The organism is Pseudomonas sp. GD04015 (assembly GCF_029837675.1).
In the GTDB taxonomy this organism is placed as follows: domain Bacteria; phylum Pseudomonadota; class Gammaproteobacteria; order Pseudomonadales; family Pseudomonadaceae; genus Aquipseudomonas; species Aquipseudomonas paralcaligenes.
Genome location: NZ_JAOEEE010000035.1, coordinates 1 through 47,647, shown reverse-complemented (window position 1 = coordinate 47,647; position 47,647 = coordinate 1). Strand labels below are relative to the sequence as shown.

The following is a 47,647-nucleotide window of genomic DNA, read 5'->3' as shown; positions in this document are numbered from 1 at the left end:
GAGTTGGAGTCGGCACCGAGCCCATCGATACCTCGGTCTGGCTCCCTCTCCCTCTGGGAGAGGGCTGGGGCGGCCCGCGCAGGGTGAGGGAGCGTCCCATCGTTGCCATCCGAGAGAAAATCACAGGGAACCGCGAGATCAGAGCCGTGGCGCAGGCGCTCAGGCGCCCGGGCGGGCCAGTTCCTCGGTCAGCACGTAGCCCCACTGCGCGCCGTGCATGTCGCGGTCGGCCACCGAGCCCTGGACCACCGGGCGCGGCAGGCTGATCTTGATCACGTTGAGCGGCGCCACGTGGAAGATGCGCACCTGCTCCGGGTCGCTGCGGAACATCGTGGCCATGGCCGGCCCGCTCAGGTGCGGGTCGGCGCACAGGTTGCGGAAGGTCTCGGCGTCGGCGCAGAAGATGTCGAAGGTCAGCCAGAACGGCCCGGCGCTTTTCGAACGGATTTCGTAACCCTGGGAATGGATCATGGTCAGGCTCCTGCGGTGGTGATGTCGAAACGGAACGGGGCCAGCGGGTCGGCCACCACCATCACGTGGTTGAGCACGAACTCGTAGATCAGGCCGCGATCCATGGAGGCCGGCGACAGCGGGAAGGCGTGGGTCGGCAGGTCCTTGTCCTCGGGCAGAGGGAAATGCAGCATGTACGGGTTGAGCAGGGCCAGGATGTCCTGGGTACGCGAAGCCTCCGGGCTGGTGGCGATGGCCAGCACGCCGATCTCCACCGGCTGGCCGACCTGCCGCTCCAGCTCGCCCAGCGCCGAGTTCTTGCCGATGGCGCGGAACTGCAGGTCGTAGTCCACCGGGCCGATGCCCAGGTTCTTCTCGATGCGCTGGCGCATCACGCCGTCCAGCAGCGCCAGCCACTCGTCGAAGCGGGCGATGTATTCCGGCCCGCGCACCACGCTGAGCAGCACCGACTGGTAGCCGGCCGGGGCCGCGCCCTCCAGCTTCACGGTGTAGCGCTCGCTCGGCTCCCAGACCGAGCCTTCCACCCGCACGCTGCGTTCGGAGACGGCGGTGTAGGTGGCCGCCTCGACGTTCAGCGCGCCGCCCGGCTCGACCAGCAGCAGCGGGTTGCTGTTCTCGTAGAGCATGTGCGCCATGACCGAGCGCGGGGTGAGCCGCGCCTGTTCGCCGAGGGCGGTGATGGTGAAGCCGCGGTCGTCGATCTCGGCCATCACCAGGGCGTCGGCCGGGGTGGTGGTGCACTGGGCGCCGCACTCCATGATCTTGCCCGCGTGCCAGGCCGGGCCGGCCGGTGCGCCGCGCATGATCGGCAGGCAGGCCAGCACCGCGGTGTCGGTGGCCCGACCGGCGACGATCACCTCGGCGCCCTGCTCCAGCGCGTGGATGAACGGCTCCACGCCCATCGCCGCGACGATGCGCGAGCAGCGCTCGACCAGCGCCTGGTCGATGGGCCGCACCGGGTTGAGCGGCAGCACGCGGCCGTCGGCCAGCGCCTGGACCACCGTGGCGGCCGGCTGCTCACCGTAGATGGCGGCGATCTTCACGGTCTGCCCCAGCTCGGCGGCGACTTCCAGGCACAGGCCGCGCAGCAGGTCCACGCCCGCGTCGGAGCCGCAGGTGCCGCTGCTGCCGATGATCAGCGGCACGCCCAGCTCGGCGCGCGCCTTCATGTACACCAGCAGCTCGGCCTTGAGCACGGCGGGCGACGCCTTGGTCTTGCCGGTGCCCAGGTAGTGCGGGCCGGAGTCGGTCGAGCCGCCGTCCATCGCGATCACGTCGGGCTTCTCCAGCAGGGCCTGCTCGAACAGGTCCAGGCGTATGCCGGAACCGATGCAGCCGGTGGGGACGAGTACTTTTATCGGTTTTTCCATGGGTCATTCCTCGCTTGGAAAGTGGCCACGCCCATCGGCGATGACGCAGGACGCTGGCGGCGTGTCGCCGTTCAGCACGGCGACGACGCACTGCGCGGCGATCAGGTTGGTGCGCTGCAGCCCTTCATGGGTCGAGGCGCCGCTGTGCGGGGTGGCCACCACGTTCGGCAGCGCCAGCAGCGCCTCGGTGGTGGGCCGGTAGAGGGGGTCGTTCTCGCTGAGGAACACGTCCAGGCCGGCGCCGGCGATGACGCCGTCCTGCAGCGCCTGGAGCAGCGCGCGGTCGTCCACCAGGCCGCCGCGGGCGGTGTTGATCAGGTAGGCCGTGGGTTTCATCCGGCGCAGGGCGGCGGCGTCGATCAGGAAGCGCGTGTCCTCCAGCAGGGGGGCGTGCAGGGTCACGTAGTCGCTCTCGCACAGCAGCCGGTCGAGGTCGACGTAGCGCACGCCGGCCTCCAGGCCGTACTCCCAGTCCGGGTTGGGCGAGTACGCCAGCACCTCGGCGTCGAAGCCGGCCAGGCGCCTGGCGACACCGCGGCCGATGCGGCCCAGGCCGACGATGCCGACGGTCTTGCGGTACAGGTCGCGGCCCAGGGCGATGGCCCAGTCGCCCCTGACCATGCGCGCCTTGGCCTCGCCCAGGCGCCCCAGGGCCAGCATCATGGCGATGGCGTGGTCGGCGACGCTGGCGTCGTTGCCGCCGACCGCGATGGTGGCGACCTTGCCGCTGGCACGCACCGCCTCGACGTTGACCCGCTCGTAACCGACACCCCGGCGGGCGATCACCTTGAGCCGCGGCAGGCCGGCCAGCAGCCGGGCGGTGACCCAGGCGTGGCCGACGATCCAGGCGTCGGCATCGGCCAGCAGCGCCAGCAGCTGTTCCTCGTCGAGGTCGCCGTCGCCCTGCCGCTCCGACAGCGGCGCGATGCTCACCTCGCAACCCTGGCTCCGCAGGTAGGCCAGGCTGTCGGGGTCGAAGAAGCGCTGGGTCACCAGGACCTTGCGCGGGGATTGCCTGTTCATTGCGTCTCTCTTCCTACGTTTCTCGCGGCAAGCCGCCGCCCATCCCCCTGTCGCGGACGACGGGGGCGTGGTGGTTCACGGGTGCGTGGTTCTAGAGGATCGCGCCGGTCGCCAGCGCCGCCAGGATCAGCACCGCGGAGCTGCCCAGCGCCCAGCCGAGGCAGTGGCGCTGCAGCTCACCCATGTCGCGCTTGAGCAGCCCCACCAGCAGGTAGGGCGCCGCGATCAGCGGGCTCAGGGCGTGCACCGGCTGGCCCAGCACCGAGGCGCGGGCGATGTGCAGCGGGTCCACGCCGTACTGCCCGGCGGCGCCGTTGAGGATCGGCAGGATGCCGAAGAAGAAGGCGTCGTTGGACATGACGAAGGTGAAGGGGATCGCGGCCAGCGCGGTGATCAGGCTCATGTAGGGCCCGGAGCCCTCCGGCACCACGTTGAGGAAGGCCTGGGACATGCCGTCGACCATGCCCGAGCCGCTGAGAATCCCGGTGAAGGCACCGGCGGCGAAGATCAGCGCGACCACGTTGAGCACGTTCTCCGCATGGGCGGCGACCCGCTCGCGCTGGTCAGCCAGGCGCGGGTAGTTGATCACCATGGCCAGGGCCAGGCCGACCATCATCAGCACCGGCAGCGGGGCGATGCCCAGACCCATGGAGGCGACCAGGGCCAGGGTCAGCGCCAGGTTGACCCAGAACAGCCGCGGCCGGTGGCTGGCCTTGGCCTCGCGCTCCCGCGCCGGCTCCGCCGCCAGCGCCTGGCCGGCCACCCAGCCGAGGCGCCGGCGCTCGCGCTTGCCCAGCCACCAGGCGGCGGCGAAGGCGTACGCCAGGCCGGCCAGCATGGCCGGGATCAGGCCGAGGAACACCTCCAGCGCATCCACGTGCAGGGCGCTGGCGGCGCGCGCCGTCGGCCCGCCCCAGGGCACGATGTTGATCACCGTGTTGGTCAGCAGCAGCATCACCGCCAGGATCAGCGGGTTCATGCCCAGGCGCAGGTACACCGGCAGGAAGGCGGTGACCACCACCAGCACGGTGGTCGCGCCGTCGCCGTCCAGCGAGATGATCGTCGCCAGCGCGGCGGTGCCCAGGGTGATGCGCAGCGGGTCGTCGCCGACCCAGCGGATGATCCGCTTCACCGCCGGCTCGAACAGGCCGGCGTCGAACATCACCGCGAAGTACAGCAGGGCGAACATCAGCATCATCGCGGTCGGCGTCACCTTGAGGACGCCGTCCATGATCATCTTGCCCAGTTCCGGCCCGAGGCCGAGCGCCAGGCCGAAGGCCACCGGCACCAGAATCAGCGCGACGATCGCCGACAGCCGCCGGGTGAGGATCAGCAGCATGAACACCGAGACCATCGCGAAACCAACCCAAGCCATTCTCTTGTCCTTGTTATCAGAAGCGTTCAGGTAGGGGCTCGCGCATCAGGCAGCGGGCTGCCCGGATGCACGACGAAGCGAAAAGTACACATTGATCACATATACGTAAATCTGTATTTTTTTCGTACATCCTTCAGTCGAAAACCCAGGACAGCCCTACCCTGACGCCGGCCACGCCGGAGTCGCCCTCGCTCAGCGGGCTGTCGCCGATGCGCCCCGGCAGCCGCCGGTAGCTCGCCTCGGCATTCAGCAGCCAGCGCTCGCCGAGCGGCTGCGCCAGGCCGAGCGCCACGCCCGGCACCACCGCGCTGCCGGGACGATAGCGCGCCACGCCGCGCGCTTCCTCGTCGCCCAGGGTGCCGTAGTAGTAGTCGGCGAGCTTGTCCGACAGGTAGCTCACGCTCAGCGACGGCGTCAGCGTGGCATCGGCCAGGCGTAACGGGTAGCCGTACTCCAGCTCAAGCTCGTAGCCGTCGCTGGCGCCGCTGACATCGCCCCGGGCGGTGGCCCGCAGCTCGCCGGCGGCGCCCTTCCAGGAGGCCCGCAGGCCGAGGTCGAGGCCGTTGTCGCGGTCGTCCAGCAGGTCGCGGTCGATGCCGTTGTCGGCCAGTTCGGCGCGGCCGAAGTCGTCGGCGTCGATGCCGTCGAAGCGGCCGGCGACGATAGCATCCAGGCCGAAGCCCTCGCCTTCGTACAGGTGCACGCCGCCGGTCAGGCCACGCACGAAGAAGCGCTCACCCTCGTAGTGCAGCAGCGGCAGCGCCGACACGGAACTGCCTTCGCCGGCGTAGACGCTCTGCGCGGCGGACACGCCCAGGCCGATGGAGCGCAGGCCGGAGTCGCCGGCCTGGGCGGCGAGGGGCAGCAACAGGACGAGGGAAAGGAGATGGGTGGACTTCATCGGATCGACCTCTCACAGGGGAAGCGGGCAAGCGCTGGAAGGGCCTACATAGACGCCTCGCAGCAATGATTTACAGGAATGTAAACAGTCGACTAACATCGGTAAATCTGTACTGAAAATGTCTACCTGAAGGGCGCCATGGCCAACCAAGATGAGCTGTACCTCTCCGCCGAGGAGGCCGCCGGCCTGCTCGGCGTCAACCTGCCGACCCTGTACGCCTATGTGGGCCGCAAGAACATCCGTTCGGTGAAGATCGAGGGCTCGCGCAAGCGGCGCTACTGGGCGGCGGACATCCAGCGCCTGGTCAAGGGCTCGCGCAACGGCGGCGACGGAGCGCCGGGCAAGCGCGGCGCGGACTCCCACAGCTCGCTGACCCTGCTCACCGAGGACGGCCTGTACTACCGCGGCCGGGACGTCAACGAACTGGTGGAAACCGCCACGGTGGAAGAGGTGGCGGAGATGTTCTGGCAGGTGCCGGGCGCGTTCGGCGACACGCTGCCGCACATGCCGGCCGGCGTGCCGCAGCTGCTGGAGCTGTACGGCCACACCACGGTGATCGAGAAGGCCATCGCCCTGTTCCCCCTGGTGGAACGGGAGAACCCCAAGGCCTTCGACCTGTCGCCGGAAGGCTACGCGCGCACCGGCGCCGACGTGGTGCGCTGGCTCGCCGCGCTGGTGGTCGGCGCGACGGCACCGGACACCCGCCCGCTGCACGAATTCATCGCCTCGTCGTGCGGCGTCGACCAGCGCTTCGCCGACCTGATCCGGCGCATGCTGATCCTGTGCATCGACCACGAACTGGACCACTCCACCTATAGCGTGCGGGCGGCGGCGAACACCGGCATCACCCCCTACTACGCGGCGATCACCGGCCTGGCCACGGCGCGCGGGCGGCGCGTCGCCTACGGCCGCAACGAGGCGGTCAGCCACCTGCTGGAGGACATCTGCAACGCCAAGGACCCGGCCGAGCCGATCCTCCAGTACTACAGCCAGGGCGGCGACATCCCCGGCTTCTGCGCCAACGCGCACACCGCGCACCACGTGCACAGCGTCGCCGACCCGCGCGCCATCAACCTGAAGAAGACCCTCGACGCGATGTTCGCCGAGGACCCGGACTACCTGCGCCTGCTCAAGGCAATGCAGGTGGCAGAGGAGCTGGTGCAGCACCCGGCGGAGTTCATCCTGCTGGTCAGCTTCGTCGGCCGCAAACTCAACCTGGGCGGCCAGGAACTGGCCCTCGCCGCGGTCGCCCGCCTGATCGGCTGGATCGCCCACGCCTGCGAGCAGTACAACCAGCACCCGCTGATCCGCCACCGCGCCCGCTACACCGGCACCCTGCCGGGCTGACCTCCCGCCCTGGCCGGCGTGCTATCCCGCGCCGGCCCCCTGCCCTTGCCTCCCCCCTTCGCCCGCGCCTCTCTGGCGCGCGGCCGACACGCATGCACAAAAACCGTACAGATTTACATGTCAATCACATATGTATAGCGTCTTATGGAGATCAGTTCATACATATGTACAAAAACAGTACATCAATGCCCTGACTCGCCAAGCCTAGGGATGCCCGGGAACGCAGCGCTCGCTGGGGCCCGCATCGAAAACAAGAAAAGGTGAACAGACGTGAAACCAACCATCAAGCGGCCCGGCATGCCCGGTGCAGCCATCCTGGCGGTGGCGACGGCGAGCTACATGGCCGGCGCCCAAGCGGTCAATTTCAACATCGGCGAAGTGGAAGGGAAGTTCGATTCGGCCCTGTCCATCGGCGCGAGCTGGGCGGTCCGCGCGCCGGACCGCGACTTCATCGGCGCCGGCAACGGCGGCAAGGGCGATACCCGCACCTCCGACGACGCGCGCCTGAACTTCAAGAAGGGTGAGACCTTCTCGAAGATCTTCAAGGGCATCCACGACCTCGAACTGAAATACGGCGACACCGGGGTATTCCTGCGCGGCAAGTACTGGTACGACTTCGAGCTGAAGGACGAGCACCGCCTGCTCTACGACATCCGCGACGACAACCGCAAGCGCGGCGCCCAGTCGTCCGGCGTGGAGCTGCTCGACGCCTTCGTCTACCACAACTACGAGGTCGCCGACCTGCCCGGCTCGGTCCGCGTCGGCAAGCAGGTGGTCAGCTGGGGCGGCAGCCTGTTCATCGGCGGCGGCATCAACAGCATCAACCCGCTGGACGCCAACGCCCTGCGCCGCCCCGGCTCGGAGCTGAAGGAAGGCCTGCTGCCGGTGAACATGTTCTACCTGCAGCAGGCGCTGGCCGAAGACATCAGCGTGGAGGCCTTCTACCAGCTGGAGTGGGACCAGACCGTCGCCGACAACTGCGGCACCTTCTTCGCCAGCTCGGACATCATCGCCGACGGCTGCGACGACCGTTACGTGGTCAGCGGGCGGGACATCGAACCGGGCCGATCCGACAACAGCGGCCGCAACGGCAACACCATCTACCTGCCCCGCGGCGGCGACCGCGACGCCCGCGACAGCGGCCAGTTCGGCCTCGCCCTGCGCTGGTTCGTGCCGGAGCTGAACGACACCGAGTTCAGCCTCTACTACCTGAACTACCACAGCCGCATGCCGGTGGGTAACTCGGTCATCAGCAGCGCGGAAAACCCCTTCGCCACCCCGGGCTACGGCGCGGCCTACGCCCAGTACTTCCTCTCCTACCCCGAGGACATCCGCCTGTACGGCCTGAGCTTCGCCACCACCGTGGGCACCGCCTCCGTGGAAGGCGAGCTGAGCCACCGGCCGAACATGCCGCTGGGCGTCGACGACCTGACCTACGCCACCCTGCGCCTGTCGCCGCTGGTGCCGAGCATCATCCCCAACTCGGGCATCCCCGGCGACGAGGTCCAGGGCTACACCCGCGTGCCCATGACCCAGGGCCAGGTGAGCGTGGTGCAGACCTTCGACCAGGTGCTGGGCGCCAGCCGCCTGAACCTGATCGGCGAAGTGGCCTTCAACCACCTCAACGGCATCAGCGAGGGCAAGTGGGGCGAGTTCCGCTTCGGCCGCGCCAGCCACTTCGGGCCGGGCGAATACTTCGGCGAGGACGGCACCGACCTGTGCCGGGCCGTGCTCAGCAGCCTGCCGGAATACTGCAACGACAAGGGCTTCTTCACCCGCAACTCCTGGGGTTACCGCCTGCGCGCCGGCCTGACCTACAACGGCGTGATCGGCGGACTCGACCTCAGCCCCAGCCTGGCCTGGTCGCACGACGTGGACGGCTACGGCCCCAACTTCACCGAGGGCAGCAAGGCCGTCAGCATCGGCCTCAGCGCCAAGTACCTGAACAACTACGAAGCCAGCATCAGTTACACCGACTTCTTCGGCGGCGACTACGCCACCAACGGTGACCGCGACTTCATCAGCGCCAGCATCGGCGTGACGTTTTGAGGATGCTCCACATGAATCGACCCACCCTCTTCTCGCGCTGCGCGCTCTCGCTGTGCCTGCCGCTGCTGCTCAACACCGCCCATGCCGCCGTGGACGCGGCGCAGGCGGACAGGCTCGGCACCAGCCTCACCCCGGTCGGCGCCGAGCGCGCCGGCAACGCCGCCGGCAGCATCCCCGAATGGACGGGCGGCCTGGCGCAGGACGCCGGCCAGGTCAGCGACGGCTTCCGCGCCGATCCGTTCGCCGGGGAGGCGCCGCTGTTCACCATCACCGCGCAGAACCTAGACCAGTACCGGGAGCAACTGAGCCCGGGCCAGCAGGCGCTGTTCGCCCGCTACCCCAACACCTACAAGATTCCCGTGTACACCACCCACCGCAGCATCGCCTGGCCGCAGAAGGCCTACGAGATCGCGCGGCGCAACGCCACCACCACGCAGACGGTGGAAGGCGGCAACGGCCTGGAGAACTACTCCAGCCCGCTGGCCTTCCCCATCCCGCAGAACGGCCTGGAAGTGCTGTGGAATCACATCACCCGCTACCGCGGCGGCAGCTTCACCCGGGAAACCACGGCCTTCATGACCACCCCCACCGGCGACTACTCGTGGAAGACCGAGCGCGACCGCCTGGCCTACAGCGAGGAACTGCTGGACTACGACCCGAAGAAGTCGAAGAACATCCTCTACTACTTCACCTCCGAGAACATCGCGCCGGCGCGCGACGTGGGCGGCGTGCTGCTGGTCCACGAGACCCTCAACCAGGTGAAGGAACCGCGGATGGCCTGGCAGTACAACTCCGGCCAGCGCCGGGTGCGCCGCGCGCCGCAGGTGGCCTACGACAGCCCCGGCCCGGGCAACCTGCGCACCACCGACCAGACCGACATGTTCAACGGCTCGCCGGATCGCTACGACTGGCAACTGGTCGGCAAGCGCGAGATGTACGTGCCCTACAACAGCTTCCGCCTGGCCGACCCGGCCAACAGCTACGACGAGCTGATCACCCCCGGCCACCTCAACCAGGACAAGACCCGCTACGAGCTGCACCGGGTCTGGGAAATCGTCGGCACGCTGAAGGAGGGACAGCGCCACGTCTACTCCAAGCGCCACCTGTTCATAGACGAAGACAGCTGGACCATCGTCGAGGCCGACCACTACGACGCCCGCGGCAACCTGTGGCGCGTCTCGGAGAACCACATCCTGCCGCTGTACGACGTGCAGACACAGATCTCCGCCGGCGAGCTGACCTACGACCTGATCTCGGGCCGCTACCTGGGCAACTACATGTTCAACAAGGTGAAGAACGCCTACCGCTTCGGCCTCAAGGCCAAGACCGCGGACTTCACACCGGCGGCGCTGCGCGCCATCGGCATCCGCTGACCGCCGCGCCAGGAGGAACCGCCTCCAGCACACCCGTCATCGAAATCTGCTGGAGACCTTGCCGCCCCCTCGGGGCGGCTTTTTTATGGCTATGTCCCCGTTAGGGTCTGTACGAAAAGTCGTGAGCGAAGGTCAGGCGAGGGCTAGGCGCCCCCACAAAAACAGGTGAGGAAGCAGACTGGGCTCGCATGCGAGTTTACGAGCTGTAAATGAGCATCCCGAACCCGTTTTTAACGAAGCATCACCGAGCGCAGGCACTTTTCGTACAGAGCCTGGTTGTTGCGCGCCTTATGGGAACGGATTTATCCGCGAATGTCGCGGCTAATCGGAATGCCGCCCAGCCGCTCCCACAACAGCAGGATTGCGCCACCAACACACAATGGGGACATAACTTTTTTATGCCCGCGGGTCGAGCAACCGCCTTCGCTCGCAGGTCGCTTTCGCCAACGCCCTTGAGGGCACGCTCCTGACCGTTCGCTTGTGGCCAGACAAGACGAGGCCGTTTTCGTCTACCCTGGCTTGAAAACGGAACTCCCGGTGCCTCATCCGACCGGCTCCGATCTCATCGGCCCCACAGAATCCAGGCTCCGGCCTTTCAATCACACGATGCCTTCGCCCAGCCCCGGGCCGCCCAGCAGGATGCGTTGATGGTCAAGGAAATCGAAGAAGCCATGACTGGCTGCGAGCAACTGCATCGGGACGGCTACGTGCTGCTCCGCCGGGCGATCCCGGCCGAGTGGCTGGATGATCTGCGTGCCGCGTTCGATGCCGGTGTGCGGCCGCCGGACCAGTGGCCCGTGCCGCGTGGTGCGGACTGGCGCCATTCGTTGCTGGACTTCGATGCGAAGATCCAGGCGGTGTGTCGTCTGACCGAGGTGCTGGCGGTGGCCGGCGAGTTGATCGGAGAACGCTTCTTCCTCGCGCAGGTGGAAGGCCGCGAGCCCCTGGCCGGAGGCGGTCACCAGCGGCTGCACCGCGACCTGTCGGCCCAGCGGCCGGGCGACAGCGTGAACGCCCTGGCCTATTTCGATGATTACGGCCCCGGCAACGGCGCGACCCGGCTCGTCCCCGGCAGCCATCGCCCCGAGCGGGGAGCGCCGCCATTCGACTTCGATGACGAATCCCGGTCCGTGCAGCTTGCAGGCTCCGCGGGCGACATCCTGGTGTTCGATGTCGACCTGGTGCATGCGGGCAGCCTGAACGCGAGCGGCACGCGCCGCCGCTCCATCCTGATCAGCTATTTTTCGGAGCCTCTGTACGCCTCGCACCTGGAAACGGCGGCCCTGCGAAACATCCGCATGGATACCACCGACCGGTTCGAGCCCTCGGACTTTGCCTTCGGAGTCCCCAGCGCCTGACCATGCCCCTGCGCCCCCGTGAAAAGCAATGGAGGTGGCCGGACACTGACGAAGCGAGCCTCCATCACCGCTACCCTTGACCACCCACGACCTGCCGATGCGCCTGCGCCTCGGCCCATAACAGGAGCGCCTCCATGGCCGTCCACGTCGTCCGCTTCGAACACCAGAACCGCAGCCAGTGGGGCGTGATCCGCGACGGACGCATTTCCCGGGTGCCCGGCGAGTTCGCCACCACCGGCGACTTCATCGCCGGCAACGACCTGGCCGACCTGGCACGGCTGGACGGCGCGGAATTGGCCCTCGACGAGGTCACCCTGCTCGCCCCGGTGACGCGCAACCAGCAGTTCATCTGCCAGGGCGCCAACTACCGCCAGCACATGATCGAGTCCGGCATGGACCCGGACGCCAAGCACTTCAACATGATCTTCACCAAGGCCAGCAGTTGCCTGGTGGCGGCGGACAGCCCGCTGATCAAGCCGCGCAACGTGCGCTTCCTCGACTACGAGATCGAGCTGGGCCTGGTGCTCAAGCGCGACATCACCGGCCCGGTGGCGGTCGACGATGACAACCTGCACGAGTTCGTCGCCGGCGTGGTGATCGTCAACGACTACTCGGCCCGTGACGTGCAGATTCCACAGATGCAGTTCTACAAGGGCAAGAGCTTCCGCACCTTCGGCCCGGTCGGTCCCTACCTGTGCCTGCTGCAGCCGGACGAGATGAAATACCTGAAGAACCTGCAGCTGCGCCTGACGGTGAACGGCCAGGTGCGCCAGTACGACAGCACCGCCAACCTGGTCCACGGCCCGGCGCAGACCCTCGCCGAGCTTTCCACCGTGCAGGACCTCGCCGCCGGCGACCTGATCGCCACCGGCACCCCGGCCGGCTGCGCCCTGTCCATACCCTCGCCGGCCAAGCAACGCCTCGCCGCCCTGCTGCCGGAAGCGACCAAGTGGAAGCTGTTCATGAAGGCCCAGGAGGGCCGCACCCAGTACCTCAAGGTCGGTGACCTGATCGAGGCCAGCATCCGCAGCGGCGATGGCGTGGTGGACCTCGGGGTACAGCGCAACCGGGTGGTCGAGGAAGCGTAGCGCTGCCCTCATGCGCAACCGGAGTCCGGGGAGAGATGCACTCTCCCCGGGGCGGGGCTAGAAGCGATAGTCGAGCGAAGTACCGACCTGATACGGGTGCCCGTCATCGCCGGCGAAGGTCGTGGACGCGCTGAGCGCCACGCTCAGGTTGTCGCTCAACGCGAGAGAGACACCGCCACCGACCACCCCATGGTCTCGCGACTCGAAGTCATCCACCGAGGTGCGGATCGGCAACAGCGGAGCCTGCTCCAGCGTGGTGGTCAGCGTGCGGCTCCTGTCGCCGAATTCATGCTGCCAAGTCAGGTTCAGATAGCCCTCCATGGTCCGGCCGGCGACATGGAAAGGTGTGCGTAGCTGTACCCCCGCCTCGCCGGTCTTCGACGTCAGGGTCTGTCCATCGACCCGATAGGCGAGCAGCGCATCACCGCGCTCCCGGTAACCGTCAACCTCGGTACGGCTGTAGCGCAGACCGAGTAGCGGGCCGACGCGGAAACCGCCGAGACCGAACAGGTAGCCGCCGCGCAGGACCGCGCCGAAGGTATCGGCATCGGTGCTGCCGCTGACCGGGTACAGCACGCCGCGTCGGTCCAGATCGAGGTCATGCCGCCCGTAGCCTAGCAAGGCGTCGCCGAACCAGCCGCCGTCGTAGTAGGACAGGTAGCCAGCAAGCTGGAAGGCCTGGTCGTCGATCTCGTCACCGCTATCCAGATCGCTGCCAACCTCGGTATAGCCCAGCGCAAGCCCCGCACGCAGTTGCGGCGTGATGTGCAGCTCGCCACCGAGGGTGCCGCTGCCGGCGCGGTAGTCATCGCCGAGCCTCTGTTCGCCGTCGTCCCGATCCCCCGAGCGATGAGCACCAATGGCGTACAGGGTGAAACCTTCGGGCGTGGAAGCGAACGAACGGCTCGCATCCAGGCGGTCGAGCAGCGCTCCACCGAAGGTCCTGGCCGAGGCCTGCGCCACCCGGGGTTGTACGGCGTGGGCATGGGGCGCGGCCACCACGTTGCCCATGTACTGCGCCAGCACCTCGAAGCCGTGGCTGGACAGGTGGATGTTGTCCGGCTGGAACAGGCTGGGCCGCTCGCTTTCGCCAGCGTAGGTATATGAACCGAAGCCATAGCCTGCCAGGTTGGCCCTGACCTGCTCGCCGACGCGCGCCACGTCGACGAGGAAGATACGTGTCCCCGACTGCGCCAGAGGGCGGAGTTTCTGCTGGATGCCCTCGAACAGGTTTTCGCCGTAGACGCTCAGCGATTCCCGGTGAGGCGCGATGGCCGTCGCCGGAATCCCTGCCATGTCGCTGAAACTGGCCAGCACTATGTTGCGCGCGCCCGCCGCGGCGAAGGTCTGCAGGGTCGCCTGGATATTGCCCGACGCCCTGTCGGCCAGCGCCACCGCCTCGGCCCGCCCGAACGCCTGGCCGTCGGGATTGCCCGTGTACATGGGCAGCGTGCCGCTGGCCACCAGGCCGTCATTGCCACCGATGCTCAGCGTCACCAGGTCATGCTCGCCGAAACGCCGTCCGCCCCAGGTCTCCACCTGGAAAGGCAGGCTGTAGGGAATGCCCACGGCGTTGGTCGGCTGGCTGGTCGAGCCGCCGATCGCGTAGCTGGTCATCTGCGCATCGGCCAGGCCTAGTTCGCTCTTCAACCAATAGGGAAAGGGCACGAAATCGTAGGAAGCAGCGAGCGTTTCGGGCGCCACGCCCTGCGACGGATAGGTGCCCGGCAGGCCCGTCCACAGCGGCAGCAGGTTGATGTACGAATCGGCGTAGCTGTCGCCGAAGGAGACCAGTCGCTCGAATTGCGGCTGCGCCATCGCCGGCGATGCCAGGCCAGCCAGCAGCACGCCGGCGGCCAGGACTCCAGCCCCGGTACGAAGGTTCTTCATGGGTGTCGTGCCCCTGTGTCGTTCTTGTTGTCGCCCGGCCCCCTCGGGTGCGAGCATCGGTTGGCTGCGGCGCCGCATACGCCCTCGTCCCCAGGGCTGGGCCGGATTCTAGGAACACGACAGTTCGACGAGTATCGCCAACGGCGCCGACTTCCTGGAAAGTCGCGCCACATTTGAGATCACCGACGGGTATCCGAAATGAGCCGAATGCATCACTTACCGCCGTCCATGTTCCATGGCTTCCAGCTGCCCGGACGGGCCGACAGGGCGGACCTCGAGATCGCGCGGCTGCGGCAGATGGATACGGAGCTCGTGAGGGTCAGCACCCGCCAGCTGAACGACATGATGGGCCGCTATTTCGGCGGGTTTGATCTGGACGGGATCACGGCACTGTCCGGCAGCTGGCTGCAGAAGCCGGACAGGTTCCAGCTATGGATGATGTGCAGCGAGAACATCGGCGCCGCAGGCCGCAAGTTCATGCATCTAAGTGGACAGCAGGATGCGCGTGGCTTCATCAACCAGGACGAGCATCGCGTGGAAGTCGACTTCGATGCCGAACTGCGCGATCCGCTGGCCGTCAGCTTCTCGGTCTTCCACCTGGCCCAGTCCATGAGTCACGCACTCCTCGACCAGGATGCCCTCACCATCGAACTGCGCCAAGGCTTCGAAGGACTCGGCCACCGCCTGGATGATGCTGGCTTCCGCGTGCTCCTGAAACGACCAACGAACCGGCTGATCCTGCGTGGCAGGCATATCGGCGGCCAGCCATTGAGCACCTCCAACCCGATCCTGGAAGGCCTGCTAGCCCCCGCCCCGCACTACCCCTCGCTCCCCGAACAGGAAGACCTGACGTCCCTGGCCTCGCTGCTCATTCGCGAGAACCTGGCGGACCCGGACTTTTCCCTGCACGAACTGGCGCAGTCGCTCTGCATGAGCCCACGCAGCCTGCAGCGCAAACTGGGCGCCCAAGGCCTGTCGTTCTCCGTGCTCAGGGATCGGGAACGCTCCCGGGTGATCGAGGAAAAAATGCGCGCTGGCATGTCGAAGGAAGCGATCGGTGCGCTGCTCGGGTATACCGATCTGGGCAGTATCTATAAGTTTCTTGCGAAGAAGTCGGGGAGCGAGAAGTGAGCACGAGTGGGGCTAATCCAAGCAGAGCTAACTGAACTCGAAGGCAGCTAGCAGCCAAAAGCAGCCGCTCAAAAGTGTTTAGGTAGACCAGGCCAGTCAGCAGTCCGCGCCAGCCCGGTCACAGACGGTTAACGGCGCGGCCTTTGCAGGCGTCCGCATCATGTACGGAAAGCGAGGCTCCGTCCTTTGGTGGATCCTCGCGGCTGATGGACGAACACGGAGCTGAAGGTGCGATCATAGGTGGAAATGGCCCGCAGCCTCCGGCTGGTAAAGCACTTTCCTGATCGCAATCCGGCGGGTCCGATCAGCAATTCGCCAGTCGATGGCGTCTCCCTCCTGATAACCCAGGATGGCAGCGCCGATGTCGGAACACACGGAATGCTTCCCAGCGTTGGTGTCTGCGTCTTCCGGGTAGACCAAGGCCACTTCGATCTCTTCTTCGTCCAGCTGCAGCAAGGCCCTGGAGTTCATCGTGACGACATCGCACGCCACCTGCTGCGGCCTGACGACAATGGCGCGTTCAAGCTCATGTTCGAGTTCAACAACGGCCGGGCCTTGCTCGAGCGCGATCAGACTCTCGAGCCTGGTTTTGTCGATTTCAGTGATATAGATCCTGGTGGAGTCGCCAACGGTGCCTTCGCGCAAGAACTGGAGATAGCGCCCCACCGTCATGGAAAATGACTTCAATGCAGGCGTTTCGCTCTCAAGCAGAAAGCCGCTGCTCAGAAAGGCTTTCAGCGAGCGCACGTTGTCCGGGTGGATCTTGGCGATGAGCTTTTCGGCCCGCATGTCGAGGAAGGCCAGTTTCATGCCTTCGCGGATCGTGCTGGCGCCAAGGTTTCGGCCCCATTTGTCGCTGTCTCCGATGACCAGGACTATTTCGCAATGTGCCCCGGTCTTGATGAGACGGACAAAACCCACCGGAGCGTCATGCCGGTCATAGGCCATGAAGAATCGGCCGCCCCGGTTGAATAGATGGGTCAGGATCGGTAATTGAGTACGATCGATGGCTTGCTCGATGAAGCGTGAGGTATGACGCGAATCGCTCAGGTAGCAGGTGACGCGCTCATCCTCCAACCAGTCCATCAGCGTCAGCGCGTGTGCCCGAGTAATTTCAGGGCACAGCGAAATGAAAGGCTTGTTCATCTTCACCACACTTGTCTGTAAAGAATGAAAGCCCTTCATGGCTATGGCCATGACGGTTCTTTCGGCAACCGGTTATCTTAAGCCATTACGCGGGTAATGCCGAACAGCCTGGAAAGTTCGAGGGGGCCACCGTTTTGCCGAACCCGAGCCAGTCAAGCGCTCAAGCATCCCGTATGCGTCGGTAGCCCCTTCAGAACAGCAGCGGTGCACTTGTGGCCGCAGTAGCTGGCCGATAGCTGCCTTTGCCAGCATCCACACCTGCCGAGCAACAGTGTTCAGCGCTGCTCCCCTACGAAACTTGCTCCATCGTAAAGAACAGCGACCGCCACCTCGACAAGCCCGGAAAAAACCGTATCTCATCCACCCTATAGCTGCTCCGCTTGAGACCCCATGCCCTTCACCCTCCGCCCCGCCACCCTCGACGAAGCCGACCTCCTGCCCGAGGTCGAGCGCTCCGCCGCCCTGGCCTTCCGCTCGATAGAGGACTTGGACTGGCTTGCCGACGGGGAGCCGATGGCGGCGGAGCGGCATCGCCTGTCGATCGCGCAATCCACCTGCTGGGTGGCGGTGGACGATGCGAAGCGGATTCATGGGTTTCTCAGCGCGGAACGACAGGCCGAGGCGCTGCATGTGCATGAGGTGTCCGTTCGCCATGGCAGCCAGGGCAACGGCCTGGGCCGCCGGCTGTTGGAAGCGGCAATGGAGTATGCACGGTCGGAGGGGTTGCGCTGCGTGACCTTGACGACCTTCGCGGAGGTGCCGTGGAACGCGCCGTTCTACGAGCGCCTGGGCTTCCGGCGTATCCCGCCGGCGGAGCTGGATCGGCGTCTGGCGGAGCAGCTCGCGGCGGAGTACGCGCAGGGCTTCGCGCCGGGGAGCCGTTGCGCGATGGCCTGGCAGGTTCCCCGGTGATCCTGCGGAAGAAACCCCGGCCTCGCGGCCGGGGCTGATCTCAATTGCGCGAGCGCACCCTCGTGAGGTGCGCACGGGCGATTCAGCGTCTGTTGGCCAGGCGCTGCACGGTGCTCACCAGCAGGTCGACCTCGTCCACCGTGTTGTAGAAGGCCAGCGACGGGCGCACCGTGGCCTCCACGCCGAAGCGGCGCAGGATCGGCTGCGCGCAGTGGTGGCCGGAGCGTACGGCGATGCCCTCGCGGTTCAGCGCCGCGCCTACTTCCTCGGTGCGATAGCCGTCGAGGACGAAGGACAGCACGCTGGCCTTGTGCGCCGCGGTGCCGATCAGGCGCAGCCCGGGGATCGGCGCCAGGCCGCGGGTGGCGTACTGCAGCAGGTCGTGCTCGTAGCGCTGGATGTTCTCCAGGCCCAGCCGATCCACGTAGTCCAGCGCCGCCCCCAGGCCCACCGCGTCGGCGATGTTGCCGGTGCCGGCCTCGAAGCGCGCCGGGGCCGGCTGGTACACCGTCTTCTCGAAGGTCACGTCGGCGATCATGTTGCCGCCGCCCTGCCAGGGTGGCAGCTGCTCGAGCAGGTCCTTCTTGCCGTAGACCACGCCGATGCCGGTGGGGCCGAAGATCTTGTGCCCGGAAAACACGAAGAAGTCTGCGTCCAGCGCCTGCACGTTGACCCGCAGGTGCGAGACCGACTGCGCACCGTCCACCAGCACCCGCGCGCCGACCGCATGGGCCAGGCCGATGATCTCGGCCACCGGCGTCACGGTGCCCAGGGCATTGGAGACCTGGGTGACGGACACCAGCTTGGTACGCGGGCAGAGCAATCTCGCGTATTCCTCGAGAATGATCTGCCCCGTGTCGTCCACCGGAATCACCCGGATCTTCGCCCCCACCTCGGCCGCCAGCTGCTGCCAGGGCACGATGTTGGCGTGGTGTTCCAGTTGGGAAACGATGATCTCGTCGCCCGCGCCGATGAACTTGCGGCCGAAGGTGTTGGCGATCAGGTTGATGCCTTCGGTGGCACCACGGACGAAGACGATCTCCTCCTCCGAGCGCGCGCCGAGGAAGCGCCGCACCTTGCTCCGTGCGCCCTCGTAGGCGTCGGTGGCGCGCGCCGCCAGTTCGTGCGCGGCGCGGTGGATGTTGGAGTTCTCGTGCTCGTAGAAATAACTGATGCGCTCGATCACCTGGCGCGGTTTCTGGGTGGTGGCGGCGTTGTCGAACCACACCAGCGGCTTGCCGTTGACCCGCTCCTGCAGGATCGGGAAGTCGCGGCGCACGGCGTTGACGTCGAAGCTGCCCGAGGCCTGGGGCTGACCACCCGGCTGCGGAGCCTTCTCCAGGCGTGGCGCGCCGCCCTGGTCGAGGAAGTAGAACTGCCCGCTACCGCCAGGTTGCCCGCGCGGAGCCGCTTCCGGCTCGGCGAGGATCGACTGGAGGATCTGCCCCAGCGCGTCGCCGCCGGGCAGGCCGTGGCTCTGCGCGGAGACACGGTCCTCCCCCGCCGGCGCGGCCACGGGCGGCGCCTGGTCGGCGAAGTAGTAGCTCGATGGCGCCGGCGCCCCGCCGCCACCCGGCGACTGGACGATGGAGGCCCCAGGGTAGACCTGCGGAATCGCCGCCGTGTAGGCCTGCGGCGAGCCGAGGTCGAGGCCGCCCGCCGTGCCTGCCGGCGGGGTCGCCGCCAGCGGCGCCTCGTGGGCACTCAGGTTCGGCGCATCGAAGCCGCGCGGCTCCTCCCCGGGCTTGGCCGAGAACAGCTCGTTGGCCAGCCGCGCCAGACCGTCCAGGTCCGGCAGGCCGGCGGCCCGGGGTTCACTTGTAGGTATCTGGATAGTCATGGTACTTGCCGACCTCCACGTCATCGAGCACAGCCAGGGCATCCTCGGTCAGCACCGCCAGGGAGCAGTACAGCGAGATCAGGTAGGACGCGATCGCGTTGCGGTTGATGCCCATGAAGCGCACGGACAGGCCTGGGCTCTGCTCGCCGGCCACGCCCGGCTGGTACAGGCCGATCACGCCCTGGCGCTTGTCGCCCACGCGCAGCAGGAGGATCTTGGTCTTGCCGTTCTCGTCGAACGGCACCTTGTCCGACGGGATCAGCGGCAGGCCGCGCCAGGTGATGAACTGCGAGCCGAACAGGCTGACGGTGGGCGGCGGCACGCCACGGCGGGTGCATTCGCGGCCGAAGGCGGTGATGGCCAGCGGGTGGGCGAGGAAGAAGGCGGGCTCCTTCCACACCCTGGCGATCAGTTCGTCGAGGTCGTCCGGGGTCGGCGCGCCGGTCAGGGTGGAGATGCGCTGGGTCGGGTCGACGCTGGCCAGCAGGCCGTACTCGGGGTTGTTGATCAGCTCGTTTTCCTGGCGCTCCTTGATGGTCTCGATGGTCAGGCGCAGCTGCTCGCGGATCTGGTCGTGCGGGCTGCTGTAGAGGTCGGAGACGCGGGTGTGCACGTCGAGGATGGTGGTCACCGCGTTGAGGAAGTATTCGCGCGGCGCCTCCTCGTAGTCGACGAAGGTCTGCGGCAGCACCGCTTCGTCGCGCTGGGAACAGGCGACCTGCACGTTGAGCGGGTTCTTCACCTTGTTCAGGCGGAAGATGCCCGCCTCCACGGGCGTCCACTGCAGCAGGTGGACCAGCCAGCGCGGGGTGATGGTGGAAAGTTGCGGTACGGTCTTGGTCGCGTTCGCCAGCTGCCGGGCGGCACTGTCGCCGAGGGCCAGACGTACATCCTGATTGTCAGCCATGAATCACTCCTGTTGCGTTCTTATGGCGCGCAGGGGCCCGCCGGCCGCCGCGAGGGCGACCGTGGAGGGTGTGCGCGAAGGTTGGCCGCAGGGCCGCCGGGGTCTACCCGGCGTTGCCTGCCTGGTGTTGCAGGCTCGCCTGGGTGACGTTGCTGCCGGGCGGCACGCTGCGCGTCAGCCAGACGTTTCCACCGATGGTGGAGCCCTTGCCGATGGTGATGCGGCCGAGGATGGTGGCCCCGGCGTAGATCACCACGTCGTCTTCGACGATGGGATGGCGGGCCTGGCCCTTGTGCAGCTGGCCCGTCTCGTCGGCGGTGAAGCGCTTGGCGCCCAGGGTCACCGCCTGGTAGATGCGCACCCGGTTGCCGATCACCGCCGTCTCGCCGATCACCACGCCGGTGCCGTGGTCGATGAAGAAGCTGTGGCCGATCTGCGCGCCGGGGTGGATGTCGATGCCGGTGGCGGAATGGGCGATCTCCGCGCCGATGCGCGCCAGCAGCGACAGACCGGCGCGGTACAGGTGGTGGGCCAGGCGGTGGTGGATGACGGCGAGGATGCCGGGGTAGCACAGCAGCACCTCGTCGACGCTGCGCGCGGCCGGGTCGCCGGCATAGGCGGCGATCACGTCGCTGTCGAGCAGGCGGCGCAGGCCCGGCAGCGCGGCGGCGAAGTCGCGCACGATCTGCACCGCGCCGGCGTCGCTGCCCTCCTCCGGCTCGCCGCGCTGGCGGGCGGCATGGCGCAGCTCCAGGCGCACCTGGCCGAGCAGGCTGTTGAGCGCGCTGTCCAGGGTGTGGCCGACGTAGAAGTCCTCGCTCTCCTGGCGCAGGTCGCTGGGGCCGAGGCGCATGGGGAACAGCGCGCCGCAGAGGTCGGCGAAGATCACCTCCAGGGCCTGGCGCGACGGCAGTTCGCGGCTGCCCAGCTCGCGGGCGCGGCCGGTGCTGCTGCGCCACTCGGCGCGGGCGGCGCGCAGCTGGTCGACGATCTGGTCGAGCTGCCAGTTGACCGGCTTCGCCACGGCCTCGGTCGGGGTCTGGATGAGGCCGTCGAGGCCGGCGGAGAGCTTGTTGGACATGGGGAATCCTTGGGACCGTGGGAAGTCTGCCGTGCGTCGGCCTCGCGTCAGCGGCGGACCGGGAAGCGACCTCCCCGGATGATCATCGGGCGCCGCGCCCGCACCGCCTCGCAGAGTTTGGGCCGCGACGGCTGGCGACAGGTTCCGGGCGCCTGCGCGCGCTCAGTCCTGCACCCACGGCAGGCCCCAGTGGCGCCAGCCGCCGGTATCGCCGCGCTGCCGCTGGCCGTCCAGGTCGCCCTCGAAGCCTTCCAGCACGTTGAACACCTGGGTGAAGCCGGCCTCGGTGGCGGCCCTGGCAGCGGCGGCCGAGCGCTTGCCGCTGCGGCACAGCAGCACCAGCACCTGGTCGCGGCCGGCCTTGTTCTCCAGTTCGCGCAGGAAGCGCGGGTTCTTGATCAGCGCCGGGCCGGTCTGCCAGGCGACGTGGGCACTGCCCGGCACGCGGCCGACGTACTTGAGTTCCTCGGCGGTGCGCACGTCCACCAGGGTGACGGCGCCGGCCTCGGCCAGGGCCCAGGCCTCCGGCGGGTACAGGCTGCCGGCGTAGGCGTTGCCCTGCTCGACGCCACGGGCGCGGCCGCGGGCCAGCAGCTCGCCGCTGGCGATCTCCAGCACGCTGCGCAGGCTGGCGGGACGAAGGGTGTTGGGGGTGATTTCTACAACCGGCATGGGCGAGTCCTCTAGTGGGCTAGTCGGGGTCGGCAGAAGGTCTGCACCGCCTCGTTGAGGGCTACTCTATGCCCGGCCTCATATAACTAAAAAATAATTAATAATTTTATTTATCAAACTTTATTGAATATAAGATTTCGTGGGGCATTCCCGGATTGCATCCGGGCTACGGCGGCGGTTTCAGCGTGTTGAACGCAACGCGGGTTTCACCCGCCCTACGCCGCGGACCGTAGGGCGGGTGAAACCCGCGAAGGCAACCATTCAAGCCAAGTCGCGCAGATAGCTCCAGGGATAGATGCCCTTGTCGTGGCCATCGCTGAACACCAGCTGCACGCCGTAGCCCTGCTGGCCGATGGCGCGCAGACGCACCTCGGCCGGCACCGCGTCGATGCGCCCGTGCAGGCGCGCGGCGCGACACTGCGAGCAGGGGCAGGCGGCACGCAGGCAGGCGTGGCTGAGCTGGCTGACCTGGCCGTCCGGCCATTCCAGGCGCAACTGGCCGGCGGCGCTGCGCAGGGCGCTGGGCGCGTTCATCGCGGCGTGCCCTGCAACTGGCCGAGAGCGATGCGCACGGCCTTGCGAACTTCGGGGTCGCCATCGTTCTCCGCCGCCTGTAGGGCCGGCAGCGCGGCCGGGTCGGCCAGCTCGCCAAGGGCCAGGGCCGCCTCCTTGCGCAGGTTGCTGATGCTGTGACCGAGCAGCTCGACCAGCGCGCTCAGCGCGCCGGCGAAACGCAGCTTGCCCAGCGCCCGGGCGGCGCGCAGGCGCACCTGCCAGTAGCCGTCGGCCAGGGCCTCGACCAGCGCCGGGCCGGCGTCGCTCTGGCCGACCTTGCCCAGGGTGGTGGCGGCCTCCTCGCGCACCTGCCATTCGCGGTCGCGCAGGGCCGCGCGCAGGGCCGGCAGCACGCTGGCGTCGCTGGCCAGGCCGAGGGCGCCGGTGGCGGCGCGGCGCACTTCGGTGTCCGGGTCGGTGCTGGCCAGGCTCGCCAGCGCCGGCAGTGCCTCGCCGCGCTTGAGCCAGCCGAGGATGCCGACCGCCTCGCGGCGGACGAAGGCATCGCCGTCGCCCAGCGCCGACAGGGCCAGCGGTGCCGCCTCGGCCAGGCGCAGTTCGCGCAGGGCGCGCAAGGCGCTGGCACGGACGAAGGCGTCGGCGTGGCCGACCCAGGGCAGGATCACCCGCCCCGCCTCGGCGCTCTTCAGTTCGGAGAGGCTCTGCGCGGCGGCGGCGCGCACCGCCTCGTCGGCGTCGGCCAGGGCGGCGCACAGGGCGGCCACCACCTCGGGTTCTTCCCAGGCCTCCAGCAGGCGCGCGGCCTCGGCGCGCACCTCGGCGTCCGGGTCGGCGGCCAGGGCGCGAGTCAGCCAGGGCAGGCCCTCGGGGTCTTCCAGGTCGGCCAGTTCGATCAGGGCGATGCGACGCACGCCGGCGTCGTCGGCCTCCAGGCGCGGCAGCAGGTCGAGGATGTCCGGGTTGTCAGTAGTGAGAGCAGTCATAGGGCGATTCGCAGTGGCGGATGTTCGGTAGTAGGCAGGCCCAGCGGGGTCAGGCGCGGCAGTTCGCGGCCGTCCTCGTGGCGCAGCAGTTCCAGGCAGTGGCGCTTGAGGTGGACGAAGCCGGGACTGGTCAGCAGGCCGGCGTTGCGCGGGCGCGGGAAGTCCAGACGCAGGTCTTCGATGAAGCGCCCCGGGCGCGGGCTCATCACCAGGATGCGGTCGGCGAGGAACAGCGCCTCGTCGATGTCGTGGGTGACGAACACGACCGTCGTGCGGATGCGCGTCCAGATGTCCAGCAGCAGCTCCTGCATGCGTGCGCGAGTCTGCGCATCCAAGGCGCCGAACGGCTCGTCCATCAGCAGCAGGCGCGGCCGGTTGATCAGCACGCGGGCGATCTCGGCGCGCTGCTGCATGCCTCCGGAGAGCTGGCTGGGCCAGCGCGCGGCGAAGTCCTGCAGGCCGACCAGACGCAGCATCTCGGCGGCCTGGCGGTGGCGCTCGGCCTTGCCGATTCCCTGCATCTTCAGGCCGAAGGCGACGTTGTCCAGCACGCTGCGCCAGGGCAGCAGGGTGTGGTGCTGGAACACCATGCCACGCTCCGGCGACGGCCCGGCTATCGGCGCGCCATCCACCAGCAGGCTGCCGCCGGCGGGCCGCAGGTGGCCGGCCAGGGCGCCGAGCAGGGTCGACTTGCCGCAGCCGGAGGGGCCGAGGATGCACACGAATTCGCCGGGCTCCACGGCGAAGTCCAGCGCCTGCACCGCCTCGAAGGCGTCGCGGCCCCGGCCGAGGCGGATGGACAGCTGGCGGCCATCGATGCGGCCGGGCTCGGGGGCTTTTTCGTAGACGCTCATCGCTGTGCTCCACTGCGGTACCAGGGCGTGGCCAGGCCGCCGAGGCGCTTGACCAGGCCGCTGCTGGCCATGCCGAGCAGGCCGATCAGCAGCATGCCGACGACGATGTCCGGGTAGTTCTGGATGGTGTAGGACTCCCAGGTGTAGTAGCCGATGCCGAACTGGCCGGAGATCATCTCGGCGGTGACCAGGCAGAACCACGAGGTGCCCATGCCGATGGCCAGGCCGGTGACGATGCTCGGCGCCGCGCCGGGAAGAATCACCTCACGCAGGATCGCCAGGCGCCCCGCGCCCAGGCTGCGCGCCGAGGCGATCAGGCGCGGGTCGACGCCCTCCACGCCGTGGATGGTGTTGAGCAGGATGGGGAACAGCGAGCCGGTGAAGGTGATGAACACCATCGACAGCTCCGACGACGGGAACATCAGGATGGCCAGGGGAATCCAGGCCACCGCGGGAATCGGCCGCAGCACTTCCAGCGGCGGCAGCAGGCTGTCCTCGGCCCATTTCGAGCGGCCGATGGCCAGGCCCAGCAGCACGCCGATCACGGCTGCGGCGAGGTAGCCGGCGAACACCCTGCCCAGGCTGCTGGTCAGATGCGCCAGCAACTGGCTGGACTGCAGCAGTTGCCAGGCCGCATCGAGCACCGCGCCGGGCGTGGGCACGTAGGTGAAGGTGAGCAGGCCCAGGTCCAGCCGCGCGGTGGCGGCCACCTGCCAGAACAGCAGGCAGGCGGCCAGCGAGGCTAGGCGCAGGGGCCAGCGGAATAAGTAGTTCATTGAAATCTCCAACCGTAACTCGAAGACATCAGGCACGAACTCAGGGCTTTGCTCCCCTCTCCCTCTGGGAGAGGGGCAGGGGGTGAGGGGCTAGCAGGCACCTGCGAGCCGCCTGTGGCCCCCTCACCCCAACCCTCTCCCGGAGGGAGAGGGAGCTGTCCGTCCATCAAAGGCTGGCGACGGCCTGCTGGTTGGCGCTGACGAAGTCCAGGGCGGTGCCGCCGTGCTGCTGGGCGTAGGCCTCGGCCTGGTCCTTGAGCAGGAAGGCGCTCAGCTCGCCCTTGCCGTTGCGCACGAACCAGGCCTGGTTGGCCAGCAGCTTGATCCCGCTGTCGGCGGCCTGGGCGTAGATGGCGCGGATGTCCTTGCCCTCCTCCTCCAGCGCGGCCAGGGCCTTGAGCGCGGCTTCCGGCGAGCTGTAGTGGCGCACCTTGTCCTCGCCGCGCACCCAGATCTGCGCCAGGCGCTTGAAATCGGTGATTGGCTGGCCGGTCAGTGCATCGCTGGCCTGCAGCGGCAGCGGCTGGTAGTCGGCCAGGGCCTTGTCGTAGTCCTTGCCGGCCTGCTTGAAGGCGGCGCGGATGTACTGGTCGTCGACGAACTGGTCCACGTCCAGGCCGCGGTCGGTCTTCTTCAGCAGCTTGAGGGTGTCGATGGAGGTGGCCAGTGCCTGGCGGTATTCCGGCTTCCAGGTCAGGTCGCGGGTCTGCAGGCCGAGCGGGCCGTGGAACAGGTAGTTCACCTCGGCCTCGATGCCGGTGACCTTCTCGATCAGCTCGCTGTATTTCTCAGGCTGTTCGGCGATCAGGCGGTCGGCCTCCAGGCTGGCGCGCAGGTAGGCGGTGACCACTTCCGGGTATTTCTTCGCATACTCGGCATCGACCAGCGCGCCGTGGAAGGTCGGCGCGTTGGCCTGGGAGCCGTCGTAGATCTTGCGGGCGAAGCCGCGATTGGGGAACAGCTCGGCGAACGGCACGAAGTCGGCGTGGGCCTCGATGCGGTTGCTGCGCAGGGCGGAACCGGCGATCTCCGGCGCCTGGGCGATGATGCGCACGTCCTTCTGCGGGTCCCAGCCCTGGGCGGCGACGGCGCGCAGCAGCATGCCGTGGGCGGTGGAGGCGAACGGCACGGAGATGGTCTTGCCCTTCAGCTCGGCCAGCGACTGCACGCTGGAGGACGCCGGCACCACGATGCCGTTGCCGCTGCCGCGGGTGCTGCCGGACAGCACGCTGAGGAACAGGCTGCGCTTGCCGGCGTCGAGGTGGGCGACGCCGTTGAACGAGCCGGGGAAGTCGGCCATGGCGCCGAAGTCCAGCTTGCCGGCGACCATCTCGTTGGTCAGCGGCGCGCCGCTGGTGAAGTTCTTCCACTCGATATCGTACTTCACGTCCTGGTACTTGCCGTCCTTCGGCAGGTACTTGTCGAGCAGGCCCAGCTCGCGGATGAGCAGGCCGCCGGTGGCGCAGTTGATGGTGGTGTCCTGGGTGCCGATGGCGATGCGGATGCTCTCGGCATCGGCATGAACGGTGGCGATGGCCAGGGCGAGGCCGGCCAGGGTGGTACGCAAGCGCATGGGATTGTCCCCTCGAATCGTAGTTATGGAATCGTCTCCGCCAGTCGGTCGGCCGGTGGGAAACGAGGGGTGTTGCATCAGGCGTCCGGCGGCGGGCCGGATGGCGTTTCTCTGGTCTCACCGTCATCCCCGCGCAGGCGGGGATCCACTGGGTCCCCGCCTGCGCGGGGATGACGGATGATCGTTCTGGAGTGATTCGTTCAACCGCTTCAACGCAGCAGGTAGGGGATTTCCACCTTCACCGCACCGGTCGGGCAGTCCTTCTCGCAGGGCATGCAGTACCAGCACTCGTCGAAGGCCATGTAGGCCTTCTGGGTGGCCGGGTTGATCGCCAGCAGGTCCATCGGGCAGACCTCGACGCACACGGTGCATCCCTTGTGGGCGATGCACTTGTCCTCGTCGACGGTCACCGGCGCGTTGCTGCGGAAGAAGATTTCCTGGGGCTGGTAGGCCATGTCACGGTTCCTCGGAGCCTCGTGGCCCTCTGCTGTCTCGAATGGCGGGAGCGGCTGGCGGTATTCCGCCTGGCGGCGAAAAGCTTCGCGGACAAGTCCGCTCCCACAGGTTTCCTGCCCTAGGCGGCGTCGCTGCGCACCCGCAGGCGCGCGTAGGCGTGCTGCTCCTCGTCGTCGAGCGGGATCAGGTAAGACTCGACGGGTTTCTTGAAGCTGGTCATGGCGCCGTCATCGCCTTTCTTCAGGTGGCAGTGGACGAACCACTCGGCGTCGTTGCGCTGCGGGTGGTCGACCCGGTGGTGGTACAGCCCCCAGCGGCTCTCGGCGCGGAACAGCGAGGCGCGCGCGGCCATCTCGGCGCAGTCGCGGATCACGCTGACTTCCAGGGCGCGCATCAGCTCGTGGGGGTTGCTGGCCTTGAGCTGGTCGAGGTCACGCTCGATGTCGGCGAAGCGGGTCAGGCCGATCTCCATCTTCTTGGTCACCTTGGGCGGCTGCAGGTAGTCGTTGACCATGCGCCGCAGCTTGTACTCGACCTGGGCCGGCGGCAGGCCGTGCTCGCGGTTGAGCGGCGCATAGACCCGCGCCCGCTCGCGCTCGACCTGCTGCGCGTCGACCTCGGTGAAGTCGCGCCCGGCGATGTACTCGGCGGCGTTGACCCCGGCGAACCAGCCGTAGGTGAAGGCGCCGAGCATGTAGTTGTGTGGCACCGCAGCCATGTCGCCGGCGGAGTACAGGCCCTTCACGCTGGTCTCGGCCTTCTCGTTGACCCACACGCCCGAGGCGCTGTGGCCGGAGCAGAAGCCGATCTCGGAGATGTGCATCTCGACCATCTGCGAGCGGTAGTCGGTGCCGCGGTTGGCGTGGAACTGGCCGCGGCTGGGGCGCTCGTTGCTATGCAGGATTTCCTCGATGTTCTGGATGGTCTCCTCGGCCAGATGGTCGAGCTTGAGGAACACCGGGCCGTTGCCGCCTTCGAGTTCCTGGTGGAACTCCCACATCATCTGCCCGGACCAGTAGTCGCACTCGATGAAACGCTCACCCTTATTGTTGGCGGTGTAGCCACCCAGCGGGCCGGTCACGTAGGCACAGGCCGGGCCGTTGTAGTCCTTGATCAGCGGGTTGATCTGGAAGCATTCCAGGTTCGCCAGCTCGGCGCCGGCGTGATAGGCCATGGCGTAGCCGTCGCCGGCGTTGGTCGGGTTCTCGTAGGTGCCCATCAGGTAGCCGGAGGACGGCAGGCCCAGGCGCCCGGCAGCGCCGCAGGCGAGGATCACCGCCTTGGCGCGGATCAGGTGGAAGTCCGCCGTGCGGCAGTCGAAGCCCATCACGCCGTTCACCGCGCCCTCGGCGTCGGTGAGCAGGCGGGTGGCGATAACCCGGTTGGTGATCTCCACCCGCGCGCGCTTGAGCTGGCGGTAGAGCACCTTCTTGATGTCGTGGCCCTCGGGCATGGGAAGCACGTAGGCGCCCATGTGGTGGACCTTCTTCACCGCGTAGTCGCCGGTCTCGTCCTTCTCGAATTTCACGCCCCAGCGGTCGAGCTGCTCGATGGTCTCGAAGCTCTTGGTGGCGTAGGCATACACCGCCGCCTGGTTGACGATGCCGTCGTTGGCGATGGTGATTTCCTTGGTGTACTGCTCCGGCGTGGCGTGGCCGGGGATCACCGCGTTATTGAGGCCGTCCATGCCCATGCTGATGGCGCCGCTGCGCTTGACGTTGGCCTTGTCCAGCAGCAGCACGCGCAGCTCGCGGTTGGCCTCCTTGGCCTTGATCGCGGCCATCGGGCCGGCGGTACCGCCGCCGATCACCACCAGGTCGTATTCGCGTTCGATCGTGTTCATGCGTGGGAGCCCTTCTGGCGGTCGATGCGCAGGCGGTACTGGAAGGCGTCGCCGCGGTAGTAGAGGTATTCGAAGTCCAGCGGCGTGCCGTCGGCGGCGTGGGTCAGGCGCTCGATGCGCATGATCGGCGCGCCCTCCTCCACATCCAGCGCGCGGGTCAGGTCGGCGTCGGCGAGCACCGCGTCGATGGCCAGGTCGGCGTGGCCGAGGGCGATGCCGCAGTCGTTCTCGATGATCAGGAAGATGTCGCGGGCCACCAGGTCGGCCTTCTCCAGCTTCTCGCCGACGGCACGCGGCACGTAGGTGACTTCCAGCGACACCGGTTCGCGATTGACCAGGCGCACGCGCTTGATCTCGCTGACCGGCGCGCCCTCCTCCAGCCCCAGCCGCTCGGCGACCCGGGCGCTGGCCGGCAGGTGTTTGAGGCCGATCAGGCGGTTGATCACCTCGTAGCCCATCTGCGACATGGATTCGGCCAGCCCCTGCAGGGTGCTGACGTTCTGGAACGCCTTGGGCTTGGCGACGAAGGTGCCCTTGCCGTGGATCTTGAAGATCAGCCCTTCCTTCTGCAGGTCGCCCAGCGCCTGGCGCACGGTGATGCGGCTGACGCCGAACGCCTGGCCCAGCTCGTTCTCCGAGGGCATGCGGCTGTGCGGCGGGTAGGTGCCGTCGAGGATGCGCCCGCGCAGCAGCTCCTTGAGCTGGCTGTACAGCGGCACGGGGGACAGGGGAAGCAGTTCGGCCATTGTTTTCTTCTCGCGCTCTCAACTTGTCATAACAAGATGTGACGAGAATATAGGAGATATAAGAACCTCAGAACAAATACGAATTTCGCATAACCATATATGCGTTCGGCCAGACGCTGGCGCCGTGCTAGCGACGCAGCCTGGCGCAGTGGTCCTCGGGCGGATTGGCGGCGGTGTACCAGACGTAGTCGGCGCTGCCCGGGGCCGGTTCGCGGCCGACCTCGGCGAAAATCAGCACGGCGTTGCCCTCGCCGGCGCCCAGGTCGCTCAGGTGCAGCGGCACGCCCAGGTCCCGGCGCACGTGGAAGGCGCCGGCCAGCAGCATGGCCGGTTGCGGCGCCTCGGCCAGGCGCCGGGCCATGCGCCGGTCGCGCTGCTGCTGCACGGCGAGCATCGCCGGGATCTGGCTGTCCGGCAGCAGGCCGCAGTGGGATTCGCGGATGTCCTGTTCCAGCTTCGCCTGCACCGCCGGCGCGCTGGAGGCCAGCCCCTCCAGCGCCGGGCGCTGGCGGTAGATATCCATGATCTCGGCCCGGTCCAGGTTGGCCGCCAGCAGCGGATAGGGCTGGCGCAACTGATACTGCACCAGCGCGCCGTACAGGCCCCAGTCCCAGCCGGCCTGCCAGTCCAGCGCGGCATAGGCATCGGCCGGCGGACGGCCGGCGCGGGTCTCGGCCTGGGCGCGGTCGACCGCCGCCTGCTGGCCCGGGCCGATCATCTCCATCAGCACGCTGCCCTGCGGGCGCCTGGCCGCCAGCTCGCGCGACAGCCAGAGCTGCAGGGCGTGGTGGTCGGGGTTGTCGTGCTGCTCGCCGACCAGCACCCGCGGCGCGGCGGCCAGGCGCTCGACCAGCTGTTCGGGGCTGATCCGCGCGCCGCTGGCCAGCTCGACGAGCTGGCCCAGCCGGGCATGGTCGCGGCCTTCCGGAGCGATCGGCGCCGGCGGCGGCAGCACGCCGCGGGACTGGCAGGCGGCCAGCAGGCAGAGGCAGCAGAGCAGAAGGATTCGCATGGGAGGCTCCCGAAGATTGTTCAGCGCGCCACGATCAGCGGGTGGCCACGCTCCGGATGACGCTGGATCAGCACGTCGAGGCCGAACACCTCGCGCAGGGGCTCGGCCTGCAGCACCTCGACCGGGCTGCCGAAGGCGTGGGCGCGGCCTTGCTGCAGCAGCAGGATGCGGTCGCAGTAGCGCGCCGCCAGGTTGAGGTCGTGGAGGATCACCAGCACCGCCGCGCCCTGGCCGGCGAAGTCGCGCACCGCCTGCAGGGTGGTGTGCTGGTGCAGCGGGTCGAGGGCGGAGGTCGGCTCGTCCAGCAGCAGCACCTGCCCTTCCCCGCCCGGCCACAGCTGCGCCAGCACCCGCGCCAGGTGCACGCGCTGGCGCTCGCCGCCGGACAGCGCCAGGTAGCTGCGCCCGCGCAGGTGCTCGGCATCCGCCGCGCGCAGGGCCGCGTCGACGATCTCGGCGTCGCGCTGGCGGCCGCTGGCGTGGGGCAGGCGGCCCATGCCGACCACGTCGACCACCGGGAAGGCGAAGCTCAGGGTCGAACTCTGCGGCAGCACCGCCAGGCGCCGCGCCCGTTCCTGGCCGGACCAGTCGCCAAGGGGCCGCTCGTCGAGCAGCACGCTGCCGGTGGCCGCGGCCAGCTCGCCGCACAGGGCGCCGAGCAGGGTGCTCTTGCCGGCGCCGTTGGGGCCGAGCACGCCGAGCACCTCGCCGGGCGTCAGGGCGAGGTCGATCCCTTCCAGCACCAGCGTGCGGCCGCGGCGCACGCTCAGCCCGTTCGCGCACAGCATCAGGTCCGCCCCCGCACCAGCAGATAGAGGAAGAACGGCGCCCCGATCAGCGCCGTGACGATGCCGATCGGCAGCTCGGCCGGGGCCAGCACCAGGCGCGCCGCCAGGTCGGCCAGCAGCAGCAGGCTGGCACCGGCCAGCAGCGACGCCGGCAGCAGCACCCGGTGGTCCGGCCCGACCAGCAGGCGCATCAGGTGCGGCACCACCAGGCCGATGAAGCCGATCAGCCCCGCCGCCGCCACGGCCGCGCCGACGCCCAGCGCCGTGCACAGCACCAGTTCGAGCTTGAGCCGCTCGACGTCGAAGCCCAGATGGCGGGCCTCCGATTCGCCGAGCAGCAGCGCGTTGAGCGCCGAGGCGCGGCGCGGCAGCCACAGGGCCACGCCGAGGGCTACCAGCAGCAGCGGCCACAGGCGCGGGTAGCTGGCGCCGTTGAGGCTGCCGAGGTTCCAGAAGGTCAGGCTGCGCAGGGTGGCGTCGTCGGCCAGGTAGGTGAACAGGCCGACGCCGGCGCCGGACATGGCGGTCAGCGCGACGCCGGCCAGCAGCATGGTGGCGACGTTGGTCTGCCCGTCGCGGCGGCCGAAGCGGTAGACCACGGCGGTCACCGCCAGGCCGCCGCCGAAGGCGCAGAGCGACAGCAGGTACGGCGCCCACAGCGGCGGCAGGCCGCCGATCAGGCTGCCGCCGACGATGGCGACCGCCGCGCCCAGCGCCGCCCCGCCGGAGACACCGACCAGGCCGGGGTCGGCCAGCGGGTTGCGGAACAGGCCCTGCATGGCCACCCCGGACAGCGCCAGCACCGCCCCCACGCACAGGCCGAGCAGGCTGCGCGGCAGGCGGATCTGGCCGAGGATCAGTTCGGCCTGCTGCAGGCCCTCGCCGCTAACGGGCAGGCCGAGCAGGCGCAGCGCAGCCATCAGGGTATCGCCCAGGGGCAGGCTGACCGGCCCCAAGGCCAGCGACAGCCAGAACGCGAGCAGCAGGAGGACGCCCAGTGCCAGCAGCAACGGGCGCGGTCGGAACAGCGGATTCATCGGTCCTCGGTGGTCAGGGCCTTTGCCGCAGGATAAAAGGCCGCCGACAGCTCGGCCAGCCCTTCCGGCAGGCGCGGGCCGAGGCCGCCGACCAGCAGGGTCGGGTCGAGGCTGAGCAGGCGGCCGTCGCGCCCCGCGCTGGTCTGCGCGATCACCGGGTTGTGCTGCAGCAGCGCCGCGTGCGCGGCATCGCCCTGCAGGGTGCGGTCGGCGAAGATCACCACCTGCGGGTCCATCGCCAGCAGCGCCTCGCTGGAGATCGGCTTGTAGCCGTCGTGTTCGGTGCGGCTCTCGCCGCCGGCCCGCTCGATCAGCCACACGGCCAGGCTGTCCTTGCCGGCGGCCAGGGTGTTGCTGCCGGCGTGGCCCAGCAGCATCAGCACCCGCGGCGCGTCCTGAGTCTTCCGTGCCTGGGCGACCCAGTCGGCCTGGCGCTGCAGGCGCTGGCGGTAGTCGGCCACCCGCTCGCGCGCCCGTTCCGGCTCGCCCAGCAGTTCGCCGAGGCGCAGCACGTTGCCTTCCAGCGTTTCCAGGTCGGCGGTGGCCGGCAGCGTCTCGATGCGGATGCCGGCCGCCCTGATCTGGGCGATCACCGGCGGCGGGCCCATTTCTTCCGTGCCGATCAGGATGTCCGGGCGCAGGGACAGCACGCCCTCCGCCGACAGCGCGCGCTGGTAGCCGACGCTCGGCAGCTCACGCAGCGATGCGGGATGCTGACTGGTGGTGTCGACGCCCACCAGGCGGCTCTCGCCGCCCAGCGCGACGACCCATTCGCTCAGCGAGCCGCCGGAACTGACCCAGCGCTGCGGCAGATCATCGGCGGCGGCGGCGTGGCTGAACAGCATGCTGCTGCTCAGCAGAACGGCTTTGATCAGACGCATATCAGGCCTCCAGAGCCAGGGTGGACTCGGCCAGCTCGCGCCAGTCGGCGCGCTCCGGCACGCCCGGCTTGCGCGCGCCGAACAGCTGCACCACCAGCTCGCCGTCGGCGTCAAACGCCTCATAGCTGGTGATGATGCCGTCGCTGCTGGGCTTGCGCACGCGCCACAGCTCGCTGACGCCGCCGGTCTTCAGGTGCAGGTTGAATTCGGGGTCGAGCACGTTGAACCAGTCGCCCATCCAGCGCAGGTTGTGCACCGGGCCGGTGTGGATCTGGATGCAGTGCGGGTTGCCGACGAACACCATGATCGGCACCTGGCGCGCCGCCGCTTCCTCGAACAGGCCGGTCAGGCCGGCCGTGGCCAGCGGCTCGGCCCACTCGCGGCCGGCCAGGCGCAGGGCCTGGGTACGCGCCACGTCGTGGCGCCGGAGCATGGCGTGGAAGTGGTGGGTGTCCTGCAGTTGTGCCCAGTCGGCGCGCAGGGCGGCGGCGTCCACCTCGGCATCGGCGCGGGGCGCCTTGCGTTCGGTCGGCGCACGCAGGTCCAGCTCGGCGCTCTGCCCGGCCGCGCGGAAGCGCTCGACCAGCGGCGCCCAGGCGTCGGTTTCACTCTTGTCGGTCAGGTAGACCTTGTGCACGGCGACGCCCTGCCGGTCGAACACCTGGATGCTGCGCAGCACGCCGCGCTCGGTGGCTTCGGCGACGGCGAACACGCTGGCCCAACCGGCCAGGAACAGGCGCAGGTCGATGTCGGCGGACACCACCAGCCCCATCGCACCGTTGGGGGTGAGCGACACCTCGCGGTAGAAGCCCTTGCGCTCGTGCACGCAGTGCTCGTTGCGGGTCAGCGCCATGATGTAGCCCAGCTCGCCCAACGCCGGCAGCAGTGCGGCCCATTCCGGGCGCAGGCGGACGGCGTCCGCGCCCAGGCGGCTGGCCGTCAGCTCGGCCTCGCTGACGCCGAGGCGGGCGGCGGCATCGCGGGCGCGCAGGCCGGGCTGCTCGCCGCGCAGGCGCTGCCAGTCCCGGTACAGCTCGGAAACGGCGGGAGTCGGAGTGGTCATGACGTACCTCGCGAAGGGTTCGAAGCGGCACAGAGCATATCAACAAGCGCCGGACAAATAGCTTTGAGAATTATTTTTATTTAAGGCGAATCATCCTTCAACCGAGGCGTGGCAAGCCCCGGCCCGCCCGAACACAGGGCACGAGGCCGAATGCCAGGCCGGGCGGGGTTGTGCCGGTACGCCACACCGAACAATAATAATTATCATTTTGTCCGAGATGGATGTTGTGAGCAGTTCCAACCTCGATACGGTGTTTCTCGCCCAACGCACGCCGCTGCTGCGCACGCTGGCGAGAATGGTGAAAAACCCCAGCATCGCCGAAGAGCTGGTCCAGGAAACCTACCTGCGCGTGGCGCGCACCCTGCTGCAGCGCAAGGTGGAGCACCTCGAACCCTTCCTGTTCCAGACCGGACGCAACCTCGCCCTCGATCACCTGCGCCACCTGCGCATGCAGTCGCGCACCCTGATGGAGGACATCTCCGACGAGGAGCTGCAGGCGGTGCCCTCCGGCGCGCCCTCCGCCGAGGAGGGGCTGCACGCCGAGCAGCTGCTCGAACGCCTGGGCTCCACCGTGGAGCGCCTGACCCCGCGCCAGCAGCAGATTTTCATCCTCAGCCGGCTGAACGGCTGCGGCTACGCCGAGATCGCCGAGCAGCTGGACGTGTCGGCGAGCACGGTGCAGAAGGAGCTGAAGCTGATCATGGCCATCTGCATCGACGTGCTGGATCGTCTGGAAGAAACCAGGTGACAGGCTACCCATCCGCCGGGCGCTGGACGACAATGAGCGTCCCCGCCCCGAGGACTCCCGCGTGACCGCTTCATCCCAGCAACCGACAGCCGACTCGCAACGCCTCTCGGAAGCGTTGGACTGGCTGATCCGGCTGGACGATGCCGATGCAAACACCCGCGCCGCCTTCGACGCCTGGCTGCAGGCCAGCGAGGACAACGCCCGCGCCTACCAGCGGGCCAGCCGGATGTGGGGCTCGCCACTGCTCAACGTGGCCGCCGCCGGCCTGCAGCAGCAGGGCCAGCGGAAGCGGCGCCAGCGCCGCCGGCTGGCGCGCCGCGCCGCGGCCTCCGCGGCCGGCCTGCTGCTCGCCATCGCCGCGGTGCTGCAGAGCGACCTGCCGCAACGCCTGCAGGCCGACCACGTCACCGCCGTCGGCCAGCGCCAGCAACTTCAGCTGGCCGACGGCTCGCGCGTGCTGCTGAACACCGACACCGCCCTCGCCAGCCGGATGGACGACTACCGGCGCAGCACCCGCCTGCTCTATGGCGAGGCCTACTTCGACGTCGCCCACGACCGCAGCCGCCCGTTCGAGGTGGACGCCGGCCCGGTGCAGGTCAGCGTGCGCGGCACCGCCTTCGCCGTGCGCTATCTGAACGACGAGGCCGAGGTCAGCGTGGAGCGCGGCGAGGTGGACCTGCGCACCCGGCGCAACGACTCCAGCGTGATCCTCGGCGCCGGCGACAGCATCCGCATCGGCCCCGACGGCTTCGGCGCGCGCACCCACACCACGCGCGCCCAGCCCCAGCTGGCCTGGGTGCAGGGCCGCCTGGTGTTCGAGAACTGCCCACTCGGCGAGGTGCTCGCCGAACTGCGCCGCTACTACCCGGGCTGGATCATCAGCACCGACGAGCGCCTGGCGGCGCTCAACGTCACCGGCAACTACCGGCTGGACGATCCCCTCGGCGCGATGCGCTCGCTGGCCCAGGTCACCTCCTCGCGCCTGCACGAACTGCCGCGCGTGCTGATCCTCGACTGAGCAACGCCTGGAACCCGGCGGTGCGCACGGCGCACCCTACCCCGCACCCGCACCCGCACCCGCACCCGCACCGTAGGGTGCGCCGCGCGCACCGGCTCCCCCCATGCCCACCACCACAAGTTTTTTTACGCGATCCCGCGGGCTCGTTCGTTTCGTCAAATGCCAATGCTATTAATTCGCATTTCAGCGACGAATACTGACCAGAAGAGAGCTCCGATGAACGTCTCCTCCCGACGCTCCACCCTCGATCGCCTGCGTGCCCCGGCAGAGCTGCCCCTGCGGGCCCTGTCCCTGCTCACCCTGTCCATCGCCCTGGCCTCGGCGCCCGTCGGCGTGGCCAGCGCCGCCGAGGGCAGCGCCCAGACCCAGGCCGGCTTCCGCTTCGACATCCAGCGCCAGCCGCTGAGCGCCGCGCTCAACGCCTTCAGCGACGTTACCGGCTGGCAGGTCGGCCTGCAGGCGGACCTGGCCGACAACGTCACCTCGCCCGGCGTCTCCGGCAACCTCTCCGCCGAACAGGCGTTGCGTCGCCTGCTGGCCGGCAGCGGCCTGGTGTTCGTCCAGGTCGGGCCGCACAACGTCGTACTGCAGCGCGCCAGCCAGTCGCGGGCCATGGAACTGCAGCCGCAGACCATCACCGCCACCCGCCGCGCCCAGAACGTCGACGAGGTGCCGAGCACGGTCAGCGTGCGCGGCCGCACCGAGCTGGACCGCAACAACGTCAACAGCATCAAGCAGCTGGTGCGCGACGAGCCGGGCGTCTCCGTCGGTGGCGCGGGCCAGCGCGCCGGCATCACCGGCTACAACATCCGCGGCATCGACGGCGACCGGGTGCTGACCCAGATCGACGGCGTGGAAATCCCCAACAGTTTCTTCTACGGCCCCTACGCCCAGACCCACCGCAACTACGTCGATCCGGAGATCGTCAAGCGCGTGGAAATCCTTCGCGGCCCGGCCTCCGCCCTGTACGGCAGCAACGCCATCGGCGGCGCGGTCAGCTACTTCACCCTGGACGCCGACGACATCCTCCGCGAAGGCCGCGACGCCGGCGCCCGCCTGAAGGCCGGCTACAGCTCCGCCGACGACAGCTGGCTCACCTCGGCCACCGTCGCCGGCCGCCACGAGGCCTTCGACGCCCTGCTGCACCTGTCCCAGCGCAACGGCCACGAGACCGAGTCCTACGGCAGCACCGGCGGCACCGGTCTGGACCGTACCGAGGCCAACCCGGAAGACGTGCGCACCACCAACCTGCTGGCCAAGCTGGGCTGGGACTACAACGACAGCGACCGCCTGCAGCTGACCTACGAGAAGTACGAGGACGACCGCGACACCGACCAGCTCAGCGCGGTCGGCGGCCCGTTCAACGCGCCCACCCCCGGGGTCGGCTCCGGCTACTACCGGGACCGCAGCGGCAACGACACCATCACCCGCGAGCGCTTCGGCCTGGAGCACCGCCTGGCGCTGGACAGCCTGCTGGCCGACAACCTGAAGTGGAGCCTGAACTACCAGATCGCCAAGACCGACCAGAGCACCCGCGAGCACTACGTGCCGGCCAACCCCTTCACCGGCATCGCCAGCCGCGACGTGATGCGCTTCCGCGACACCTACTACAAGGACCGCCAGTGGGTGCTCGACGCCCAGCTGGACAAGGCCTTTGCCCTCGGCGCGACCGACCACCTGCTGACCTACGGCCTCAACCTCAAGCGCCAGGAAGTCACCGGCCAGCGCTCCGGCAAGGGCGTCTGCCTGCGCGTGTTGAGCGCCGCCTGCCCCGCCGTCGGCGCGATCAGCAGCAACGCCTCCGACACCATCGCCACCCAGAGCGACTTCCCGGACCCGACCATCCACGTCTACGGCCTGTACCTGCAGGACGAGATCCGCTGGAACCAGTGGACCTTCCTGCCGGGCCTGCGCTACGACTACACCCGCCTGAGCCCCGAGCTGACCGACGAGTTCCTCGCCAACATCAACGGCACCAACGTGACCGGCTACAGCGACGACGACAAGACCTGGCACCGGGTCTCGCCCAAGCTCGGCGTCACCTACGCCTTCGACGACCACTACACTTGGTTCGGCCAGTACGCCGAGGGCTTCCGCACGCCGACCGCCAAGGCGCTGTACGGCCGCTTCGAGAACCTGGCAGGCGGCTACACCGTCGAACCCAATCCCGACCTCGAACCGGAGAAGAGCCGCGGCCTGGAAACCGGCCTGCGCGGCAACTTCGAAGGCGGCAGCTTCGGCCTGACCGCGTTCTACAACGAGTACCGCGACTTCATCGACGAAGACCAGCTGCAGGCCAACTCCGGCAGCCTCGAGTTCCAGAGCCGCAACATCCGCCACGCCAGCATCCGTGGCGTGGAGGCCCGTGGCCGCCTGGACCTGGCCCTGCCCGGCCTCTATGCACAAGGCAGCATCGCCTACGCCCGCGGCCGCAACGACGACAACGGCGAGCCGCTGAACAGCGTCAACCCGCTGACCGGCGTGTTCGGCCTGGGCTACGAGCAGGAGCGCTTCGGCGGCCTGCTGAACTGGACCCTGGTCAAGCGCAAGACGCGCATCGACAGCACCAGCTTCAACGCACCGGACGGCACCAGCCGCCAGTTCGCCAGCCCCGGCTTCGGCATCCTCGACCTCACCGGCTACTACCGCCTGACCGACGACCTGACCCTCAACGCCGGCCTCTACAACCTGACCGACAAGCAGTACTGGCTGTGGGACGACGTGCGCGGCTACGCCAGCGTCGGCGAGAGCGGCCTGGGCGAGGCGGCGGTGACCGCGCCGGCCAACCTAGAGCGCCTGACTCAGCCAGGCCGCAACTTCGCCATCAATCTGGTGTGGGACATCTGATCCCGGCGTGAAACCCGTCCCGCCCCGGCAGCGCCCGCCGCCGGGGCGGGACGGCGTCCTTTACGTTATCCGCCGCCTCGTTCGTCTCGTCTTTCTGACACCCTCCGATCAAAGGACTCCCAGCATGAGCACGCTGCGCTCCCAGCGCCTCAACCAGGCGACCCACGCGCCCCACGAACGACTCGACAGCGCCGTCAAGGCGCACGACCCGTTCGCCAGCCGCGAGAACTTCACCCCCTTCGTGCAGGCCCAGTACCTGTTCCAGTCCGAACTGCAGGCGCTCTACCAGGACGCCGAGCTGATCGCCCTCTTCCCCGACCTGGCCGCCCGCTGCCGCGCCCGCCAGGCCGAAGCCGACCTCGGTGACCTGGGCGCCGCGATCCCGGCCCCGGTGCCCGGCGCACCCGCCGGCCTGTCCCGCGCCGAGGCCCTGGGCTGGCTGTTCGTCTCCGAGGGCTCCAAGCTCGGCGCCGCCTTCCTGATCAAGCGGGTCGCCGCCCTGGGCCTGAGCGAGACCTTCGGTGCCCGCCACCTGGGCGAACCGGAAGGCGGCCGCGCCGCCGGCTGGAAGCTGTTCACCCAGACCCTCGATGCGCTGCCGCTGAGCGAAGAAGAAGACCGTGCGGCGGAAGCCGGCGCCCTGGCCGCCTTCGAACGCTTCGGCGTGCTGCTGCAGCACAGCTACGCGCTGGCCGAGGCCGCTTGAGTCCCACGCCCCGCTCGCGGCCGGTCCGCCTGCTGTATGCCCTGCTGGCCTACACCTCCCTCGGTGTGGGCCTGGTCGGGCTGGTCCTGCCGGGGCTACCGACCACCGAGTTCGTGCTGCTCGCCGCCTGGGCCGCCTCGCGTAGCTCGCCCCGGCTGAGCCGCTGGCTGGAGAACCACCGCCTGTTCGGCCCGATCCTGGCCAACTGGCGCAACGGCAAGGCCGTCGCCCGCCGCGCCAAGGTCGCCGCCAGCCTGTCGATGCTCGCGGCGCTGGCGATCATGCTGATCACCCTGCCCCACGGCTACTGGCTGTACGCGGTGATCGCCGGGATGGCGGTCGGCAACCTGTGGATCTGGTCACGCCCGGACAGCACCCCCGCCCCGCGCGACGCCTGACATCGCTGCGCGCCTGACGGATAATCCCCGCCCTGTCCCAATCGAATGTTGCTGGCGAGTCCCGAGCCCCTGTGGGAGCGGACTTGTCCGCGAAGCTTTTCTGTCAGCCCCGTTCGCGGACAAGTCCGCTCCCACAGGGGCTTGTGCTCACCAACGGCCGTTGACTCGGACCTAGCCATTCCTTTCATGAAAAGCACTACGCCCCGGCACGGAGGCTCCTCATGATTCGCCTGTGCGCCCCGGAAGAGCTGGCCGAAGGCCGCAGCCGGGGCTTTTCCGTTCAGGGCCGCAAGCTGCTGGCGGTGCGCCGCGACGGCCGGCCCTATGTCTACCTGAACAGCTGCCCCCATCGCGGCCTGGCGCTGGAATGGCGCGAGGACGACTTCCTCGACGCCAGCGGCAGCCTGATCCGCTGCGCCCACCACGGCGCGCTGTTCCTCATCGAAGACGGCGAGTGCGTGACCGGCCCGTGCGCCGGTGAAAGGCTGCAGGCCCTGCCCGTGCGCGAGGACGACCAGGGCCTGTGGCTGCTCGACTGAATCAGCCCCTGCCGGCCCGCCGCAGCGCGGCGATGCCGCTGCGCGCGTTGGCCTGGGCGGCCAGGGCCAGCTCCTCGGCACTGGCGAAGTCGCGGTCCCAGGCCAGCACCTTGGGCGTCATCAGCCGGTGCCAGAGCGGCGGGATCATCGCCACGAGGATGGTGGTGAGATAACCGCCGATCATCATCGGCGCGTCCGGGAAAGGACGCAGGTCCTGGTAGGGCACCTCGCCCTGGGCGTGGTGGTGCGAGTGGCGGGTCAGGTTGAACATGGTCCACGAGCTGATCCGCCGGTTGGTGTTCCAGGAATGGCGCGGCTGCACCGGCGTAGCCGGGTTGCGCACCATGCCGTAGTGCTCCATGTAGTTGACGATCTCCAGCAGCGCCTTGCCCCACAGCGCGCAGGCGACGAAGAACAGGGCGGCCCCGACACCCCCGATGGCGTAGGCGGCGGCGACCAGCAGGACGCTCATCAGGTGGCCGCGCAGCACCGCGTTGTGCCAGCCGAAGCGGCTCTGCCCCTTGCGCGCCAGGCGCTTGCTCTCGATTTTCCAGGCGCTGAGGTTGCCCCTCGCGGTCGAGGCCAGGATGTGCCAGTAGACGTTGCGACCGCGCGGCGCGGTGGCCGGGTCCTCGGTGGTCGACACATAGCGGTGGTGGCCGTAGACGTGCTCGATGGAGAACACCGTGTCGAAGCTGAACGCCAGCAGCCAGCGGCCGATCAGCATGGACACCGGGTCCCAGGTGCGGTGGGTCAGCTCGTGGGCGGTGATGGTCCCGATCATGCCGATCATCAGGCCGGTGAGCAGCCAGGTGGAGACGTGGTGGCCGGCGGCGGTCGCGTCGCGGGCGGCGAGCAGGTCGTGGCCGGTCAGCCGGCCGAGCGCGGCGCCGAAGCCTAGGAAGTCGCCGGTGCTCACGCTCCACAGCGCCGCGAAGACGATGCCGGCCAGCAGCGGCAGGGCCAGCCACAGCTGGAAGGTGAGGATGCCGGGGTACTCGAAGCGCGGCGTGCTGGTGTCGTCGCCGCAGACCGCGTCGCCGATCAGGTAGATGGCCAGCACGCCGAGCAGGCCGAAGGTGACCCAGGCGCCGCCGGCCAGGATGGCGACGACGGCCAGCAGGCCGATGGCGTGGAACAGGAAGAATTTCAGGTAATGCAGCGCGTTCATGGTCGCCTCGCGTGTTGTTGTGATGTCCGGGCTCATGCGGCCGCCAGCGGGCCGTGTCGGGTAATGAAGCGGTCGGCGTGGATGTGTTCGTGGGCCACGCCGCGCTCGCGCAACAGCGCCACCGCGCTGTCGATCATGGCCGGCGGTCCGCACAGGTAGGCGTGGGCGCCATCCTCCAGCCATGCGGGGATGTGCTCGGTGATCCAGCCCCGCGCGCCCTGCCAGTCGGCGTCGGCGGCGGCCTCGGACAGCACCGGCAGGAAACGGAACGGCGCGCGCCACTGCGCCGCCAGGGCGTCGATGGCTTCCAGGCAGTAGAGGTCGCGCGCCTCGCGGGCGCCGAACAGCAGGCTGACCGGGCGACCGGCGCCGGCGGCCAGGGCCTCCTCGAGCAGCGCCAGGATCGGCGCCAGCCCGCTACCGCCGGCCACCAGCAGCAGCGGCGCCTCGGCCGGGCGCAGGTGGAAGTCGCCCAGCGGCCCCTCCAGCGTCGCGCCCAGGCCCAGCAGCGACTGACCGTCGACCAGGCCGGTGAGGCGCCCGCCCGGCACCTTGCGGATGAAGAACTCGACCTTGGCGTCCGGCCGCGGGCGGCAGGCGAAGGAGAAACTGCGCGCATGCGCCGGCAGCGCGTCGAGACCGAGTTCGGCGTACTGGCCGGCCTTGTACGGCAGGCTCTCTTCGAGCTGGATCACCAGCCGGGTGATGTCGTGGGTCAGCCGCTCCTGCGCCACCACCCGGCCGCGCACCTGGCGCCGCGCCTGGGCGCGGGACAGGTCGACCTCGATGCGCACGTCGCCCCTGGGCAGGCTCTGGCAGGCGAGGATGTAGCCGGCGTCGAGTTCCTCGTCGGAGAGGATGTAGCCGGTCTCGGTGAGTTCACGCACCTGGCCGGCGACCAGCCGGCACTTGCAGCTGGCGCAACCGCCGACCCGGCAGCTGTGGGGAAAGTCGATGCCCTGGCGCAGGGCGGCCTGCAACAGGGTCTCGCGCGGCTCGACCACGACCGCCGTGCCGTTGATCAGCGCCGTGGCAGCACGGCGCCTGGCGAAGAAAGAGAACATGGGGGCTCCGCAGGGGTGGTGGATGACGCCACCATCCTCGGCCAACCCGGGCCCCGGGCGAGAGGTTGCGGGTTGACAATAAACAGGTCATTTATTGACACTTTTCACCCCTCACACCCCAGCTGGAACCGTCCATGGTCGACTTCACCCTGCCCGTGCAGTACCTGCGGCAGATCGCCGAGCAGCTGCGCGCCATGGGCGTGGCGCCCGAAGACTGGCTGGCACGCAGCCAGCTGAGCCCGCGCCGGCTCGACGAACCCGGCTTCCAGCCGGACTTCGCCGTGTTCCGCCAACTGATCGAGGACGCCCTGGCGCTGACCGGCGAACCGGCGTTCGGCCTGCTGATCGGCGAGCGGCTGGTGGTCAACACCCACGGCATCCTCGGCTTCGCCGCGCTGCAGAGCGAGTCGCCGCGCCAGGCACTGCACCTGCTGCAACGCTACCTGGCGCTGCGCACCACGCTGTTCGACCTGGAGCACGAACACGATGCGGCAGCCGGGCTGGAACACATCCGCTTCCGCGCCAACTACGCCCTGGGCGCCAGCGAGCGTCCGCTGCAGGAAGCGGTGATGCTGGCCATCAAGCACGTGTTCGACGCCATCACCCTGGGCACCGCTCGCCCGCGCCGGGTGTGCTTCCCCTGCCCGCAGCCGGACTACGCCGCGCTGGCCGCCGAGATGTTCGGCTGCGAAATCGCCTACGACCAGCCCTGGGCCGGCTTCACCCTGGACACGGCGCTGCTCGACATGCCGCTGAAGATGGCCGACCCGGCCGCCTTCCGCGAGGCCGAGCAGATCTGCCGGCGCGAACTGGCCAAGCTGGAGGAAAAGACCTCGATGAACGCCCGCGTGCGCCGGGTGATGCTGGAGAAGCAGCACGGCTTCCCCAGCCTCAACGTCACCGCGCGCCTGTTCCACCTGACCCCGCGCACCCTGCACCGGCGCCTGCTGGCCGAGGGCACCTCGTTCAAACAGATTCTCGAAGAGGTGCGCCACACTCTGGCGGTGGAACACCTGAAGGCCGGGCACCTGACGGTGGAGGAGATCGCCGGTACCCTGGGCTACACCGACCAGGCCAACTTCCGCCGCGCCTTCAAGCGCTGGGAAGGGGTGCCGCCGTCGGCCTATCGCCAGCGGACGCTGCCAGGCGCAGCCGACGATTGAGCCAGACGCCCTCGGGGCTGACATCGGCGCCGTAGGCCAGCACCTCGACGCCCGCCGCCATCGCCTCGTCCAGGGCGGCCGCGTAGACCGGGTCGATCTCCCCGGCGACACGCACCGCGTCGACCCCGCTCAGGTTCACGCAGTACAGCAGCACGGCGCGCGCGCCCTGCCGCGCCAGCGCCGCCAGCTCGCGCAGGTGCTTGGCGCCGCGCGCGGTCACCGCGTCGGGAAAGGCGGCGACGCGGGAGTCGGCGAAGCCCAGGGTCACGCTCTTCACTTCCAGCATCACCGCGCCGGAGGCGTAGTCCAGGCGGAAATCCGCGCGGCTGCCCTCGCTGCCGTAGGCCACCTCGCGGCGCAGGCCGGTGAAGCCGGCGAGTTCGCTGACGATCCCGGCGCGCAGCGCCTCTTCCACCAGGGCGTTGGCCCGGCCGGTGTTGAGGCAGGCCAGGCGCCCGTGCGGGGTCTCGCCCAGCTCCCAGGTGCCCGGCAGCTTGCGCTTGGGATCGTCGGAACGGCTGAACCAGACCCGGCAGCCCTCGCTCATGCAGTTGAGCATGGAGCCGGTGTTCGGACAGTGGATGGTCAGCGCCTCGCCGTTCACCGTCTCGATGTCGGCCAGGAAGCGCTTGTAGCGGCGCAGCAGGCGCCCCTCCTCCAGCGGCGGATCAAAGCGCATCGGGGTTCCACGTCTTCAGGCCGCGGGCGATGCGCTCCACCGCCTGCTCCAGGCGCTCGACGCTCTGCGTGTAGGCGAAGCGCACGTGCTGGCCGGCTAGGTGGCGGCCGAAGTCCAGGCCCGGGGTGAAGGCCAGGTGCTCGGTCTCGATGAAGTGCCGGCAGAAGGCGAAGGCGTCGCCACCGAAGGCCGAGATGTCCGCATATAAATAGAAGGCGCCCTCCGGCTCCACCGCGATGCGGAAGCCCAGCTCGCGCAGGGCCGGCAGCAGGTAGTCGCGGCGCCGCTGGAACTCGTGGCGGCGCTCCTCGAAGATCGCCAGGCTGGCCGGCTCAAAGCAGGCCAGCGCGGCATGCTGGGCCATGGAGGGCGCGCTGATGTAGAGGTTCTGCGCCAGCTTCTCCAACTCCGGCACCGCGCCCTGGGGCGCCACCAGCCAACCCAGGCGCCAGCCGGTCATGCCGAAATATTTGGAGAAACTGTTGAGCACGAAGGCGTCGTCGTCCACCTCCAGCACGCTGGCCGCGTCCGTGCCGTAGGTCAGGCCGTGGTAGATCTCGTCCACCACCAGATGACCGCCGCGCGCCTTGAGCGTGGCCGACAGCGCCGCCAGTTCGTCGCGCTGCAGCAGGGTGCCGGTGGGGTTGGCCGGCGAGGCGACCAGGGCGCCAACGCTGTCCGCATCCCAGTGCCGCTCCACCAGCTGCGGGGTGAGCTGGTAACGGCTCTCGGGGCCGACCGGCACCAGCTGCGCGGCACCCTCCACCAGGCGCAGGAAGTGGCGGTTGCACGGGTAGCCGGGGTCGGCCAGCAGCCAGTGTCGGCCCGGATCGACCAGCAGGCTGGCGGCCAGCAGCAGCGCCCCCGAACCACCGGGAGTAATCAGGATGCGTTCGGGGTCGATATCCAGACCGTAGCGGCTGGCGTAGAAACCGGCGATGGCCTGGCGCAGCTGGGGAATGCCACGCGCCGCGGTGTAGCGGGTATGCCCGGCGGCCAGCGCGGCCTGTCCGGCGCGCACGATGGGCTCGGCGGTGGTGAAATCCGGCTCGCCGATCTCCAGGTGAATCACGTCATGGCCGGCGGCCTGCAACTCGTTGGCCCGTGCCAGCAGCGCCATGACGTGGAAGGGTTCGATGGCGCGGCTACGTGCGCTGAAGGGCTGGGCCATATGGCCTTCCTTAATTGGATAAAAGGGGGGATTCTAACCAACTGCCCCCGATGCTTGTAGGAAGCGTGACAACCGGGAGTGGCATCGCCCGAATCGATCTGGTAAGTTCGCCGGCTTGCAGCCGCAGGCCCGGCGTCACTTGCCGGCAAAGGAACCGATCCTGCGCATTGGATCAGAGAGAGTGAGAGGCGGTCATCCATGCCCACCAAAGCGAAAGAGAACAGCAACCAGCTGGTTCGTGGCTTCGAACCCTACAAAGAGAAGAAGGGCGAGGAATACATGAGCGAGCCGATGCGGGCTCACTTCACCGGCATCCTCAACAAGTGGAAGCTGGAACTGATGCAGGAAGTCGACCGCACCGTGCACCACATGCAGGACGAGGCGGCCAACTTCCCCGATCCGGCCGACCGCGCCAGCCAGGAAGAAGAATTCAGCCTGGAACTGCGTGCCCGCGACCGCGAGCGCAAGCTGATCAAGAAGATCGACGAGACCCTGCAGCTGATCGAGGACAACGAGTACGGCTGGTGCGACTCCTGCGGCGTGGAAATCGGCATCCGCCGCCTGGAAGCCCGCCCCACCGCGACCCTGTGCATCGACTGCAAGACCCTCGCGGAAATCAAGGAAAAGCAGCTCGGTTCCTGAGTTGCACGACGGGGCGCCACGGCGCCCCGTTCTGTTTCTGCCCCGGCTTCGCAACCGCTTCTTAGGAGCGAGCCCGGCTCGCGAAGCCTGCCGTGTTTCCCGCGTTCGCGAGCAGAACTAGCTCCTACAGGGTCGGATGGCCAACGACTGACCATCGCTCCAGCCCCGCGCCAATGAACAGTTCCTACATCGGACGCTTCGCCCCCACCCCCAGCGGCTACCTGCACTTCGGTTCGCTGGTCGCCGCCCTCGCCTCCTACCTGGACGCCCGCCACGTCGGCGGCCGGTGGTTGCTGCGCATGGAAGATCTCGACCCGCCGCGCGAGATGCCCGGCGCCCAGGACGCCATCCTGCGCAGCCTGGAGACCTACGGCTTCGAGTGGGACGGCGAACTGGTCCGGCAGAGCGAGCGCCACGCCGAATACGCCGCGCTGATCGAGCGCCTGTTCGCCCAGGGCCTGGCCTATGCCTGCACCTGCTCGCGCAAGCAGCTGGAAGGCTGCGGTGGCATCTACCCGGGCACCTGCCGCAACGCCGGCCATGCCGACCACGACGCCGCCATCCGCCTGCGCGTGCCAGAACTGGAGTACCGCTTCGTCGACCGCGTTCAGGGCGAGTTCCGCCAGCACCTGGGCCGCGAGGTCGGCGACTTCGTGATCCGCCGCCGCGACGGCCTGTTCGCCTACCAGCTGGCGGTGGTGCTGGACGACGCCTGGCAGGGCGTGACCGACGTGGTGCGCGGCGCCGACCTGCTCGACTCCACGCCGCGCCAGCTGTACCTGCAGGAACTGCTCGGCCTGCCGCAGCCGCGCTACCTGCACGTGCCGCTGATCATCCAGCCGGACGGCCACAAGCTGGGCAAGCGCTACCGCTCGCCGCCGCTGCCGGCGGACCAGGCCGCGCCGCTGCTGGCCCGCGCCCTGCGCGCCCTCGGCCAGCAACCGCCGGCCGAACTGGCCGCCGCCACGCCGCGCGAGGCGCTGGCCTGGGGCATCGCCCACTGGGACGCCACGCGCATCCCGCGCAGCCGCACCCTGGC

44 protein-coding genes are annotated in these 47,647 nt (G+C 68.7%); 16 read left to right on the top strand and 28 right to left on the bottom strand.

Annotated elements, in window-relative coordinates; translation table 11 throughout:
• Window positions 1-159: 159 nt before the first annotated feature.
• From N7640_RS21605 to N7640_RS21585, 5 genes are all read right to left on the bottom strand, one after another.
• A complete protein-coding gene (locus N7640_RS21605; RefSeq protein ID WP_279902624.1) occupies window positions 160-471 on the bottom strand; it encodes a DUF4387 family protein in 312 nt (103 codons plus the stop codon).
• A gap of 2 nt (window positions 472-473) precedes the next feature.
• Complete coding sequence (locus tag N7640_RS21600) at window positions 474-1,841, bottom strand: acyclic terpene utilization AtuA family protein (RefSeq protein WP_279902625.1); 1,368 nt, start codon at window positions 1,839-1,841, stop codon at window positions 474-476.
• Window positions 1,842-1,844: 3 nt separating this feature from the next.
• On the bottom strand, window positions 1,845-2,864 hold the full coding sequence (locus N7640_RS21595; RefSeq protein WP_279902626.1) for a phosphoglycerate dehydrogenase: 1,020 nt from the start codon (window positions 2,862-2,864) through the stop codon (window positions 1,845-1,847).
• 91 nt (window positions 2,865-2,955) lie between these two features.
• A complete protein-coding gene (locus tag N7640_RS21590) occupies window positions 2,956-4,239 on the bottom strand; it encodes a citrate:proton symporter (RefSeq protein WP_279902627.1) in 1,284 nt (427 codons plus the stop codon).
• Window positions 4,240-4,372: 133 nt separating this feature from the next.
• The gene (locus tag N7640_RS21585) at window positions 4,373-5,140 is read right to left on the bottom strand and encodes a MipA/OmpV family protein (protein ID WP_279902628.1); all 768 of its coding nucleotides are present in this window, start codon (window positions 5,138-5,140) and stop codon (window positions 4,373-4,375) included.
• A gap of 138 nt (window positions 5,141-5,278) precedes the next feature.
• Between N7640_RS21585 and N7640_RS21580 the strand changes: the two genes are divergently transcribed.
• The 5 genes from N7640_RS21580 (at window position 5,279) to N7640_RS21560 (ending at window position 12,355) form a co-directional block, all read left to right on the top strand.
• Entirely contained in the window at window positions 5,279-6,487 is a 1,209-nt protein-coding gene (locus tag N7640_RS21580; protein ID WP_279902629.1) for a citrate synthase, read from the top strand.
• 297 nt (window positions 6,488-6,784) lie between these two features.
• A complete protein-coding gene (locus tag N7640_RS21575) occupies window positions 6,785-8,536 on the top strand; it encodes a DUF1302 domain-containing protein (protein WP_220812308.1) in 1,752 nt (583 codons plus the stop codon).
• An 11-nt stretch (window positions 8,537-8,547) separates the two neighbouring features.
• The gene (locus tag N7640_RS21570; RefSeq protein WP_279902630.1) at window positions 8,548-9,909 is read left to right on the top strand and encodes a DUF1329 domain-containing protein; all 1,362 of its coding nucleotides are present in this window, start codon (window positions 8,548-8,550) and stop codon (window positions 9,907-9,909) included.
• A 671-nt stretch (window positions 9,910-10,580) separates the two neighbouring features.
• Entirely contained in the window at window positions 10,581-11,267 is a 687-nt protein-coding gene (locus N7640_RS21565) for a phytanoyl-CoA dioxygenase family protein (protein WP_279902807.1), read from the top strand.
• 134 nt (window positions 11,268-11,401) lie between these two features.
• Window positions 11,402-12,355, top strand: a complete 954-nt coding sequence (locus N7640_RS21560; protein WP_279902631.1) for a fumarylacetoacetate hydrolase family protein — start codon at window positions 11,402-11,404, stop codon at window positions 12,353-12,355.
• A gap of 57 nt (window positions 12,356-12,412) precedes the next feature.
• Here N7640_RS21560 and N7640_RS21555 read toward each other — a convergent pair whose 3' ends face one another.
• The gene (locus N7640_RS21555) at window positions 12,413-14,245 is read right to left on the bottom strand and encodes an autotransporter domain-containing protein (RefSeq protein WP_279902632.1); all 1,833 of its coding nucleotides are present in this window, start codon (window positions 14,243-14,245) and stop codon (window positions 12,413-12,415) included.
• A 198-nt stretch (window positions 14,246-14,443) separates the two neighbouring features.
• Here N7640_RS21555 and N7640_RS21550 point away from each other — a divergent pair, with 198 nt between their 5' ends.
• Window positions 14,444-15,376 carry a hypothetical protein gene (locus tag N7640_RS21550; protein WP_279902633.1) on the top strand — a complete coding sequence of 311 codons (933 nt, stop codon included), beginning with the start codon at window positions 14,444-14,446 and terminating at the stop codon, window positions 15,374-15,376.
• A 234-nt stretch (window positions 15,377-15,610) separates the two neighbouring features.
• Here N7640_RS21550 and N7640_RS21545 read toward each other — a convergent pair whose 3' ends face one another.
• Window positions 15,611-16,573, bottom strand: coding sequence for a bifunctional GNAT family N-acetyltransferase/nucleoside diphosphate kinase regulator (locus N7640_RS21545; protein ID WP_279902634.1), 963 nt, complete (start codon window positions 16,571-16,573; stop codon window positions 15,611-15,613).
• A 339-nt stretch (window positions 16,574-16,912) separates the two neighbouring features.
• On the opposite strand from N7640_RS21545, the gene N7640_RS21540 reads away from it, so the two are divergent.
• On the top strand, window positions 16,913-17,434 hold the full coding sequence (locus tag N7640_RS21540) for a GNAT family N-acetyltransferase (RefSeq protein ID WP_279902635.1): 522 nt from the start codon (window positions 16,913-16,915) through the stop codon (window positions 17,432-17,434).
• Window positions 17,435-17,516: 82 nt separating this feature from the next.
• On the opposite strand, the gene N7640_RS21535 is transcribed toward N7640_RS21540, so the two are convergent.
• From N7640_RS21535 to N7640_RS21455, 17 genes are all read right to left on the bottom strand, one after another.
• The gene (locus N7640_RS21535; RefSeq protein WP_279902636.1) at window positions 17,517-19,274 is read right to left on the bottom strand and encodes a family 2A encapsulin nanocompartment cargo protein cysteine desulfurase; all 1,758 of its coding nucleotides are present in this window, start codon (window positions 19,272-19,274) and stop codon (window positions 17,517-17,519) included.
• Window positions 19,249-20,181, bottom strand: coding sequence for a family 2A encapsulin nanocompartment shell protein (locus N7640_RS21530; protein WP_220812249.1), 933 nt, complete (start codon window positions 20,179-20,181; stop codon window positions 19,249-19,251). The genes N7640_RS21535 and N7640_RS21530 overlap by 26 nt, the downstream gene beginning before the upstream one ends.
• Before the next feature lie 103 nt (window positions 20,182-20,284).
• Window positions 20,285-21,262 (bottom strand): serine O-acetyltransferase EpsC, encoded by a 978-nt coding sequence (gene epsC / locus N7640_RS21525; protein WP_279902637.1) that lies wholly within the window; start codon window positions 21,260-21,262, stop codon window positions 20,285-20,287.
• Window positions 21,263-21,424: 162 nt separating this feature from the next.
• A complete protein-coding gene (locus tag N7640_RS21520; protein WP_220812245.1) occupies window positions 21,425-21,934 on the bottom strand; it encodes a rhodanese-like domain-containing protein in 510 nt (169 codons plus the stop codon).
• 261 nt (window positions 21,935-22,195) lie between these two features.
• Window positions 22,196-22,468: a gamma-butyrobetaine hydroxylase-like domain-containing protein gene (locus N7640_RS21515; RefSeq protein WP_279902638.1), complete on the bottom strand. Its 273-nt coding sequence runs from the start codon at window positions 22,466-22,468 to the stop codon at window positions 22,196-22,198.
• Entirely contained in the window at window positions 22,465-23,433 is a 969-nt protein-coding gene (locus N7640_RS21510; RefSeq protein ID WP_279902639.1) for a HEAT repeat domain-containing protein, read from the bottom strand. The genes N7640_RS21515 and N7640_RS21510 overlap by 4 nt, the downstream gene beginning before the upstream one ends.
• Window positions 23,430-24,287, bottom strand: a complete 858-nt coding sequence (locus N7640_RS21505; RefSeq protein WP_279902640.1) for an ABC transporter ATP-binding protein — start codon at window positions 24,285-24,287, stop codon at window positions 23,430-23,432. Before N7640_RS21505 ends, N7640_RS21510 begins: the two co-directional genes overlap by 4 nt.
• Window positions 24,284-25,063 (bottom strand): ABC transporter permease, encoded by a 780-nt coding sequence (locus N7640_RS21500; RefSeq protein ID WP_279902641.1) that lies wholly within the window; start codon window positions 25,061-25,063, stop codon window positions 24,284-24,286. Before N7640_RS21500 ends, N7640_RS21505 begins: the two co-directional genes overlap by 4 nt.
• Window positions 25,064-25,229: 166 nt before the next feature.
• Window positions 25,230-26,636 (bottom strand): ABC transporter substrate-binding protein, encoded by a 1,407-nt coding sequence (locus tag N7640_RS21495; protein WP_279902642.1) that lies wholly within the window; start codon window positions 26,634-26,636, stop codon window positions 25,230-25,232.
• A 209-nt stretch (window positions 26,637-26,845) separates the two neighbouring features.
• On the bottom strand, window positions 26,846-27,091 hold the full coding sequence (locus tag N7640_RS21490; RefSeq protein WP_044463806.1) for a ferredoxin family protein: 246 nt from the start codon (window positions 27,089-27,091) through the stop codon (window positions 26,846-26,848).
• Between the two features lie 119 nt (window positions 27,092-27,210).
• Complete coding sequence (locus N7640_RS21485; protein ID WP_279902643.1) at window positions 27,211-28,935, bottom strand: fumarate reductase/succinate dehydrogenase flavoprotein subunit; 1,725 nt, start codon at window positions 28,933-28,935, stop codon at window positions 27,211-27,213.
• Window positions 28,932-29,681, bottom strand: coding sequence for a GntR family transcriptional regulator (locus tag N7640_RS21480; protein ID WP_279902644.1), 750 nt, complete (start codon window positions 29,679-29,681; stop codon window positions 28,932-28,934). The genes N7640_RS21485 and N7640_RS21480 overlap by 4 nt, the downstream gene beginning before the upstream one ends.
• Before the next feature lie 127 nt (window positions 29,682-29,808).
• Entirely contained in the window at window positions 29,809-30,693 is an 885-nt protein-coding gene (locus N7640_RS21475) for a ChaN family lipoprotein (RefSeq protein ID WP_279902645.1), read from the bottom strand.
• Window positions 30,694-30,713: 20 nt separating this feature from the next.
• Window positions 30,714-31,481 (bottom strand): heme ABC transporter ATP-binding protein, encoded by a 768-nt coding sequence (locus N7640_RS21470; protein ID WP_279902646.1) that lies wholly within the window; start codon window positions 31,479-31,481, stop codon window positions 30,714-30,716.
• The gene (locus N7640_RS21465; RefSeq protein WP_279902808.1) at window positions 31,481-32,464 is read right to left on the bottom strand and encodes an iron ABC transporter permease; all 984 of its coding nucleotides are present in this window, start codon (window positions 32,462-32,464) and stop codon (window positions 31,481-31,483) included. The genes N7640_RS21470 and N7640_RS21465 overlap by 1 nt, the downstream gene beginning before the upstream one ends.
• 50 nt (window positions 32,465-32,514) lie before the next feature.
• On the bottom strand, window positions 32,515-33,363 hold the full coding sequence (locus tag N7640_RS21460) for an ABC transporter substrate-binding protein (protein ID WP_279902809.1): 849 nt from the start codon (window positions 33,361-33,363) through the stop codon (window positions 32,515-32,517).
• A 37-nt stretch (window positions 33,364-33,400) separates the two neighbouring features.
• On the bottom strand, window positions 33,401-34,462 hold the full coding sequence (locus N7640_RS21455) for a ChuX/HutX family heme-like substrate-binding protein (protein WP_279902647.1): 1,062 nt from the start codon (window positions 34,460-34,462) through the stop codon (window positions 33,401-33,403).
• Between the two features lie 226 nt (window positions 34,463-34,688).
• Here N7640_RS21455 and N7640_RS21450 point away from each other — a divergent pair, with 226 nt between their 5' ends.
• From N7640_RS21450 to N7640_RS21425, 6 genes are all read left to right on the top strand, one after another.
• The gene (locus N7640_RS21450; RefSeq protein WP_279902648.1) at window positions 34,689-35,210 is read left to right on the top strand and encodes an RNA polymerase sigma factor; all 522 of its coding nucleotides are present in this window, start codon (window positions 34,689-34,691) and stop codon (window positions 35,208-35,210) included.
• A 61-nt stretch (window positions 35,211-35,271) separates the two neighbouring features.
• Window positions 35,272-36,228: a FecR domain-containing protein gene (locus tag N7640_RS21445; RefSeq protein ID WP_279902649.1), complete on the top strand. Its 957-nt coding sequence runs from the start codon at window positions 35,272-35,274 to the stop codon at window positions 36,226-36,228.
• 216 nt (window positions 36,229-36,444) lie between these two features.
• Window positions 36,445-39,075, top strand: coding sequence for a TonB-dependent receptor (locus N7640_RS21440; RefSeq protein WP_279902650.1), 2,631 nt, complete (start codon window positions 36,445-36,447; stop codon window positions 39,073-39,075).
• A 124-nt stretch (window positions 39,076-39,199) separates the two neighbouring features.
• Window positions 39,200-39,781: a biliverdin-producing heme oxygenase gene (locus tag N7640_RS21435; protein WP_279902651.1), complete on the top strand. Its 582-nt coding sequence runs from the start codon at window positions 39,200-39,202 to the stop codon at window positions 39,779-39,781.
• Complete coding sequence (locus N7640_RS21430; RefSeq protein ID WP_279902652.1) at window positions 39,778-40,179, top strand: YbaN family protein; 402 nt, start codon at window positions 39,778-39,780, stop codon at window positions 40,177-40,179. The genes N7640_RS21435 and N7640_RS21430 overlap by 4 nt, the downstream gene beginning before the upstream one ends.
• A 221-nt stretch (window positions 40,180-40,400) precedes the next feature.
• Window positions 40,401-40,718 (top strand): Rieske (2Fe-2S) protein, encoded by a 318-nt coding sequence (locus N7640_RS21425; RefSeq protein WP_279902653.1) that lies wholly within the window; start codon window positions 40,401-40,403, stop codon window positions 40,716-40,718.
• A 1-nt stretch (window position 40,719) separates the two neighbouring features.
• On the opposite strand, the gene N7640_RS21420 is transcribed toward N7640_RS21425, so the two are convergent.
• Entirely contained in the window at window positions 40,720-41,889 is a 1,170-nt protein-coding gene (locus N7640_RS21420) for an alkane 1-monooxygenase (RefSeq protein ID WP_279902654.1), read from the bottom strand.
• A gap of 32 nt (window positions 41,890-41,921) precedes the next feature.
• On the bottom strand, window positions 41,922-42,953 hold the full coding sequence (locus tag N7640_RS21415) for a 2Fe-2S iron-sulfur cluster binding domain-containing protein (protein WP_279902655.1): 1,032 nt from the start codon (window positions 42,951-42,953) through the stop codon (window positions 41,922-41,924).
• A gap of 134 nt (window positions 42,954-43,087) precedes the next feature.
• Between N7640_RS21415 and N7640_RS21410 the strand changes: the two genes are divergently transcribed.
• Window positions 43,088-44,116 carry an AraC family transcriptional regulator gene (locus N7640_RS21410; RefSeq protein WP_279902656.1) on the top strand — a complete coding sequence of 343 codons (1,029 nt, stop codon included), beginning with the start codon at window positions 43,088-43,090 and terminating at the stop codon, window positions 44,114-44,116.
• Here the strand turns inward: N7640_RS21410 and sfsA are convergent.
• Together sfsA and N7640_RS21400 are read right to left on the bottom strand one after the other, a co-directional pair.
• Window positions 44,046-44,795: a DNA/RNA nuclease SfsA gene (gene sfsA / locus N7640_RS21405; RefSeq protein WP_279902657.1), complete on the bottom strand. Its 750-nt coding sequence runs from the start codon at window positions 44,793-44,795 to the stop codon at window positions 44,046-44,048. The genes N7640_RS21410 and sfsA overlap by 71 nt on opposite strands.
• A complete protein-coding gene (locus N7640_RS21400; protein ID WP_279902658.1) occupies window positions 44,785-45,966 on the bottom strand; it encodes a pyridoxal phosphate-dependent aminotransferase in 1,182 nt (393 codons plus the stop codon). The genes sfsA and N7640_RS21400 overlap by 11 nt, the downstream gene beginning before the upstream one ends.
• 198 nt (window positions 45,967-46,164) lie before the next feature.
• On the opposite strand from N7640_RS21400, the gene dksA reads away from it, so the two are divergent.
• Window positions 46,165-46,608 (top strand): RNA polymerase-binding protein DksA, encoded by a 444-nt coding sequence (dksA, locus tag N7640_RS21395; RefSeq protein WP_220812205.1) that lies wholly within the window; start codon window positions 46,165-46,167, stop codon window positions 46,606-46,608.
• A 173-nt stretch (window positions 46,609-46,781) separates the two neighbouring features.
• Window positions 46,782-47,647, top strand: an 866-nt coding sequence (gluQRS, locus tag N7640_RS21390; RefSeq protein ID WP_279906232.1) for a tRNA glutamyl-Q(34) synthetase GluQRS, incomplete at its 3' end; no start/stop codon positions are given.

What these genes read in the sequence shown, in the direction of transcription:
- N7640_RS21530 (WP_220812249.1), bottom strand. Translation starts at nt 20,181, where the DNA reads ATGGCTGACAATCAGGATGTACGTCTGGCCCTCGGCGACAGTGCCGCC.
- N7640_RS21515 (WP_279902638.1), bottom strand. Translation starts at nt 22,468, where the DNA reads ATGAACGCGCCCAGCGCCCTGCGCAGCGCCGCCGGCCAGTTGCGCCTG.
- N7640_RS21535 (WP_279902636.1), bottom strand. Translation starts at nt 19,274, where the DNA reads ATGACTATCCAGATACCTACAAGTGAACCCCGGGCCGCCGGCCTGCCG.
- N7640_RS21470 (WP_279902646.1), bottom strand. Translation starts at nt 31,481, where the DNA reads ATGCTGTGCGCGAACGGGCTGAGCGTGCGCCGCGGCCGCACGCTGGTG.
- N7640_RS21590 (WP_279902627.1), bottom strand. Translation starts at nt 4,239, where the DNA reads ATGGCTTGGGTTGGTTTCGCGATGGTCTCGGTGTTCATGCTGCTGATC.
- N7640_RS21415 (WP_279902655.1), bottom strand. Translation starts at nt 42,953, where the DNA reads ATGTTCTCTTTCTTCGCCAGGCGCCGTGCTGCCACGGCGCTGATCAAC.
- N7640_RS21505 (WP_279902640.1), bottom strand. Translation starts at nt 24,287, where the DNA reads ATGAGCGTCTACGAAAAAGCCCCCGAGCCCGGCCGCATCGATGGCCGC.
- N7640_RS21500 (WP_279902641.1), bottom strand. Translation starts at nt 25,063, where the DNA reads ATGAACTACTTATTCCGCTGGCCCCTGCGCCTAGCCTCGCTGGCCGCC.
- N7640_RS21490 (WP_044463806.1), bottom strand. Translation starts at nt 27,091, where the DNA reads ATGGCCTACCAGCCCCAGGAAATCTTCTTCCGCAGCAACGCGCCGGTG.
- N7640_RS21560 (WP_279902631.1), top strand. Translation starts at nt 11,402, where the DNA reads ATGGCCGTCCACGTCGTCCGCTTCGAACACCAGAACCGCAGCCAGTGG.
- N7640_RS21440 (WP_279902650.1), top strand. Translation starts at nt 36,445, where the DNA reads ATGAACGTCTCCTCCCGACGCTCCACCCTCGATCGCCTGCGTGCCCCG.
- N7640_RS21420 (WP_279902654.1), bottom strand. Translation starts at nt 41,889, where the DNA reads ATGAACGCGCTGCATTACCTGAAATTCTTCCTGTTCCACGCCATCGGC.
- N7640_RS21540 (WP_279902635.1), top strand. Translation starts at nt 16,913, where the DNA reads ATGCCCTTCACCCTCCGCCCCGCCACCCTCGACGAAGCCGACCTCCTG.
- N7640_RS21565 (WP_279902807.1), top strand. Translation starts at nt 10,581, where the DNA reads ATGACTGGCTGCGAGCAACTGCATCGGGACGGCTACGTGCTGCTCCGC.
- N7640_RS21575 (WP_220812308.1), top strand. Translation starts at nt 6,785, where the DNA reads ATGCCCGGTGCAGCCATCCTGGCGGTGGCGACGGCGAGCTACATGGCC.
- N7640_RS21485 (WP_279902643.1), bottom strand. Translation starts at nt 28,935, where the DNA reads ATGAACACGATCGAACGCGAATACGACCTGGTGGTGATCGGCGGCGGT.
- N7640_RS21510 (WP_279902639.1), bottom strand. Translation starts at nt 23,433, where the DNA reads ATGACTGCTCTCACTACTGACAACCCGGACATCCTCGACCTGCTGCCG.
- sfsA (WP_279902657.1), bottom strand. Translation starts at nt 44,795, where the DNA reads ATGCGCTTTGATCCGCCGCTGGAGGAGGGGCGCCTGCTGCGCCGCTAC.
- N7640_RS21455 (WP_279902647.1), bottom strand. Translation starts at nt 34,462, where the DNA reads ATGACCACTCCGACTCCCGCCGTTTCCGAGCTGTACCGGGACTGGCAG.
- N7640_RS21520 (WP_220812245.1), bottom strand. Translation starts at nt 21,934, where the DNA reads ATGCCGGTTGTAGAAATCACCCCCAACACCCTTCGTCCCGCCAGCCTG.
- N7640_RS21585 (WP_279902628.1), bottom strand. Translation starts at nt 5,140, where the DNA reads ATGAAGTCCACCCATCTCCTTTCCCTCGTCCTGTTGCTGCCCCTCGCC.
- N7640_RS21480 (WP_279902644.1), bottom strand. Translation starts at nt 29,681, where the DNA reads ATGGCCGAACTGCTTCCCCTGTCCCCCGTGCCGCTGTACAGCCAGCTC.
- N7640_RS21570 (WP_279902630.1), top strand. Translation starts at nt 8,548, where the DNA reads ATGAATCGACCCACCCTCTTCTCGCGCTGCGCGCTCTCGCTGTGCCTG.
- N7640_RS21545 (WP_279902634.1), bottom strand. Translation starts at nt 16,573, where the DNA reads ATGGCCATAGCCATGAAGGGCTTTCATTCTTTACAGACAAGTGTGGTG.
- N7640_RS21595 (WP_279902626.1), bottom strand. Translation starts at nt 2,864, where the DNA reads ATGAACAGGCAATCCCCGCGCAAGGTCCTGGTGACCCAGCGCTTCTTC.
- N7640_RS21475 (WP_279902645.1), bottom strand. Translation starts at nt 30,693, where the DNA reads ATGCGAATCCTTCTGCTCTGCTGCCTCTGCCTGCTGGCCGCCTGCCAG.
- N7640_RS21425 (WP_279902653.1), top strand. Translation starts at nt 40,401, where the DNA reads ATGATTCGCCTGTGCGCCCCGGAAGAGCTGGCCGAAGGCCGCAGCCGG.
- N7640_RS21550 (WP_279902633.1), top strand. Translation starts at nt 14,444, where the DNA reads ATGAGCCGAATGCATCACTTACCGCCGTCCATGTTCCATGGCTTCCAG.
- N7640_RS21435 (WP_279902651.1), top strand. Translation starts at nt 39,200, where the DNA reads ATGAGCACGCTGCGCTCCCAGCGCCTCAACCAGGCGACCCACGCGCCC.
- N7640_RS21580 (WP_279902629.1), top strand. Translation starts at nt 5,279, where the DNA reads ATGGCCAACCAAGATGAGCTGTACCTCTCCGCCGAGGAGGCCGCCGGC.
- N7640_RS21460 (WP_279902809.1), bottom strand. Translation starts at nt 33,363, where the DNA reads ATGCTGTTCAGCCACGCCGCCGCCGCCGATGATCTGCCGCAGCGCTGG.
- N7640_RS21555 (WP_279902632.1), bottom strand. Translation starts at nt 14,245, where the DNA reads ATGAAGAACCTTCGTACCGGGGCTGGAGTCCTGGCCGCCGGCGTGCTG.
- epsC (WP_279902637.1), bottom strand. Translation starts at nt 21,262, where the DNA reads ATGTCCAACAAGCTCTCCGCCGGCCTCGACGGCCTCATCCAGACCCCG.
- N7640_RS21605 (WP_279902624.1), bottom strand. Translation starts at nt 471, where the DNA reads ATGATCCATTCCCAGGGTTACGAAATCCGTTCGAAAAGCGCCGGGCCG.
- dksA (WP_220812205.1), top strand. Translation starts at nt 46,165, where the DNA reads ATGCCCACCAAAGCGAAAGAGAACAGCAACCAGCTGGTTCGTGGCTTC.
- N7640_RS21495 (WP_279902642.1), bottom strand. Translation starts at nt 26,636, where the DNA reads ATGCGCTTGCGTACCACCCTGGCCGGCCTCGCCCTGGCCATCGCCACC.
- N7640_RS21410 (WP_279902656.1), top strand. Translation starts at nt 43,088, where the DNA reads ATGGTCGACTTCACCCTGCCCGTGCAGTACCTGCGGCAGATCGCCGAG.
- N7640_RS21400 (WP_279902658.1), bottom strand. Translation starts at nt 45,966, where the DNA reads ATGGCCCAGCCCTTCAGCGCACGTAGCCGCGCCATCGAACCCTTCCAC.
- N7640_RS21600 (WP_279902625.1), bottom strand. Translation starts at nt 1,841, where the DNA reads ATGGAAAAACCGATAAAAGTACTCGTCCCCACCGGCTGCATCGGTTCC.